This window comes from Paractinoplanes globisporus DSM 43857 (assembly GCF_000379645.1).
In the GTDB taxonomy this organism is placed as follows: domain Bacteria; phylum Actinomycetota; class Actinomycetes; order Mycobacteriales; family Micromonosporaceae; genus Actinoplanes; species Actinoplanes globisporus.
The window spans coordinates 109,345-166,379 of the sequence record NZ_KB903309.1 but is presented as its reverse complement, the minus strand read 5'-3'; the positions used below and the strand labels follow the sequence as shown (position 1 = coordinate 166,379).

At 71.6% G+C, this 57,035-nt stretch carries 53 protein-coding genes (2 of these 53 only partly in view); 14 read left to right on the top strand and 39 right to left on the bottom strand.

Going from position 1 to position 57,035, the window contains the following annotated elements; translation table 11 throughout:
- The 3 genes from A3CQ_RS0124955 to A3CQ_RS0124945 form a co-directional block, all read right to left on the bottom strand.
- Positions 1-1,580, bottom strand: the 5' portion of a protein-coding gene (locus A3CQ_RS0124955) for a peptide ABC transporter substrate-binding protein (protein WP_051115341.1). Its footprint begins 55 nt before the window's first position; 1,580 of the gene's 1,635 nt are visible here — the first part of the coding sequence; it begins with the start codon at positions 1,578-1,580; the stop codon falls past the left edge of the window.
- A gap of 182 nt (positions 1,581-1,762) precedes the next feature.
- Complete coding sequence (locus tag A3CQ_RS0124950; protein WP_020513681.1) at positions 1,763-2,419, bottom strand: response regulator; 657 nt, start codon at positions 2,417-2,419, stop codon at positions 1,763-1,765.
- Complete coding sequence (locus A3CQ_RS0124945; protein ID WP_040432774.1) at positions 2,416-3,618, bottom strand: PspC domain-containing protein; 1,203 nt, start codon at positions 3,616-3,618, stop codon at positions 2,416-2,418. Before A3CQ_RS0124945 ends, A3CQ_RS0124950 begins: the two co-directional genes overlap by 4 nt.
- Before the next feature lie 210 nt (positions 3,619-3,828).
- Between A3CQ_RS0124945 and A3CQ_RS0124940 the strand changes: the two genes are divergently transcribed.
- From A3CQ_RS0124940 to A3CQ_RS0124930, 3 genes are read left to right on the top strand one after another with little or no spacing between them, the layout of a single operon-like run.
- Positions 3,829-5,220, top strand: a complete 1,392-nt coding sequence (locus A3CQ_RS0124940) for a PspC domain-containing protein (protein WP_020513679.1) — start codon at positions 3,829-3,831, stop codon at positions 5,218-5,220.
- The gene (locus tag A3CQ_RS0124935; protein WP_020513678.1) at positions 5,217-5,570 is read left to right on the top strand and encodes a phage holin family protein; all 354 of its coding nucleotides are present in this window, start codon (positions 5,217-5,219) and stop codon (positions 5,568-5,570) included. Before A3CQ_RS0124940 ends, A3CQ_RS0124935 begins: the two co-directional genes overlap by 4 nt.
- A 26-nt stretch (positions 5,571-5,596) precedes the next feature.
- Positions 5,597-6,850, top strand: a complete 1,254-nt coding sequence (locus tag A3CQ_RS0124930) for a phosphatidylserine decarboxylase (protein ID WP_020513677.1) — start codon at positions 5,597-5,599, stop codon at positions 6,848-6,850.
- Positions 6,851-6,900: 50 nt separating this feature from the next.
- Here A3CQ_RS0124930 and A3CQ_RS0124925 read toward each other — a convergent pair whose 3' ends face one another.
- The 3 genes from A3CQ_RS0124925 to A3CQ_RS0124915 all read right to left on the bottom strand — a co-directional run bounded on the left by A3CQ_RS0124925 (position 6,901) and on the right by A3CQ_RS0124915 (position 9,940).
- The gene (locus A3CQ_RS0124925) at positions 6,901-7,761 is read right to left on the bottom strand and encodes a CDP-alcohol phosphatidyltransferase family protein (RefSeq protein WP_020513676.1); all 861 of its coding nucleotides are present in this window, start codon (positions 7,759-7,761) and stop codon (positions 6,901-6,903) included.
- Between the two features lie 321 nt (positions 7,762-8,082).
- Complete coding sequence (locus A3CQ_RS0124920) at positions 8,083-8,985, bottom strand: NUDIX hydrolase (protein WP_020513675.1); 903 nt, start codon at positions 8,983-8,985, stop codon at positions 8,083-8,085.
- 4 nt (positions 8,986-8,989) lie between these two features.
- Positions 8,990-9,940 carry an NUDIX hydrolase gene (locus A3CQ_RS0124915; protein ID WP_020513674.1) on the bottom strand — a complete coding sequence of 317 codons (951 nt, stop codon included), beginning with the start codon at positions 9,938-9,940 and terminating at the stop codon, positions 8,990-8,992.
- A gap of 228 nt (positions 9,941-10,168) precedes the next feature.
- Here A3CQ_RS0124915 and A3CQ_RS53890 point away from each other — a divergent pair, with 228 nt between their 5' ends.
- Entirely contained in the window at positions 10,169-10,411 is a 243-nt protein-coding gene (locus tag A3CQ_RS53890; RefSeq protein WP_020513673.1) for a PspC domain-containing protein, read from the top strand.
- 4 nt (positions 10,412-10,415) lie between these two features.
- Here the strand turns inward: A3CQ_RS53890 and guaA are convergent, their stop codons facing one another.
- The gene (guaA, locus tag A3CQ_RS0124905) at positions 10,416-11,963 is read right to left on the bottom strand and encodes a glutamine-hydrolyzing GMP synthase (protein WP_020513672.1); all 1,548 of its coding nucleotides are present in this window, start codon (positions 11,961-11,963) and stop codon (positions 10,416-10,418) included.
- Positions 11,964-11,973: 10 nt separating this feature from the next.
- Entirely contained in the window at positions 11,974-13,365 is a 1,392-nt protein-coding gene (locus tag A3CQ_RS0124900) for a S8 family serine peptidase (protein WP_020513671.1), read from the bottom strand.
- A 134-nt stretch (positions 13,366-13,499) separates the two neighbouring features.
- On the opposite strand from A3CQ_RS0124900, the gene A3CQ_RS0124895 reads away from it, so the two are divergent.
- A complete protein-coding gene (locus A3CQ_RS0124895; protein ID WP_040432772.1) occupies positions 13,500-14,606 on the top strand; it encodes an LCP family protein in 1,107 nt (368 codons plus the stop codon).
- Here A3CQ_RS0124895 and A3CQ_RS0124890 read toward each other — a convergent pair.
- From A3CQ_RS0124890 to guaB, 3 genes are read right to left on the bottom strand one after another with little or no spacing between them, the layout of a single operon-like run.
- Positions 14,603-16,000 carry a M1 family metallopeptidase gene (locus tag A3CQ_RS0124890; protein WP_026206151.1) on the bottom strand — a complete coding sequence of 466 codons (1,398 nt, stop codon included), beginning with the start codon at positions 15,998-16,000 and terminating at the stop codon, positions 14,603-14,605. The two genes, A3CQ_RS0124895 and A3CQ_RS0124890, sit on opposite strands and share 4 nt — an antisense overlap.
- The gene (locus A3CQ_RS0124885; RefSeq protein ID WP_020513668.1) at positions 15,984-17,102 is read right to left on the bottom strand and encodes a GuaB3 family IMP dehydrogenase-related protein; all 1,119 of its coding nucleotides are present in this window, start codon (positions 17,100-17,102) and stop codon (positions 15,984-15,986) included. Before A3CQ_RS0124885 ends, A3CQ_RS0124890 begins: the two co-directional genes overlap by 17 nt.
- Before the next feature lie 8 nt (positions 17,103-17,110).
- On the bottom strand, positions 17,111-18,598 hold the full coding sequence (gene guaB / locus A3CQ_RS0124880) for an IMP dehydrogenase (RefSeq protein WP_020513667.1): 1,488 nt from the start codon (positions 18,596-18,598) through the stop codon (positions 17,111-17,113).
- 122 nt (positions 18,599-18,720) lie between these two features.
- Between guaB and A3CQ_RS0124875 the strand changes: the two genes are divergently transcribed.
- Positions 18,721-19,125: a DUF5319 domain-containing protein gene (locus A3CQ_RS0124875; protein WP_020513666.1), complete on the top strand. Its 405-nt coding sequence runs from the start codon at positions 18,721-18,723 to the stop codon at positions 19,123-19,125.
- A gap of 3 nt (positions 19,126-19,128) precedes the next feature.
- Here A3CQ_RS0124875 and A3CQ_RS0124870 read toward each other — a convergent pair whose 3' ends face one another.
- Positions 19,129-19,980 carry a response regulator transcription factor gene (locus A3CQ_RS0124870; RefSeq protein ID WP_026206150.1) on the bottom strand — a complete coding sequence of 284 codons (852 nt, stop codon included), beginning with the start codon at positions 19,978-19,980 and terminating at the stop codon, positions 19,129-19,131.
- A gap of 231 nt (positions 19,981-20,211) precedes the next feature.
- Between A3CQ_RS0124870 and A3CQ_RS0124865 the strand changes: the two genes are divergently transcribed.
- On the top strand, positions 20,212-20,601 hold the full coding sequence (locus A3CQ_RS0124865) for a WhiB family transcriptional regulator (RefSeq protein WP_020513664.1): 390 nt from the start codon (positions 20,212-20,214) through the stop codon (positions 20,599-20,601).
- Between the two features lie 139 nt (positions 20,602-20,740).
- Here A3CQ_RS0124865 and A3CQ_RS0124860 read toward each other — a convergent pair whose 3' ends face one another.
- The 9 genes from A3CQ_RS0124860 to A3CQ_RS0124820 all read right to left on the bottom strand — a co-directional run bounded on the left by A3CQ_RS0124860 (position 20,741) and on the right by A3CQ_RS0124820 (position 31,905).
- Positions 20,741-22,327: a molybdopterin-dependent oxidoreductase gene (locus A3CQ_RS0124860; protein WP_370657622.1), complete on the bottom strand. Its 1,587-nt coding sequence runs from the start codon at positions 22,325-22,327 to the stop codon at positions 20,741-20,743.
- A gap of 148 nt (positions 22,328-22,475) precedes the next feature.
- Complete coding sequence (locus A3CQ_RS0124855) at positions 22,476-24,170, bottom strand: M16 family metallopeptidase (RefSeq protein WP_020513662.1); 1,695 nt, start codon at positions 24,168-24,170, stop codon at positions 22,476-22,478.
- The gene (locus tag A3CQ_RS62965; RefSeq protein WP_020513661.1) at positions 24,167-25,105 is read right to left on the bottom strand and encodes a hypothetical protein; all 939 of its coding nucleotides are present in this window, start codon (positions 25,103-25,105) and stop codon (positions 24,167-24,169) included. Before A3CQ_RS62965 ends, A3CQ_RS0124855 begins: the two co-directional genes overlap by 4 nt.
- A gap of 66 nt (positions 25,106-25,171) precedes the next feature.
- The gene (locus tag A3CQ_RS0124845; protein WP_020513660.1) at positions 25,172-26,353 is read right to left on the bottom strand and encodes an ROK family transcriptional regulator; all 1,182 of its coding nucleotides are present in this window, start codon (positions 26,351-26,353) and stop codon (positions 25,172-25,174) included.
- 31 nt (positions 26,354-26,384) lie between these two features.
- Complete coding sequence (locus A3CQ_RS0124840; RefSeq protein WP_020513659.1) at positions 26,385-27,641, bottom strand: sugar ABC transporter permease; 1,257 nt, start codon at positions 27,639-27,641, stop codon at positions 26,385-26,387.
- Positions 27,638-28,453: an ATP-binding cassette domain-containing protein gene (locus A3CQ_RS0124835; RefSeq protein WP_026206149.1), complete on the bottom strand. Its 816-nt coding sequence runs from the start codon at positions 28,451-28,453 to the stop codon at positions 27,638-27,640. The genes A3CQ_RS0124840 and A3CQ_RS0124835 overlap by 4 nt, the downstream gene beginning before the upstream one ends.
- A gap of 154 nt (positions 28,454-28,607) precedes the next feature.
- Positions 28,608-29,708, bottom strand: a complete 1,101-nt coding sequence (locus tag A3CQ_RS0124830) for a sugar ABC transporter substrate-binding protein (RefSeq protein ID WP_020513657.1) — start codon at positions 29,706-29,708, stop codon at positions 28,608-28,610.
- 376 nt (positions 29,709-30,084) lie between these two features.
- Complete coding sequence (gene ybaK, locus A3CQ_RS0124825; protein ID WP_020513656.1) at positions 30,085-30,570, bottom strand: Cys-tRNA(Pro) deacylase; 486 nt, start codon at positions 30,568-30,570, stop codon at positions 30,085-30,087.
- A 96-nt stretch (positions 30,571-30,666) separates the two neighbouring features.
- Entirely contained in the window at positions 30,667-31,905 is a 1,239-nt protein-coding gene (locus A3CQ_RS0124820) for a THUMP-like domain-containing protein (protein ID WP_040432771.1), read from the bottom strand.
- A gap of 247 nt (positions 31,906-32,152) precedes the next feature.
- Here A3CQ_RS0124820 and groES point away from each other — a divergent pair, with 247 nt between their 5' ends.
- Positions 32,153-32,461 carry a co-chaperone GroES gene (groES, locus tag A3CQ_RS0124815; RefSeq protein WP_012015047.1) on the top strand — a complete coding sequence of 103 codons (309 nt, stop codon included), beginning with the start codon at positions 32,153-32,155 and terminating at the stop codon, positions 32,459-32,461.
- 71 nt (positions 32,462-32,532) lie between these two features.
- Positions 32,533-34,182, top strand: coding sequence for a chaperonin GroEL (gene groL, locus A3CQ_RS0124810; RefSeq protein WP_020513654.1), 1,650 nt, complete (start codon positions 32,533-32,535; stop codon positions 34,180-34,182).
- Between the two features lie 111 nt (positions 34,183-34,293).
- On the opposite strand, the gene A3CQ_RS0124805 is transcribed toward groL, so the two are convergent.
- The 12 genes from A3CQ_RS0124805 to A3CQ_RS0124750 form a co-directional block, all read right to left on the bottom strand.
- Positions 34,294-36,102 (bottom strand): ABC transporter ATP-binding protein, encoded by a 1,809-nt coding sequence (locus tag A3CQ_RS0124805; protein ID WP_020513653.1) that lies wholly within the window; start codon positions 36,100-36,102, stop codon positions 34,294-34,296.
- On the bottom strand, positions 36,099-37,790 hold the full coding sequence (locus tag A3CQ_RS0124800; RefSeq protein WP_020513652.1) for an ABC transporter ATP-binding protein: 1,692 nt from the start codon (positions 37,788-37,790) through the stop codon (positions 36,099-36,101). The genes A3CQ_RS0124805 and A3CQ_RS0124800 overlap by 4 nt, the downstream gene beginning before the upstream one ends.
- A gap of 72 nt (positions 37,791-37,862) precedes the next feature.
- A complete protein-coding gene (locus A3CQ_RS0124795) occupies positions 37,863-38,117 on the bottom strand; it encodes a hypothetical protein (protein WP_026206147.1) in 255 nt (84 codons plus the stop codon).
- A gap of 9 nt (positions 38,118-38,126) precedes the next feature.
- Positions 38,127-39,179, bottom strand: a complete 1,053-nt coding sequence (gene tsaD, locus A3CQ_RS0124790; RefSeq protein WP_020513650.1) for a tRNA (adenosine(37)-N6)-threonylcarbamoyltransferase complex transferase subunit TsaD — start codon at positions 39,177-39,179, stop codon at positions 38,127-38,129.
- The gene (rimI, locus tag A3CQ_RS0124785; RefSeq protein WP_020513649.1) at positions 39,172-39,606 is read right to left on the bottom strand and encodes a ribosomal protein S18-alanine N-acetyltransferase; all 435 of its coding nucleotides are present in this window, start codon (positions 39,604-39,606) and stop codon (positions 39,172-39,174) included. The genes tsaD and rimI overlap by 8 nt, the downstream gene beginning before the upstream one ends.
- Positions 39,606-40,271, bottom strand: a complete 666-nt coding sequence (gene tsaB, locus A3CQ_RS0124780) for a tRNA (adenosine(37)-N6)-threonylcarbamoyltransferase complex dimerization subunit type 1 TsaB (RefSeq protein ID WP_020513648.1) — start codon at positions 40,269-40,271, stop codon at positions 39,606-39,608. The genes rimI and tsaB overlap by 1 nt, the downstream gene beginning before the upstream one ends.
- A gap of 9 nt (positions 40,272-40,280) precedes the next feature.
- Positions 40,281-40,955, bottom strand: coding sequence for a uracil-DNA glycosylase (gene ung, locus A3CQ_RS0124775; protein ID WP_020513647.1), 675 nt, complete (start codon positions 40,953-40,955; stop codon positions 40,281-40,283).
- Entirely contained in the window at positions 40,952-41,410 is a 459-nt protein-coding gene (gene tsaE / locus A3CQ_RS0124770; RefSeq protein ID WP_020513646.1) for a tRNA (adenosine(37)-N6)-threonylcarbamoyltransferase complex ATPase subunit type 1 TsaE, read from the bottom strand. The genes ung and tsaE overlap by 4 nt, the downstream gene beginning before the upstream one ends.
- Positions 41,411-41,421: 11 nt before the next feature.
- A complete protein-coding gene (locus A3CQ_RS0124765) occupies positions 41,422-42,498 on the bottom strand; it encodes an alpha/beta fold hydrolase (RefSeq protein ID WP_020513645.1) in 1,077 nt (358 codons plus the stop codon).
- Positions 42,495-43,622 carry an alanine racemase gene (gene alr / locus A3CQ_RS0124760; RefSeq protein ID WP_020513644.1) on the bottom strand — a complete coding sequence of 376 codons (1,128 nt, stop codon included), beginning with the start codon at positions 43,620-43,622 and terminating at the stop codon, positions 42,495-42,497. The genes A3CQ_RS0124765 and alr overlap by 4 nt, the downstream gene beginning before the upstream one ends.
- Before the next feature lie 35 nt (positions 43,623-43,657).
- Complete coding sequence (locus A3CQ_RS0124755; protein WP_020513643.1) at positions 43,658-45,121, bottom strand: bifunctional ADP-dependent NAD(P)H-hydrate dehydratase/NAD(P)H-hydrate epimerase; 1,464 nt, start codon at positions 45,119-45,121, stop codon at positions 43,658-43,660.
- An 86-nt stretch (positions 45,122-45,207) separates the two neighbouring features.
- Entirely contained in the window at positions 45,208-45,576 is a 369-nt protein-coding gene (locus A3CQ_RS0124750; RefSeq protein ID WP_020513642.1) for a holo-ACP synthase, read from the bottom strand.
- A 177-nt stretch (positions 45,577-45,753) separates the two neighbouring features.
- On the opposite strand from A3CQ_RS0124750, the gene A3CQ_RS60985 reads away from it, so the two are divergent.
- Both A3CQ_RS60985 and A3CQ_RS0124740 read left to right on the top strand, forming a co-directional pair.
- The gene (locus A3CQ_RS60985; protein WP_020513641.1) at positions 45,754-46,041 is read left to right on the top strand and encodes a type VII secretion target; all 288 of its coding nucleotides are present in this window, start codon (positions 45,754-45,756) and stop codon (positions 46,039-46,041) included.
- 149 nt (positions 46,042-46,190) lie between these two features.
- Complete coding sequence (locus A3CQ_RS0124740) at positions 46,191-47,789, top strand: alpha/beta hydrolase (RefSeq protein WP_020513640.1); 1,599 nt, start codon at positions 46,191-46,193, stop codon at positions 47,787-47,789.
- A gap of 191 nt (positions 47,790-47,980) precedes the next feature.
- Here the strand turns inward: A3CQ_RS0124740 and glmS are convergent, their stop codons facing one another.
- Complete coding sequence (glmS, locus tag A3CQ_RS0124735) at positions 47,981-49,864, bottom strand: glutamine--fructose-6-phosphate transaminase (isomerizing) (protein WP_020513639.1); 1,884 nt, start codon at positions 49,862-49,864, stop codon at positions 47,981-47,983.
- Between the two features lie 185 nt (positions 49,865-50,049).
- Between glmS and A3CQ_RS0124730 the strand changes: the two genes are divergently transcribed.
- Positions 50,050-51,006: an MmpS family transport accessory protein gene (locus A3CQ_RS0124730; protein WP_020513638.1), complete on the top strand. Its 957-nt coding sequence runs from the start codon at positions 50,050-50,052 to the stop codon at positions 51,004-51,006.
- Between the two features lie 16 nt (positions 51,007-51,022).
- Positions 51,023-52,195 (top strand): pyridoxal phosphate-dependent aminotransferase, encoded by a 1,173-nt coding sequence (locus A3CQ_RS0124725; RefSeq protein WP_020513637.1) that lies wholly within the window; start codon positions 51,023-51,025, stop codon positions 52,193-52,195.
- A 3-nt stretch (positions 52,196-52,198) separates the two neighbouring features.
- On the opposite strand, the gene glmM is transcribed toward A3CQ_RS0124725, so the two are convergent.
- The 3 genes from glmM to rplM all read right to left on the bottom strand — a co-directional run bounded on the left by glmM (position 52,199) and on the right by rplM (position 54,593).
- Positions 52,199-53,551, bottom strand: coding sequence for a phosphoglucosamine mutase (gene glmM / locus A3CQ_RS0124720; protein WP_020513636.1), 1,353 nt, complete (start codon positions 53,549-53,551; stop codon positions 52,199-52,201).
- 80 nt (positions 53,552-53,631) lie between these two features.
- Positions 53,632-54,129: a 30S ribosomal protein S9 gene (gene rpsI, locus A3CQ_RS0124715; RefSeq protein ID WP_020513635.1), complete on the bottom strand. Its 498-nt coding sequence runs from the start codon at positions 54,127-54,129 to the stop codon at positions 53,632-53,634.
- A gap of 20 nt (positions 54,130-54,149) precedes the next feature.
- Positions 54,150-54,593, bottom strand: coding sequence for a 50S ribosomal protein L13 (gene rplM / locus A3CQ_RS0124710; RefSeq protein WP_020513634.1), 444 nt, complete (start codon positions 54,591-54,593; stop codon positions 54,150-54,152).
- A 643-nt stretch (positions 54,594-55,236) separates the two neighbouring features.
- On the opposite strand from rplM, the gene A3CQ_RS0124705 reads away from it, so the two are divergent.
- Complete coding sequence (locus A3CQ_RS0124705; RefSeq protein ID WP_020513633.1) at positions 55,237-56,349, top strand: uroporphyrinogen-III synthase; 1,113 nt, start codon at positions 55,237-55,239, stop codon at positions 56,347-56,349.
- 10 nt (positions 56,350-56,359) lie between these two features.
- On the opposite strand, the gene A3CQ_RS0124700 is transcribed toward A3CQ_RS0124705, so the two are convergent.
- Together A3CQ_RS0124700 and A3CQ_RS0124695 are read right to left on the bottom strand one after the other, a co-directional pair.
- A complete protein-coding gene (locus tag A3CQ_RS0124700) occupies positions 56,360-56,980 on the bottom strand; it encodes a GTP-binding protein (protein WP_020513632.1) in 621 nt (206 codons plus the stop codon).
- Positions 56,961-57,035: the final stretch of a DUF742 domain-containing protein gene (locus A3CQ_RS0124695; protein ID WP_020513631.1), read on the bottom strand. The gene runs 288 nt beyond the window's last position; the window shows 75 of its 363 coding nt (coding positions 289-363); its start codon lies off the right edge, out of view; it ends in the stop codon at positions 56,961-56,963. The genes A3CQ_RS0124700 and A3CQ_RS0124695 overlap by 20 nt, the downstream gene beginning before the upstream one ends.

Genomic DNA, 57,035 nt, shown 5'->3' with positions numbered 1-57,035 from the left:
ACGTTGGTGACCTTCTCCGAGTGGCCGAAGACGTTCTGGCCGAACCGCAGCGGAATCACCGGCATGTCGTTGGCGAGGATGGCCTCGGCCTCCTGCCACTTCTTCTCGGCCGCCGCCGTGGTCGGCGCGGCCGACCCCTCGGCCACCAGGCTGTCGAACGCCGGGTTGCTGTACCCGTAGTAGTTCGAGGAGCCGTCGGTCGAGTACAGCGGGCCGAGGTAGTTCTCCATCAGCGGGTAGTCCATCAGCCAGCCCAGCCGGATCAGGCCGACGGACTGCTTCTTCTCGACCTTCTTGAGCAGGTCGGCGAACTTCGGCTCACCCACACCGGTGCAGTTGACGCCCAGCGACGCCTTGATCTGGTTGCACATCGCGTCGACCCACGCCTTGTGGCCGCCGTCCGTGTTGTACGTGATCTTGATGTCCCGGGGCCCGTTCGCCGCGGTGTACAGCTGCTTGGCCTTGGTCGGGTTGTACTCGCAGTTCTCACCGCAGGTGTTCGGCTTGTAGCCCTCGACCACCGGGGAGACGAACGACGTCGCGGGCGACTCCGAGCCCAGGAAGATCTGCTCGGTCATCTCCTCGCGGTTGATCGCCATGGAGAGCGCGCGCCGCACGTCCCGGCTCTGGAACTCCTTCTCGTAGATCGGGAAGCCCACGAAGGAGAAGCTCGAGCTCGGGCTCTTCTGCAGACGGTCGCCGAGGTCGCCCGAGGCCGAGGCCAGGCTCTCGATCGGGATCTTCGTCTGCACGTCGAGGTTGCCCGCGACCAGGTCGGCGTACGCGGCGCCGACGTCCTGGTAGATCTTCCAGGTGATGCCGTCGACCTTGGGAACCGTGCCCTTGAAGTCGGCGACCTTCTCCACCTGGATCTGGGAGTCGTGCTGCCACTTGCCCTTGATCTTGAAGGGCCCGTTGCCGATCGGCGCCTCGCCGTAGCTCTCCGCGAGCACCCCGTCACCGGCGAAGGCGGCCTTCGGCAGCGGGAGGAACGCGTCGTACCCCATCACCGACTCCCAGCCCGCGAAGCCGGCCGACAGCGTCACCGTGAAGGTCGTGCTGTTGAGCTTCCGGAGGCCGGTGAGCTTCTTCGCCTTCGGCTGCTCGGCCTTTTCCGGGCCGTCGCCGTCCGGGTCGACCGACTGCATCTGCGCGTAGCCGTCGATCCGGCTGAAGAAGTACGAGGCGAGCTGGGCGTTCGGGCCGTACGCGCCGTAGTTCCACGCATTGATGTAGTTGTCCGCCGTCACCGGCTCGCCGTTGCTGAACGTGAACCCGGACCGGAGCCTGACCGTCCACACCTTGTTGGCCTTGTCGTGTGTGATCGACTCGGCCGCAACGGTGTACGGCGTGCTCTTCTCGTCGAAGCGGACGAGCGGGTAGAACAGCGACGACAACACCTGGGAGCCGTTGGCTTCCGTGGTGTTGGTCGGAATCAGGCTTTCCGGCTCGGCGATACCGATGCTGATCGTGTTCGGCAGGGTCTCGTCGTCGTCCGAGGAGCCGCTGGAGCAGCCGGCCGCCAACAAGGCGATGGCGGCCACTCCGGCCGCCATCTTCCATGGGCCATTCCCACGCATGTGGAGGATGCCTCCTTCAGGGCGCTCACGGGGGTCGTGTGAGTCGCAGCAACTGTGACACAGCGAAACGGAAGCACTAGGCCCCGTTACCAAGCCGATACTAGCCACAGCGCTTTCTGGCATTCTCCACCAGGCCACTGAGCTGGGATTATGCCCTTCCGTACACACCCAGCGACGTAGCGTCAGACCAGGCGGCGGTCGGCCGCCCATCGTGACAATTCGTAACGGTTGCTCATTTGGAGCTTTCGCAACACGTTGGAGACGTGGGTCTCGACCGTCTTGATCGAGATGTACAGCTCCTTGGCGATCTCCTTGTACGCGTACCCCCGGGCGAGCAGGCGCAGCACCTCGCGCTCGCGGTTGGTGAGCTGGTCGAGCTCGGGGTCGGCGACCGGCACGTCCGGCCGGGAGGCGAACGCGTCCAGCACGAACCCGGCCAGCCGGGGGCTGAACACCGCGTCGCCGTCGGCCACCCGCTTGATCGCGGCGGCCAGCTCGTCCGGCGAGATGGTCTTGGTGACGTAGCCGCGGGCGCCGGCCCGGATCAGGCCTATTACGTCCTCGGCGGCGTCGGAGACCGACAGCGCCAGGAAGCGCACCTGCGGGTGGCTGCGGCGCATCGCGTCGAGCACGGCCCGGCCGCCGCCCTCCGGCATGTGCACGTCCAGGAGCACCACATCGGGCTCCATCGCGGAGATCTTGCTGATCGCGTCGGGCACCGTGCCCGCCTCGCCGATCACGTCGACGTGCACGCCCAGCTCGGCGCGCACCCCGGCCCGGAACATCGCGTGGTCGTCGACCAGGAAGACTCTGAGGCGTCGGCCCTCGGTATCGGTCATCGTGCGGACTCCTTCGCGGCCGTCATGCTCTCTCGGGTGGTGGGCAGCATGAGGCGGACCTCCGTGCCCTCGCCGGGCGTGCTGCGGATCTCGGCGCGCCCGCCGTGGCGTTTCATCCGGCCGATGATCGACCCTCGGACGCCGTGGCGCGACTCTTCCACGCCCTTGATGTCGAATCCCGCACCCCGGTCGCGGACGAACACGCTCAGCTCGTCCTCCTCGACCTCCGCGTACAGCGAGACGGTCTCGACGGCGGCGTGGCGGGCGGCGTTGACCAGGGCCTCGCGGGCGGCCGCGACCAGCGCGGCGACCCGCTCGTCGCACTCGGCGTCGCCGACCACGACGGTCTCGACACTGATCGCGTACGTGTCCTCGACCTCGGCCGCCGCCTGCTCGAGCGCCGCCGCGAACCGCTCGGTCGGCGAGGCGGTCGGCTTGTAGAGCCAGTTGCGCAGGCTGCGTTCCTGGCCGCGGGCCAGCCGCTGCACTTCCTTGATGTCCGTCGAGTTGCGCTGGATCAGGGCCAGCGTGTGCAGGACCTGGTCGTGGATCATGGCGGCGACCTCGGCGCGCTCCTGCTCGCGGATGCGGCCCTCGCGCTCGGTGCGCAGCTGGTTGAACATGCGCCAGAGCAGCGGCGCGGCGACCACGCCCACACCGAGCAGCCCGACCAGCGCGAAGATCACGCCGTTGACCACGGCGGAGAGGGAGCCGGCCGGCGCGTACACCGCGACGACGCCGATGATGCCGGTCGCGACCAGCACGCCGCCGCCGACGAAGCGGAACAGGAAGTGGCGCCGGTCGCTTTCCGCCACCACGGCGGCCAGCCAGGGGGTCTGCGGCAGGTTGCCGGCCCACTGGCCGCGGCGGGACGGGTCGGACTGGTGCCAGATGATGCCGGCGCCGACCGCGACCACGGCGATCAGCCAGCCGACGGTGCCGGCCACGCTGTTCTTGAAGACCAGTGCCTGCAGCAGTACGACACCCAGGCCGATCGCCGCGAACGGCAGAAGCATGGCGAGATCACGTCGCGGCGCGGGCTCTCCGGTGGGAGCCTGTTGCGGCAGGACGGCCCAGAAAGCGGCGTACAGCAGCAGGCCGAGGCCGCTGAAACCGAGGAGCACGACCAGAGCGATGCGGACCGCCAGCAGCGGAACACCCAGATGCTCCGCCAGGCCGGCGGCGACCCCGGCGATTATCCGGTGGTCGCGCGGCCGGACGAGCCGGCGTGTGGGTGGTGTGACGGCGGTGGTGATGACTCCTCCTCGATGTCGTCATCCGATCGTCACACGTTGCGGCCGCCCGGGCCACGGGGAATGTCCCCCGGTATCCGGCGCCCAGGATCTCAGGGTGGCCTCAGGGTCGCCGCCGGAAGCATCTCAGGCGCCATCTCGGACAGGATCGATCCCATGACCGACGAAGCTGACACCACCGCTTCCACCCCGCCCGGCGCCTCTTCGTCGGGCCCGAACCCTCCGCCGCTCTTCCCGCCCGGCGGGCCTTCCTTCACCCGCGAGCATCTCGTACGCCCCAAACAGGGCCGATACGTCGCCGGCGTCTGCGCGGCGCTCGCCCGGGCCACGAACACCGACCCGGTGCTGTGGCGGGTGCTCGTCGCCGTGCTCGGCATCCTGAGCGGCGTCGGCGTCCTGCTGTACCTGATCGGGTGGCTGATCATCCCGGCCGAGGGCGACTCCGCGTCGCCGATCGAGGGCCTGCTCGGCAAGGGCCGCTCGGGGATGGCGCCGCTGTCGGTGGTCCTGCTCGGCGCGGCCGCGGTCGTCTCCTTCGGCTTCATCGTGCACGACGGGATGCGGGCCAGCCTGCTGGCGGCCGCCGTCATCATCGGCGCGGTCCTGCTGATCAAGCGCAACGGCGGCGGCAGCGGCTCGCCCGACTCGGCATCCCAGCCCGGACCGGCCGCCACATTTCCGCCACCGCCGCCCGCCGATCCCACGCCCGCGACGGGCTTTCCGCCGCCGGCTCCGGCCGGGTTCCATCAGGCGCCCGCGTCCGCACCGACCACAGAACCGGTGACCGGCCAGCTGCCGCCCATGCCGCCGATGCCGCCTATGCCGCCCGCGCCGACGGCAGGTGGGTACCGCCCGCCGTTCGCGCCGCACGGACCCTGGGCCGGCAGCACCCCGCCGCCGTACCAGCCGCCGCACCCGCCCCGCCAGCCCCGGCCGCCGAAGCCGCCGCGTGAGCGCTCCAAGCTCGGCCGCCTAACGTTCTTCGCGGTCCTCATGGTGATCGGCCTGATGGCCGTGATCGACATGGCCGGCGCGAGCATCGCGGTCTCCGCCTACTTCGCGGCCGCCCTGGTCACGATCGCGCTCGGCCTGATCGTCGGCGCCTGGTTCGGCCGGGCCCGCGGGCTGATCGCGCTGGCCATCCTCACCTCGATCGGCCTGGGCATCTCCACCGGCGTGGAGCGCTGGGGCGGCGAGGTCGGCAACAGCGTCTACCGCCCGGCGACCGTCGCGGCGATCGCCGACCGGTACGACTTCACCGCCGGCAACGCCACGCTCGACCTGCGCGACATCGACTTCGCCGGCCAGCAGCAGACGGTCACGATGACGATGAAGGTCGGCCAGATGCGGGTCCTGCTGCCGCCCACCGTCGACACGACCGTCGACCTGTCGCTGGACACCGGCCGGGGGATGATTCTCGGCAAGGAGTTCAACGACCACACCGTCGGCAACCAGACCGTCACCGACCTGGGCAGCGACGGCGCCGGCGGCGGCACCCTCAAGCTCAACCTGCAGATGGACACCGGGAACGTGGAGGTCAACCGATGAAGCCGCACCGCACCGACGGCGTCTCGCTGAGCTTCGGGCTGATCTTCCTGATCGTGGCCCTGTGGTGGGCGGTCTCCCGGGTCGTGAACATCCACCTGCCGGCCGTGGGCTGGCTGGTCGCCGGGGCACTGATCGTCTTCGGGGTGATCGGGCTGCTCGGGGCCATCCGCTCGGGTCGGCCCCCGGCCCCGGCCCCGGTCGTCGCGCAGCCGGCGGCCGAGCCCGAGATCCCGGGCGACCTGCCGCCCGAGATGCACGCCTCGATCGTCCGGGAGCTGCTGGAGGAGCCGGGTGAACGGTTCCGTCAGGAGCACCCGGAGGTGGAAGCGGACAAGCCGCAGAAGGACTGAAGGTATCGCTCATGAGGCCGGGCAATATGCTCGGCCTCATGACGTACCCGTCCGTGTCCAAGGCACCCATCGTCGGCATCGGCAGCATCGCCGCCCGCGCCCTCACCGCCGAGTTCTCCCGGCACAACGCCGGCACGTCGGCGCTGGTGGTGGGGGCTGACCATTCCTCGCTGGTGGTGGCCTCGGCGGTGGAGGCGCTGCTGCCGGGGGACATGCTGACGCTGGTCGCCGGGGAGCGCAGCACGGCCGACCTGCTCCGGGACCACATCGCCGGTCTCGGGTCCTGGATCGCCGACCGGGTGAAAGTGGTGGACGCGCTCGACGAGGCGCCGCCCGCCGACGTCGTGATCGTCGGCGAGCCGGTCACCGGGACGGCGCAGGACGTACGGGCGCTGCTCGACCGGGTCGGGAAATACCTCAACGACGGCGCGGTGGTCACGCTCGCGACGCCGGCCCTGCCCGGGCGTACGGGCGGCGCGGCGGCCGAGCTCTTCCGGCAGAGCGCGCTCTTCGGGGTCGGCTCCGACCTCGTCATGCGAAACTCGCCCCCGCTGCGGGTGCACAAGCTGCGGTTCACCGCGGCCAACCCGGCCGTGGCCGCCACCCTCGCCCCGGCCTACCGCCCGTCCAGCGTCCCGGTGACGCGGACCATGCACATCGACTCGAACGGGGTGGCCGCGGCGGGGATCGCCCTGGGCCTGGCCGCGCTGGCCCGGATCTCCCGGCCGAAGTCGAAGCTCTGGCTGCTGCCGGCGCTCGCGGCGGGACCGGTGGCCGCGTTCTTCCGCGACCCCGAGCGCGAGGGCCCGACCGATCCCGCCGCGATCGTGGCCGCCGCGGACGGCAAGGTGCTCTCGGTCGAGCGGATGACCGACGCCCGCTTCGGCGACCAGGAGTTCCTGCGGATAGCGGTGTTCCTGTCGGTGCTCGACGTGCACGTGAACCGGGTGCCGGTCGCGGGGCGGGTCGCGGACTACTTCGTCGAGGACGGCGGGTACGCCAACGCGATGACCGCGGCGGCCGAGCACAACGTGGCGGCGTACACGGTGCTCGACACCGAGCACGGGACCGTGGTCGTCGCCCAGCGGACCGGGCTCATCGCCCGGCGGATCGTGCAGCGGGCGCCGATCGGGACCCTGGTGGCCCGGGGCGAGCGGATGGGGCTGATCCGGTTCGGCTCCCGCACCGACGTGTACCTCCCCGCGGACAAGGCCGAGCCGCTGGTCGCGGTCGACGAGAAGGTCGTCGGCGGCGCCTCGGTGATCGCCCGCTGGCGCTGAGGCACAAGAAAAGGGCCGCCCCTCGGGGCGGCCCCTTTCGCGTCGGATCGTCAGGCGCGCTTGGCGCGGGCCCACATCACCGGGCCGCTCAGCAGGTACGCCAGCACCACCGCGGCGAAGGTCAGGCGCGGGTCGACCAGGGCGCCGACCGCCGGGAGAAGCCAGATCCACGGCGGGAGCTTCACCAGGCGGGCCAGTTTCGCGTACGGGAAGCTGGAGACCATGGCGAAGGCCAGCACCGCGACGCCACCCAGGAGCACCGGGCCCGGCAGCGGCAGGTCGATCAGGACCGCCACCGCCAGCACGGCGGCCGCCATCGTGGTCGGCACCCCGCAGAAGAACTTGCCGTCCTTCGGCGAGACGTTGAACCGGGCCAGGCGGATCGCGGCGCAACCGGCCACCAGGACGCAGGCCACCGCGGCCGCGGGCGTCGGCACGGTGTGCGCCAGCGAGGCGTAGACCACGACGGGCGCCGCCAGGCCGAACGAGCACATGTCGGCCAGCGAGTCCATCTGGGCGCCGAAGGGGCTGGCCACGCCGAGCTTCCGGGCCAGGGCGCCGTCGAGGCCGTCGAAGGCCACGCAGGCCACCAGGCAGGCGGCCGCGGGGCGGATGCCGCCCTCCATGGCCAGGAAGATGGCGAGCAGGCCCAGGCTCAGGCTGGCCAGGGTGCAGCCGTTGACGATGGCGAAGCGCAGGCGCCGCGCCCCCGTCTGCTCGCCGGGGAGCAGGGGAACGGTGGTGGCGACCGGCTCACCGGGCTCGACGGGTACGGCGGGGACCGTGGGATAGGTGACGACCGGGAACTGCTCCCGGGCCAGCTCGGGGCCGGTGTAGATGACCTCGGCCCGGGTGGCGGTGGCGGCCCGCCCAGAATCCCCGGAACGGGAATCTCCGGAACGGCGACCCACGCGCACCAGTAAGGCCTGCCGGGCCAGGGTGCCTCCGCGGCGTAGACGGCCTGCCCAACGACGACCGGCGGGACGGGGACTATCCGTCGTGCGACGCCGGCGCCAAGGGGTACTCGGCACTCTTCTCCTCCATGGGATCGGTGTGCCCACCTGCACATTTGCGGTGGGATGTGGCCCCCTAACCCGTCGCACGACCGTTGCCGGAGATGCGGGGGTTACACCATTGCACAGCCGACCGATCTTGGCGAGAGACCGGACGGCAGCCGTTGGTACGAGCGAGCGCACGGGACGGATGCTTTATCCGCTCTCGCTGTGAGGATTTTAACTCGTGCGGTCCTCGTCGATTCGGTCTACGGCTTCGCGGGCCAGTTCGGTGAGATCAAGCCCGTCCACCTCGGCCCGCGTGAACCAGGCGGCCGCCGCGGTCGACCCGCCCGCGGCCTCGTTGACCACGGGTTCTGTCGGCACGTCGACCACGACCCTGAACAGGACGCGGATCACGTGCCAGTCGATCGGCCTTCCTTCGGGTCCAACGGCCGCGGGGTCGTATCGATGCGAGATGTCCAGCAGGCCGGTCACCCGGCCGTGTTGCGACGTTTCCTCGTCCAGCTCCCGGGCCAGGCCCTGCTCGGGCGTCTCGCCGTGGTCGGTGCCGCCGCCCGGCAGGTGCCAGCGGCCGGCCCCGGGGTAGCCGCCGGCGATCCGGGCCAGGAGGATCCGCCCCTCCGGGTCGGTCGCGGCCGCGTACGCGCCGAATCGCTGAACCCGCTCGGGCCGGAAGATTTCCTCGGACATTTCGCGAATGTCGGGAAAACTGGCAGGGAGGCCGAGCTGGGCGGCCGTGAACGGCATGAGCGGCCAGACCGCGAGCTCGGCCGGCCCGGCCCAGTCGACCAGGTCGGTCGTGCCGTCGGCCTCGGCGCGCAGGTTGCCCCCGATCGCGGTCACGTCGTAGACGATCCGGTCGGTGTGCTCGAGGTCGCCGCCCGGCAGCCGGAACACGTCGGCGGTCACCGCACGCACGCCGTCCCGGCGCACCTCGAAGCCGGTCTCCTCGGCGAACTCGCGCACGACGGCGTCGTCCGGATGCTCACCGTGCTCGACGCCACCGCCGGGCAGCGTCCACAGACCCGGGAACTCGCTGGCGCCCGAGTTCCGCGCGAGCAGCACCCGCCCGGACCCGTCGCGACAGATGCCGTACGCCCCGACTCGCCTGATCTTCACCCGACTAGGTTAGTCGGGCTTTCTGTAGCGCCTCGGCGGTCACCTCGGTCAGCTGCTCCTCGCCCAGCTGGGTGACCTCCTTGAGCGGCATCCAGCGGGCCTCGGAGGTCGAGCCGCCGACGTCGCGCACGGCCACCTCGGTCGGTTCGTCGACGATCACCCGGTAGAAGGCGCGCACGCCGTGCCAGTCGATCGGGTAGCCCTCAGGGCCCAGCGAGGCCGCGTCCCGGTGGCTGGCCACGCCCAGCAGCTCGATGAGGCGGCCCTGCTGACCGGTCTCCTCGACCAGCTCGCGGATCAGCGCGGTGCCGGGCTGCTCGCCGTAGTCGGTGCCGCCGCCGGGCAGGTGCCAGCGGCCCTCGCCCGGATAGCCGGGGGCGATGCGGGTGAGCAGCAGGCGGGTCTCGGCCGGGTCGGTGGCGATCGCGTACGCCGCGAAGCGCTGCGCCCGGTGCAGCCCGTCCGGCCCGGGATAGGCGTAGAAGGACGGGAAGGTGGGCGCCACGTCGGGGCGCAGGTCGGCGGAGGCGGCGCCCAGCCCGAGCGCGGTCGCCGCGAACTGCCGGAGTTTCAGCCTGGCCGCCTCGTCCGGGGTGTGCCAGCGGGCCAGGTCGGTGGGGTGGCCGACCCGGTCGACCAGCGTGCCGCCGCGGATCGAGACCGAGTAGATGAGGCGGTCGGTGTGGATGGTGACGCCACGGTGCGGCAGCGAGCGCATGTCGGCCAGCACGTCACGCAGGCCGGTGACGGCCACGGACAGGCCGGTCTCGGCCGCGGTCTCGCGGACGACGGTGTGGTTGGGATCTTCACCATGATCGACTGCGCCGCCGGGGAGCGACCAGACGCCGGGGGTACCGGAGCGGCTCGAGGCACGGACGAGCAGCACGCGACCGTCGTCGTCGGTGGCGACGGCGTACGCGGCGATTCGCCGAAGTGGTTCCAGTGCGGGGGTCACGGGCGGCAATTCTGCCCGGAATATGTGACCTGCAGAAAACGTCTGTCGGATTCCTGACAGCGTGATGGCGGTGAGTAATCGCTGGTAGTGGGCGGTTCGCACACTACCCGTCGCGGAGTTGTCACCCGCCGTGTCGGGAATTTCCGATCTTGTTAGGGCCGGATTTCAGGGTTGTTCTCGGGGCAGTCACCGAGGTCGACGGCCACGGAGAGCGGCCAGCATGGAGGCATGACTGAAGCACCGTACCGCCGCCTCCTCCGCCCCCAGGACGACCGGATCGTCGCCGGCGTCTGCAGCGCGATCGGGCGCTATTTCGGCGTCGACCCGGTCCTGATCCGGGTCGCGTTCATCATCTTCGCCGCGGTCACCTGGGGTGCCGCACTTCTGGCGTACCCCGTCTGCTGGTTCCTGATCCCGGAGGAGCCGGCGCCGGTGACACCGGGGCCGACGCCGGGCTGGCCGGTTTCCTGACCGATCACTCCCACTCGATCGTGCCCGGCGGCTTGCTCGTCACGTCGAGGACCACGCGGTTGACGTCGCGGACCTCGTTGGTGATGCGGGTCGAGATCTTGGCGATCAGGTCGTACGGCAGCCGGGACCAGTCGGCGGTCATCGCGTCCTCGCTGGAGACCGGGCGCAGGACCACCGGGTGACCGTACGTGCGCCCGTCGCCCTGGACTCCGACGCTGCGCACGTCGGCCAGCAGGACCACCGGGAACTGCCAGACCTCCCGGTTGAGGCCCGAGGCCGTCAGTTCCTCGCGGGCGATCAGGTCGGCGGCGCGCAGGATGTCGAGCCGCTCCCGGTCGACCGCGCCGATGATGCGGATCGCCAGGCCCGGGCCGGGGAACGGGTGCCGGTGGACCATCTCGTCGGGCAGGCCCAGCTCGGCGCCGAGCTGGCGAACCTCGTCCTTGAACAGGGTGCGCAGCGGCTCGATCAGCGAGAACCGCAGATCGTCGGGCAGGCCGCCGACGTTGTGGTGCGACTTGATGTTCGCCGTGCCGGTGCCGCCGCCGGACTCGACCACGTCGGGGTAGAGCGTGCCCTGGACCAGGAACTCGATGTGCCGCTCGGCGTCGAGCTCGCGGGCCGCCGCCTCGAAGGTGCGAATGAACTCGCGGCCGATGATCTTGCGTTTCTGCTCGGGGTCGGTGACCCCGGCCAGGTGGCCGAGGAAGACGTCCGAGGCGTCGACGACCTTGAGGCGGATGCCGGTGGCGGCAACGTAGTCCTTCTCCACCTGCTCGGCCTCGCCGGCGCGCAGCAGGCCGTGGTCGACGAAGACGCAGGTCAGCTGGTCGCCGATGGCCTTGTGGACCAGTGCCGCGGCCACCGCCGAGTCGACGCCGCCGGAGAGCGCGCAGAGCACCTGCTTGTCACCGACCTGGGCGCGGATCGCGGCCACCTGGTCGTCGATGATGTTGCCCGGGGTCCAGGTCGGCTCGATGCCGGCGATGTCGTACAGGAAGCGCTCGAGCATTTCCTGGCCTCGCTGGGTGTGCGCCACCTCGGGGTGGAACTGCACGCCGGCCCGGCGGGAGGAAAGGTCTTCGAAGGCGGCGACCGGGGCGCCCGGCGTCGAGGCCGTCACGGCGAAGCCCGGCGGGGCGACCGCGACGCTGTCACCGTGGCTCATCCAGACCGGGAGGTCGGCCGGGAGGTCGCGCAACAGGGTGCCGCCCTCGGCGGCGAGCAGGGTGCGGCCGTACTCGCGGGAGCCGGTGTGCGCGACCGTGCCGCCCAGCGCCTGGGCCATGGCCTGGAAGCCGTAGCAGATGCCGAAGACCGGCACCTCGTTGTCGAACAGCGCGGGGTCGAGCGACGGAGCGCCCGCCTCGTACACGCTGGACGGGCCGCCGGACAGGATGATCGCGGCGGGGTTCTTGGCGAGCATCTCGGCGACCGGCATCGAGTGCGGCACGATCTCCGAATAGACACGCGCCTCGCGGACGCGGCGGGCGATCAACTGGGCGTACTGGGCGCCGAAGTCGACGACGAGAACGGGGCGCGGGGTACTCACCGGCGAAAGTTTACCGGCGCACCGTTGCCACCCGGACGTTGCCCGCCCGGTCGTACGCGCGGACCTGCACGGTCCTGGCGTGGGCCGGAATGCCGAACCAGCGGAGGTACCCGTTGTAGCGGGCCGCCACCTTCCCGTCGGCCACGAGCTCGAGGCGAGCGATGCCGGACGCGTCGGTGGCCCGCGCGGTCACCGAGGAGGCGCGGGGGTAGACCCTGAGCGCGGGCGCGGTGTTGTCGGCGCGCACGTAGCGGCGGATCTGGGTGACGTTGCCGGCCCGGTCGTAGGCGCGCAGGTCCAGCGCGACGGTGCCGGTCGTCGACGGCCAGCGGAACGTGTACGGCGCCGCCGCGTCCGAGCCGACGAGCCTGCCCCCCGCGTACAGCTGAACTCGCGCGATCCCATGCTGATCGGCGGCGGCCGCACTCACGGTGACCACTCCCCTGGCCGGCGAGGGGGTCGCGCCGAAGGCGACCGTGGGCTTGACCGTGTCGCCGGCGTAGGGCAGCGCGGCCAGCGACCGCAGCGCGTCGACCCGGCCGCCGACCAGGGCCCGGCGCACCTCGGCGATCGTCGGCACGGGATCGGTCGAGGCGAGCAGCCCGGCGATCCCGGCGACGAGCGGCGCGGCCGAGGACGTGCCGCAGAACTGGCCGATCACGCCGTTGACCTGCTGCGCGGGGTTGCAGCCGGGCGCGGTCACGTCGACCCAGCCGGCGCCGTAGTTGGACCAGGAGTAGCGGGCGTCGTGCTCGTCGACCGCGCCGACGGCCAGCACTGACGGGATCGCGGCCGGATAGTCCGGACGGGACGCGCCCTCGTTGCCGGCCGCGGCGATGACCAGCGAGCCCTTCTCGTCGGCGTAGGCGACGGCGTCGCGCAGCTGCTGGCTGTCGTCGACCCCGGCCAGCGACAGGTTGATGATCGTGGCGCCCCGGTCGGCGGCGTAGCGGATGCCCTCGGCGATGTCGCTGTAGCTGCCGGCGCCCTTCGCGTCGAGGACCTTGACCGGCAGGATCCGGCAGTACCAGCAGGCCCCGGCGATGCCGGTGTGGTTGTAGCCGGAGGCCGCGGCGACCCCGGCCGCCATCGTGCCGTGGCCGTTGTCGTCGGTCGGATCGTCGTCGTCGTTGACGAAGTCGTGGCCCGGCAGCATCCGGGGCGCGAGATCGGGCAGCCGGCTGACGCCGGTGTCGACCACGGCGATGGTGACCCGGGCATTGCCCCGCCCCGACGACCAGGCCTCGTTGACCCGGGTCCGGACGATGCCCCACTGGCCGGCGTACCCGGGATCGTCGGGGCGGATGGCGGCGGCCCGCGCGACGTGGTCGGGCTCGACGTTGTCGGCGTGCGCCGGCGCGGCGGGTACGAAGGCCAGCAGAAGACCCAGGAGTACGCGCATCGACCCGCCCCGTCGGTGGAAGAGCCGGCCACGGTGACCGGCCTCCTCACGTTCGGTGAGCGGTCAGATCTTTCCGGTTCATCCCGGGTGCAAGCAGGTAGCCGCGGGTGGGGAGGGTCATCTACTGTTCCGGCGTGCGGAACAGAAAGTTACTGTGGTGGATCGTTGGAGCCGTCGTGGTCGTGCTGCTCGGCGGCGGGGGCATCGCCCTCGCGGTCGGCAACCACAAGAAGGAACCGGCCGCCGCAGCCTCCTCCGCACCGCCGGTCGTCATCTCGGCCGAGCCATCGGTATCGCCGACCCCGTCGCCCACGCCGTCGCCGGGCGCGGACATCAACGGGCCGCTCGATCTCGTGCTGCTCGGCGTCGACACCCGGGTGACCATTCCGGACTGGGAACCGCACTCCGACACGATCATGCTGCTGCACGTCGAGCGGGGGCTGAAGAAGGCGTACCTCTACTCGCTGCCGCGTGATCTGCGGGTCAAGATGCCGGCGTTCGCGAAGGCCGGGTTCGGCGGCGGGACGTACAAGCTGACCGAGGCGATGAGCCGCGGGTCGCGGGTGCCGGGGACCAAGAAGACCAACGTCAACCAGGGCTACGAGCTGCTCACCAAGGTGCTCACCCAGTACACCGGGATCAAGCAGTTCCAGGCCGGCGCGATCCTCAACTTCGGCGGCCTGGACCAGCTCGTCGACTCGCTGGGCGGCGTCGACATGGTCGTCGACGAGACGGTGAAGTCACACCACCGCAAGCCGGACGGGACGATGCGGCCGCTGGTGCCGGGCGGTGGCGACTACAGCGGGCCGCAGGCCGTCTACCGGCCGGGCAAGCGGCACTTCGTCGGCTGGCAGGCGATCGACTACGCGCGGCAGCGGTACGGGCTGCCCAACGGCGACTACGACCGCACCCGCCACCAGCGGCAACTGGTCCGGGCGATCCTCGGCAAGGCGCTCGGCCAGGGCCTCGGCGACGACCCGCAGAAGCTGCAGGGCGTGATCAGGGCGCTCGGCAAGTCGCTGGTCTACGTGGGCGGGCGGACGCCGCTGGAGTACGCGTACGCCCTGCGCAACCTCACGCCGGGCGGGCTCACCCTGGTCGGGCTGCCCGGTCATGGTGTCGGCAGCGGCGGGGGCTACCTGGGCGAGGCGCTGACCGCCGAGGGCAAGGGCTTCCTCACGGCCGCCGCGAAGGGGCAGATCGCGCCCTACCTGGCGAAACACCCTAAGTTGGTCAACTAGGGCTTCGCCGGGGCCGATTTCCCGTAGAGCCAGGCCTGGAAGAACGCGCCGAGATCCTTGCCCGACAGCTGCTCGGCCAGCTTGATCATGTCATCGGTGTCGGCGTTGCCGTCCCGGAATCGGCTGGTCCAGGTGGTGAGCAGCTTGTCGAAGGCCGCGTCGCCGATCGTCTTGCGCAGGGCGTACACGGTCATGCCGCCGCGGTTGTAGACGGCGTCGCCGAACAGGTGAGCCACGCCGGGGTCGCCGGGCGTCTGGGTCCAGTCGAAGCTCGCGTACGTCCGGTCGAAGTTCTCCTGGATCGACTCGGTGCCGTCGTGCTCCTGCCACAGCCACTCGGCGTAGGTGGCGAAGCCCTCGTTGAGCCAGATGTCCTGCCAGCGCTCGAGGGCCACGCTGTCGCCGAACCACTGGTGGGCGAGCTCGTGCGCGACCACGGTCGGGTTCGGGCCCGCGCTGAAGAACGCCTGACCGTAGGCGGGCCGGGACTGGGTTTCCAGCGCGTACCGGATCCGGTTGTCGTCGACGACGATTCCCCCGTACGCGTCGAAGGGGTAAGGCCCGAATTTCGTGGCCAGGAAGTCGGCGATCTCCCCGGTGCGGGCCATCGACTGCGCGGCCGGACCGTTCGCCGGGAGCGAGTCGGGCACCGCGGTGACCATCGGCTTGCCGTCGTGGGTGGTCGTGGTGACCCGGTACTTGCCGATGATCACAGTGGACAGGTAGCTGGCCAGCGGCGAGCTCTCGGTCCAGCGCCAGGTGGTCCAGCCGGCGGCGGTGCTGCTCGGGCCGGGCACGCCGATGCTGAGCACGGCGAGGCCGTCGGGGACGGTCATCGCGAGCCTGAAGGTGGCCTTGTCGGACGGGTGGTCGTTCACCGGGAACCAGGTGCTCGCGGACTCGGGCTGGCCGAGAGCGAGAGCGCTGTCCGGGCCGCTGAGCCAGCCGCCGTCGCCGAGGGTCTTGTTGGCCAGCTGGCCGGGGGTGCCGCCGTAGTCGACGACGACGGTGAAGGCCTTGCCCTTGACGATCCCCTTCGCCGGGGTGATGACCAGCTCGTTGCCGTCCGCCGCGGAGGTGGCCGTCCGGCTGTCCACTTTGACTGATTTCGCCGAAAGGTGGGCTAGGTCCAGGTCGAATCTGGACAAATTCTGCGTCGCCGTCGCGGTGATCGTCGCCGTCCCGGTGAGCTGCTTTCCGCCCGGATCATATCGGATATTTAGGTCATATCCCGAAACATCATAACCGCCATTCCCGTACGTCGGGAAGTACGGATCGCCGGCACCGGGCGCGCCGGGGCTGAAGCTGGGCGCGGCGGCCGGCGAGGCCGGTGAGCACGCGCCCAGCAGCGAGAGGGAGACCAGCGCGGCCAGAGCCCTACCGGTCGAGGACAAGCGCCACCTTCTGGAACTCCTTGACGTCGCGGTACCCGCACTTGGCCATCGCCCGGCGCAGGCCACCGAACAGGTTGAGCTGGCCGTCGGGCCGGTCGGCCGGGCCGAACAGGAGCTCCTCGAGGGTGCCGTCGGGCTCGCCGGCGATGCAGAAGCCGCCGCGCGGCAGCGACGGGTGGCTGGCCGACGAGTGCCACCAGGCGCCACCGGCCGGCGCGCCCTCGGCCAGCGACAGCGGCTCGCCGAGCATCACCGCGTCCGCGCCGCAGCCGATCGCCTTCGCGATGTCGCCCGAGGTGCTGAGCCCGCCGTCGGCGATCAGGTGAACGTAGCGGCCGCCGGTCTCGTCCAGGTAGTCGCGGCGGGCGGCCGCGGCGTCGGCGATCGCGGTGGCCATCGGCACCCGGATGCCCAGCACGGTGTCGGTGGTCGACCACTCGTCGGCGCCCACGCCCACGATCACGCCGGCCGCGCCGGTGCGCATGAGGTGCAGGGCCGTCTTGTAGTCGGTGCAGCCGCCGACGATCACCGGCAGGTCGAGGTCGGCGATGAACTCCTTGAGGTTCAGCGGCTCGTCGGTCGTCGAGACGTGCTCGGCACTGACCAGCGTGCCCTGGATGACCAGCAGGTCGACGCCGGCGTCCAGCACGACCGGGGCGAGCGTGAGCGTGTGCTGCGGCGACACCCGGACGGCGACGGTGACGCCGCCCTCCCGGATCGTCCGCACCCGCTCGGCGATCAGCTCCGGCTTGATCGGCTCGGCGTACACCTCCTGGAGGCGCTTGGTGGCGTCGGCGTCCTCACCGAGCGACGCCAGCTCCTCCAGGATCTTGGTGGGGTCCTCGTACCGCGTCCACAGGCCCTCGGCGTTGAGCACGCCCAGGCCGCCGAGGCGGCCCAGGGCGATCGCCGATTCCGGGCTCATGGTCGCGTCGGACGGATGCGCGACGCAGGGGATCTTGAAGGGGTACGCGTCGACGCGCCACTCGGTGGACACGTCGTCCACGTCGCGGGTGCGCCGGCTCGGGACGATGGCGATGTCGTCCAAGTGGTAACCGCGCTGAGCGGTCTTGCCGAGACCGATCTCCACGACGTCACGCATGGTTAGTCCTATCGCGAGTGATAATTCGGGGCTTCTACCGTCATCTGGATGTCGTGCGGGTGGCTCTCCTTCAGACCGGCAGCGGTAATCCTGATGAGCTGCCCACGCTCCTGCAAGTCCGGGATGGTCTCGGCGCCCACATAACCCATGGCCGCGCGCAGGCCGCCGACCAGCTGATGCGCCACTCGGCTCAGCGGACCGCGGTACGGCACCTGGCCCTCGACGCCCTCGGGGACGAGCTTGTCCTCGGTGACGTCCTGCTGGAAGTAGCGGTCCTTCGAGTACGACTTCGCCTGGCCACGCGACTGCATCGCGCCCAGCGAGCCCATGCCGCGGTACTGCTTGTACTGCTTGCCGTTGATGAAGATCAGGTCGCCCGGGCTCTCCTCGGAGCCGGCCAGCAGGCTGCCGAGCATCACGGAGTCGGCGCCGGCCACGATCGCCTTGGCGATGTCGCCCGAGTACTGGATACCGCCGTCGGCGATCACCGGGACGCCGGCCGGGCGGCAGGCCCGGGACGCCTCCATGATCGCGGTGATCTGCGGGACGCCGACGCCGGCCACCACGCGGGTCGTGCAGATCGCGCCCGGGCCCACGCCCACCTTGACCGCGTCGGCGCCGGCCTCGACCAGCGCCTTGGCGCCCGCGAACGTCGCGATGTTGCCGCCCACGATGTCGATCGCGGTGTCCTTCTTGAGGCGGGCCACCATCTCGAGAACGGCCCGCTGGTGGCCGTGCGCGGTGTCCACGATGACCACGTCGACCCCGGCGTCGACCAGCGCGCGGGCCCGCTTGTACGACTCGTCGCCCACGCCGACCGCGGCGGCCACGCGCAGCCGGCCCTGCGCGTCCTTCGCGGCGTTGGGGTACTGCTCGGACTTCGTGAAGTCCTTCACCGTGATCAGGCCGCGCAGGTGGCCGGCGCCGTCGAGCAGCGGCAGTTTCTCCACCTTGTGGTGGGCGAGGAGGGCGAGCGCGTCCTCCTTGCTCACGCCGACCGGGGCGGTGATCAGCGGCGCCTTGGTCATCACGTCGCGCACCTTGGCGCTGTGGTCGGTGACGAAGCGCATGTCGCGATTGGTCACGATGCCGACCAGCACGTTGTCGTGGTCGACCACCGGCAGGCCGGAGATGCGGTACCGCCCGCACAGCGCGTCGACCTCGCGCAGGGTGTCGTCGGGGCTGCAGGTGACCGGGTTGGTGATCATGCCGGACTCGGAGCGCTTGACCAGGTCGACCTGGGTGGCCTGGTCCTCCAGCGAGAGGTTGCGGTGAAGCACGCCGATGCCGCCCTGGCGGGCCATGGCGATCGCCATCCGCGCCTCGGTGACCGTGTCCATCGCGCTGGAGAGCAGCGGGATGGTGAGCTCCACGTTGCGGCTCATCCGCGAATTGGTGTTGACCCGGCTCGGCACGATGTCCGATTCGCCGGGCTGAAGAAGCACGTCATCGAAGGTCAGACCGAGTGGAACCGTACGGGCCGAGTCGCTTTCCACGGAGCATCCCTAACTGCCGGAAGACGGATGGTTCATCGTACCCATCCGCCCGGTGCGCTCTCGTGCGACGGACAGGACGTGCGGGCCAGCACACATCCGCCTGAGGTGAGTACCGTAAGGGGGTGCAGGATGAGCCCATTGACCCGTTCAACGGCGACCCGACCGACCCGGCAGCCGGTCTCGACGACCTCGCCGACGACGCCGACGAAGAGCCGCTGACCGAGGCCGAGCGGCAGGATGTCCTCGAGGACCTCTCCGACCTGGAGATCTACCAGGCGCTGCTGAGTCCCACGGGGATACGCGGGCTGGTCATCGAGTGCGAGGACTGCCACGAGCCACACTACTTCGACTGGGACCTGCTCCGCGGCAACCTGCGCCATCTGCTCTCGAGCGGGCGCCCGCGCGTGCACGAGCCGGCGTACGACCCCGACCCCGACCACTACGTGACCTGGGAGTACGCCCGGGGGTACGCCGACGGCGTGCACGACACTCTTACCGAGGGGACCGACGACGAGTCGGCCCCCTGACCGCTAAGCGACCAGACCGGCCCGGAAACCCGCTGCCACCGCGTGAGCGCGGTCGCGGGCGCCCAGCTTGCGGAACAAGCGCCGGGCGTGGGTCTTGACCGTGTCCTCCGAGACGAACAGCTCCCGCCCGATCTCGGCATTGCTCTTGCCGTCGGCCATCCCGCGCAACACCTGCAGCTCCCGCTCGGTGAGCGTGAGCCGGCGGCCCGCGGGCGCCGGGTCGGCCACCCCGACCTGGGTCTCGTTGCCCGGCCAGGCCACCATCGGCCGCCCGGTGGCCGGGTCGATCGGGGCGTCGCCACGCTGGGCCGGCACCATCGGCGAGTTGCCCAGCATGGCCGGCACGGCCGCGGCGTTCGGCGTGCCCACGCCGATGCCGTTCTGATAGGCGGCGGCGCGGGCCGCCGGTGAGTTGTTGTTCCGCGCGCCGCCGACGACCCCCGCCGGCTGCGCGTTGGTTCCGTTGATCGGCATGCCCTGCGGCCGCACCGGCAGCAGGAGCAGCAACAATGCCTTGGCGACGACGCTGACCAGGTCGTGCTCGACGCCACGGATGACGCCGCGGGCGCCGGCCGCGACGGCCGCCGCGGCGACCCGCGGGTCTTCGGCGCCGAAGAGCACCACCTGCGCCTGCGGGGCGCGGGCGAGGACGCGACGGGTGAAACCGACGCTGTCGGGACGGGTCACAGCGGTGTCGGCGAGGACCACTTCGGCCGGCCGTTCAGCCAGCCGGATCATGGCCTCGGTCTCGCTGACCGCGGTCCGGACGACGCCTGTCATGCCGAGCCGGGCCGCGGTGGACGCGACGGTCTGGGCCGCCAGCGGGGTACGGACGCACACGAGGACGGTACGCACAGTGATCCTCCTTCTCTCTCAGAGGAGATCACGCGAGGGCCGCAGCATTACGCGCTTTAGATGGAAAAAATGGGAAAGATCGGTATGAGTTGCTCTACCGATGTCATGCGGCTCGCGAAGAGATCGAAGATCCGTGTGTGAGCCTGGGATCGCCGGGGTAACACCGCGGCAGGCCTGAGCAAGGCCCCTCATGACGACACACCGCGGTGCCGCGCGGGAGGAGGGTGTTTTATGTCGAACGTTCGCAGACTGCCCGGGCCCATCGCCGACCTGTGGGACTGGCAGCGACTCGGCCTGTGCCGAGGTCGGGACAGCGCGCAGTTCTTCCACCCCGACGGCGAGCGCGGTTCGTCCCGCAACCGCCGCGAGGCCAAGGCCAAGGCCATGTGCGGCTCCTGCCCGGTTCGGGCCGAGTGCGCCGCGCACGCGCTCGCGGTTCGCGAGCCTTACGGGGTCTGGGGAGGCTTCAGCGAGGCGGAGCGGCTGCGGCTGCTCGCCGTCGGCTGGGAAGACCTCGCCGACCGTCATCACGGCCGGGTCGACCTTGATCGCCTGGAGGCTCGCCTCGGCCGGCCCCACAAGTCGGCCGTGCCGGCACAGAGGCAGGCCCCTGCGGCCTGAGACCGCCCGGCGCGGGACAGGGGCCGGGTCCCGTTGTACGACGGTTCTTCAACAACCGCATCGGTGGACATGGAACCCACCGTATGAGCGACTTGCGCAATGGAGTCGGACCGGTAGTGCGTCGGTGAACGGATGGCACTCAGCCGACATTGACCTGCACGGAATGCCATCCGGTCGCCCCGTCCGGCGCCGGATCGGCGGGGGTGCTGGTCTGGGTCTGGCCGGAGTTGTCGGTCGCGCGTACCCGGATCGTGTGCTTTCCCTTGGTCGCCTGCCAGGGGTAACTCCACTGCCGCCAGGTGTCGCTCGAGACGGTCTCGGCCAGCGTCGCCACCTCCCACGGCCCGCCGTCGACCTGCACCTCGACCTTGCTGATCCCCCGGTGCTGCGCCCACGCCACCCCGGCGACCACCACGGTGCCCGGCGATCGGTCCGCGCCGTCGCGCGGGGTGTCGATCCGGGACTCGGTCTTGATCGGCGCCTGCTGTGCCCATCCGCGCGGCACCCAGTAGGCGTCGAAGTCCTCGAACCGGGACAACTCGATCTCGGCGATCCACTTGCAGGCGCTGACATATCCGTACAGCCCCGGGACCACCATGCGCACCGGGAAGCCGTGGTTCACCGGCAGCGGCTGCCCGTTCATCCCGACCGCGAGCAGCGCGTCCCGCCCGTCACGCAGCGTCGCCGTCGGACTGCCGCAGGTCCAGCCGTCCACCGACCGCTGCACCACCTGATCGGCGCCCGGCAGCGGGTCCGCCTCGTCGAGCAGTTCCTTGATCGGCGTGCCGAGCCACAGCGCGTTCCCGACGAGATCGCCGCCGACCTCGTTCGAGACGCAGGTCAGCGTGATGTAGCGCTCGATCATCGGCCGCTGCAGCAGCTGGTCCCAGGTGATCGTGATCGGGTTCCGCACCATCCCGTGGATCCGCAGCTGCCACGTCGCCGGGTCCACCTGCGGCGGGTACAGCGCGGTGTCGATCCGGTAGAAGTCCTTGTTCGGCGAGATGTAGGGGGTCGCGCCGGGCGCCTGCACTCCCGCCGGCAGCGGCGGAGGGGTCTGCCGCGGCACCGGCAGCACCACCGCCTGGCGCGCCGCGGTCACGGCCTTCCGCGAGGTCAGGAACCGGCCGCCGAAACCCGCGACAAGAGAGACGCCGGCCGTGATCCCCAGGGCTTTGAGGAAGCGCCGCCGGCTTTCCGCATTCATCATTTCGTACGGGGGAGGAAGAGTCCCCTTTTCACGCTTTCCGGCGCCGTCGTGGTCCGGGCCGTCGCCCGCTTCCGGGCTGATCTGCGTGGTTGCGCCCACCCCGACCCGGGCCCCGGCCCCGACCGGGGCCTCGGCCACCGCCGCCGGCCGCTCGAGCCCGGCCCCGGCCAGGTCGAGCAGGTAGCGCAGCACCCACACCGCGATGCCCGCGCCGATCAGCGTCGGCAGCGCCGCGAGCAGCCCCGCGTCGTGCCGGGTCAGCGCCGCGGCCACGCCGATCGCCGCGAACAGCCCGATCCCGGCCAGCCCCACCCGCCACCAGCGCGCCGCCACCACGCCGAGCGCGAACGCGTACGCCGCCAGCAGGATCGCCGTACCCGTGATCAGGGCGGTCTTGTCGTGCACCCCGAAGACCTGAACGCCGAAGTCCTTGACCGCCGGCGGCACGTTGTCGACCACCACGCCACCGACCGCCAGCAACGGCGCCGACAGCGGCCCGGTCCAGACCGCCACCACCTCGGCGACCCCGACGGCCGCACCGGCAGCGGCCACGCCGGAGAGCCCGGCGCGCACCGAAAGATTCACCCCACCATCCTGCTCCGCGAATCCCGGAGCGACGACCGCCGCAAGACTCTCGTAAGAATCTGGCTTTCGCGGCGTGGGATCAGGCCCGGGCGGCGCGGAGCCGCCGCATCGAGGCGCGGATGCCGAACGCGCCGGCGACCGCCACCCCGAGGCAGAACACGAGCGCGACGATCGTGGCGCCCAGGTCTTCCGTGTCGACGAACAGCGAGATGACCAGCAGCGCGCCGATGGCGCCGAAGAAGAGCACGGCCGGCCAGAGCACGACCAGGAAGAAGATGCTGAGGGCCCGGTTACCCCCGACCGGCACGGCGGCCGCGGCCCGCTTGGCCCGCGGCTGGGGCTTCGGGATGTCGTCGGCGGCGCGCGGCGGCTGGAACACCCGCACCGGGCCGGTCGCGGCGTCGATCGCGCCGATCGCCCGCTGCCCGTCGGCGAACAGTGTCGGCTCGACCCGCACCACGATGCCGTCGGCGCCGACCAACTGGCGGGCGCCGTCCGGCCAGGCCCGGGCGATCACGCAGTCGGCGTAGCGAACCGTCGCGACGTTCTCGTCCTGCACCAGGCTGACGCCGCCCCGGGCCACGATCAGATGGTGGCCCGGCTCCTCCAACGACGTGTGCGCGTATCCGTGCACCGCCGTCTCCGACCGGCTCGGCGCGGCGGCGAAGCCGAGGTGCTCGGGGTGGACCGGCGACATCAGCAGGCCGGACTGCCAGGCCCCGGCGGCCGCCTCGGCCACGTCGGCCGCGGTCACCGCGCGGGACTGCCCGATCACCTGCTCGATGTCCTCCACCGGACGCCCGAGCAGCAGGTTGAGGGCCTGCCCGGGCAGCCGGGCGCCGACGCTCTCGGCGTGGCGGAACTGCTCGACCCGCTTGGTGACGACGGCCGCGACATCGGCCGGGTCGACCCGGCCCGCCCGCAGCGCGGCGAGGACATCGACCATGCCGCCGAGCACCGCGCCCTGGTTCTCCGGCAACCCGTCGGCCACGGCCGTGACCAGCGCGCCGTCCCGCCCGATCGGCTGGTAGTCGGTCTGCACCGTGTAGGACAGCCCTGCCTCCTGGCGCAGCTCCCGGAACATCACCCGCTCGAGCACGTCGGCGAAGATGGCCGACTTCGCACCGCGCGGGGTCATCGCGTCCCAGACCACCAGGCCCGACGAGCCGGGGAAGAAGGCGGGCGTGACCGGCAGCGCCGACGAGGGCGCCGGCGTCGGGTGACGGACGCCCGAGGGCAGGTCCAGCTCGAGCCCGGCCGGCACCGCGTCGCCGGCCACCCACAGCACCGCGTTCTCCCGGGTGAAGTAGCGGGCCACCCAGGCGCGCAGCTCGTCCTCGGTGATCGCGGGCAGCCCCCACTCGGGGTAGGCGGGCGTGCCGTAGTCGCGGGCCCCGTGCCGCCACAGCGCCATCGGCTCGGCCACCGCCGGGCTGCGGCCGCTCGCCTCGGCCTGGAGCACGTCCTTCTCCACGGCCAGCCGCCGCATCGGCAGGTCGCGCAGCGATGCGCAGACCCCGTTGAGGAAGCCGACGATCTTGTCCTCGTCGCCCTGCATGTGGAAGTAGGTGAACTCGACGCCGGTGGCGCCGTTGTAGTGGTAGTCGGTGACGCCCATCGAGTGCAGAGCCAGATGCTCGGTCAGGTGGGTGATGCCCCGGCGGGCCAGCGGCTCGTCGGCGAACCCGACCCGGAAGGCCAGCCCCGCGTGGGTGGGACCGGTCGTCGGCGCCAGCAGGACCGGCACTCCCCCGGCCTCGGTCTGCGTGATCATCGCAATCCCCCGTTCCCCAGGGCCCACCGGCGGCGCGCGGCGATCACGGCGGGGGCGTCGTCGCCGAGGTAGCCCCACGGCAGCTCGGTGCCGAGCTCGCCGAGCATCCGGAACATCGCGGCCGCCCCGTCGCGGTCGTCGATCAGGCAGAACAACATCGCGAAGGTGCTGGCCAGCTGGACCCAGCCGTAGTCGCGGCGGAACTCGGGGTGCAGGACCGAGCGCTGGGCGGCCTCGTAGATCTCGGCGCGCACGGCCGGGTCCCGCACGTAGCGCCGGCCGTCCGGGCTCTCGTCGGCCCAGCGCTCGATGTGTGCCTCGGCGACCAGCAGGGCTTGCGGGCCGCCGGGCGGTGCCGCCTTCATCGCGTCGCGGCTCCACTCGAACAGCAGCTCCCAGCTTCCGCTCCACTTCGGGCAGAGCCGCTGGAGGTACTGCGTCTGGCCGGGCAGGTGGTGCGGGTCGATCGCGGCCAGCCGCTGGTAGCGGCGCCGGGTCTCGGCCAGGCCGAGCTGCAGGCCGCGGGCCGAGGTGATCCGGGCGACCCACAGCGCCGGGTCGGCGGGGGTGCGGGCCACCCCGTCCAGCAGCACGACCTCGGCCTTGCGCAGCCAGTCGTGGAAGCTCGCGAACTGCTCCCGGGAGACGTGGTTCGCCCGGTAGCCGGTCCGGACCTTCCAGCCGATGTCGATCAGATGCATCGCGAGCATCGCGGCCGCGGCACTGTCGGCAGGGTCGGTCGCCACCACGTACCGGAGAAAGTCCTCGAGGTGGTCGCCGTCGGCGCCGTAGCGGAGGAGCATCGACCGCCCGACCGGCGGCGCCGCGTCGACCACCGTCCGTACGCCACCCCAGTCGCGGGCCGCGAGGGCGGCGCGAACCCTCGTCACCTCGGGATAGGCGGCCGCGGGATCGAGCAGCACACGGTCGGACATGGCCACGGAGCATAAATGACTGTGATCATTCGCGTGGTCCCGTGCGTCGATGCCCGGGTCGCCGGCTCACGCCAGCAGCAGCGGGTCCTCGAGGAGATGCTCGAAGGCCAGCTCGGCCGCGCCGATCAGGGCCGCGTCGTAGCCGAGCTCGGGGGTGCGCAGCCGGATGTGCTCGCGGCAGGCCGGCAGCGCGATCGCGTTGAGGCGGCTGCGGATCTGCGCGGCCGCCACCAGGTACACGTCCCGGAGCGTGCCGCCGAAGATGACCGCCTCCGGGTTGAAGATGTTGACCAGGTTGCCGACGCCGAAGCCGATCCACTCGCCGACCTGCCGCACCGCGAACTGGGCCTGGCTGTCCCCGCGCATGGCCGCGTCGACCACGGCCAGCACCGCCTCGCGGCCGGTCTGCTCGCCCCGGCCGGCGTGCTTGAGCAGCGCGTACTCCCCGATCTCGGTCTCCCAACAGCCGCGCGAGCCGCAGCTGCACTCCCGGCCGTACGGGTTGACGACCATGTGGCCGACCTCGCCGCCGTACCCGCCGTGGCCGGACACCCGCCGGCCGTCGGCGATGATGCCGGCGCCGACACCGACGTCGCCGTACAGGTAGACAACGTTGTCGCAGCCGGCCGCGGCGCCCCGGCTGTGCTCGACGAGGGCCGACACGTCGGCGTGGTTGCCGACGGTCAGCTTGCCGGCGTCGCCGAGCTCCGTGCGCAGCGCGGCGCCCACCGGCTCTTCGACCCAGCCGATCGTCGGCGCGAGGCGGACCATGCCGTCGACACGCCGGACCATGCCGGCCACCGCGACCCCGGTGCCGACGTACAGCGCGTCGTCGGGCACCTTGGCACGCATCTCGTGGACGAAGTCCGAGAGCGGCTGCACCGCGTCGAGCACCTGCATGCCGCGCGGCCGGTCGGTCTCCCGCCGGTCCAGGATCTGGCCGCCCAGGCCGACGCGGGCCGCCCGCAGCCGATCCACCTCGATGCTCAGGGCGTACGCGTAGACCTTGGAAGACTCGGGCCGGACGACCAGTGAGGGTCGCCCGGCCCGGCCGGTCTCCCGCGGTGCCTCCTCGCTGACCAGCCCGGCGGTGGTCAGCTCGGCGGTAAGAGCCCCGATGGTGCTGCGGTTGAGCCCGAGCCGGCTGGTGAGTTCCGCCCGGGAGGTCGCGCCGTGCACGTGCACGTACCGCAGCAGCGTCCCGAGGTTGTGCCGGCGGACCTCCTCCTGGCTGGGGCCGGCCCGCATCAGCGTGCCGCCCCCGCGCCCAGGGTCTCTCTCATCGGTTTCCGGTAGCCGCCGCTCTGCGGCGGGCGAGTGCATCGACGCTCGCGGCGACCAGCAGGATCAGACCGGTCACGATGTACTTCGTGCCGGCCGAGTAGCCCAGCAGGCCCATGCCGTTGTCGATGACGGTGATGACCGCGCCGCCGATCACCGCGTTGATCGCCTTGCCCTTGCCACCGAAGAGGCTGGTGCCGCCGATGACGGCCGCGCCGACCGAGTACAGCAGGATGTTGCTGCCACCGGTGTTCGGGTCGACCGAGTTGGCCCGGCTGACGGCCAGGATGCCGCCGATCGAGGCCATGAACGAACAGATGATGAAGACCGAGATGCGGATGCGGTCCACCGGGATACCGGCCCGGCGGGCCGCCTCGGTGTTGCCGCCGACCGCGTAGACGTGCCGGCCGTACGTGGTGCGGCCGAGGATGAACGTCCAGATCACCAGGAACACGGCGATGATCGGGACGACGATCGGCACGCCCTTCACCGAGTTGAGCACCGGGTTGATCGAGCGCTCCTGGGTGAGCACGATGGTCGGGATGATCAGCACGACGGCGAGGCCGGCGATGCGCATCGCCACGATCCCCATCGGGTCGGTGACCAGGCCGCGGGCGGCGCGGCTGCGGACCCGGCTGAGCTGGACCACCGCGTAGCCGACGATCGCGACGATCGTGAGGGCCCAGCTGAGCGCCACCGACAGGTTGCTGTTGGCCAGCTTCAGCACGAAGGTGTCGGTGATCGAGATGTTCTTGCCGCCGCCGAGCAGGTACAGCAGGATGCCCTGGAACGCGAGGAACGCGGCCAGGGTGACGACGAACGACGGGATGCCCAGTTTCGCCACCATGAAGCCGAGCACGAAGCCGATCACGATGCCGGTGACCATGGCCGCGGGGATGGCGCCGTACCACGGCCAGCCGTGGTTGGTCAGGAGGATCGCCATGATCGCGCCACAGACGCCGGAGGCGAAGCCGGCGGAGAGGTCGATCTCGCCCAGCAGCAGGACGAAGACCAGGCCCATCGCGATGAAGATGTACTGAGCGCCCTGCGAGAACAGGTTCGCGAAGTTCAGCGAGCTGAAGAACGTGTCGCGCGCGATGCCGAAGATCAGGCTCAGGATGATCAGGCCGATGACGGCGGGCAGGCTGCCGAGGTCGCCGCCGCGGACCTTGCCCCAGTAGTCGTGGAAGAAGCCCGCGACGGTCGGCTTGACGACCTGGACGCCGCCGGCCGTGGTAGTCGTGGTGGTGCTCACTGGTCGCCTCCGGGCGTGATGTCGACGACGTCGCCGTTGAAGTCGGACGGCTTCTCGGGGGGCAGGCCGATGTTGCCGCTGCGGCCGGCGGTGATCAGCTCGACGATCTGGGAGTGCGTCACCTCGGTGGCCTTCACCTGCGCGGCCATCCGGCCCAGGTAGAGCGCGGCGATGCGGTCGGAGACCGCGAAGACGTCATTCATGTTGTGCGAGATCAGCACGACCCCGAGGCCGTTGTCCGCGAGGCGGCGAACCAGCTCCAGCACCTGGGCGGTCTGCGCGACACCGAGCGCGGCGGTCGGCTCGTCGAGGATCACGACGCGGCTGTTCCAGAGCACCGCCTTGGCGATCGCCACGGTCTGCCGCTGGCCACCGGAGAGGCTGGCCACCAGCTGACGGAGCGACTTCACCGTACGGACGGAGAGGCTGGCGAGGGTGTCGCCGGCCATCTGCTCCATGGTGGGCTCGTCGAGCACGATGCCGCGGGTCTTCTCCCGGCCGAGGAACATGTTCTGGACGATGTCCAGGTTGTCGCAGAGGGCGAGGTCCTGGTACACGACCTCGATGCCCAGCGCGGCCGCCTCGCGCGGGCTGTGGATCGCCACCGGGTTGCCGTCGAAGGTGATCGTGCCCTTGTCGATCGTGTAGATACCGCTGACGCACTTGACCAGCGTCGACTTGCCGGCGCCGTTGTCGCCGACAAGGGCCGTGACCTCGCCGGGGTAGACGCTCAGACCGACGTCGTGCAGGACCTGAACGGGACCGAAGCTTTTGTCGATCCCGCTGAGCTCCAAAAGGGGTGTCGCGGCCACGGTGGTTCTCCTTCGCTAAGTGACCGGGTGTCGTCGTCGGTGGCTCCGCCACTGGCGATCGGGTGGGGGGTGACCCGACTCCGGCGCCGCCCACGCCCCGAGGGGGTGAGCGGCGCCGTCGTCAGCCGTTCGGGACTAGCCCATCACAACCAGGTCAGCTGATGCCCGCGTCCGTGCAAGCCTTCGCGAAGTCGGCGGTGCACAGCTCGTCCTTGGTGACGAACCCGTCCGCGATGACGTCCTTGACGTTCGCCTTGGTGATGGCCTGGGGAACCAGCAGCACCGAGGCAACGTCCTTCTTCGACTCCGGGTCGGTGACCTTGCCGGTGGCCGAGGTCGGCTTCTGGCCCTTGGCGATCGCGATGGCGAGCTCGGAGGCCGCGTCGGCCTCCTTCTTGATCGCCTTGTAGACCGTCATGCACTGGTCGCCGACGAGGATGTTCTGCAGGCCCTGGGTGGTGGCGTCCTGGCCGGTCACCGGCACCTGGCCGTTGAGCTTGTTCTTCTTGAGCACCGAGATGACCGCGTTGCCGAGGCCGTCGTTCGCCGCCAGAACACCCTTGATGTTCTTGTTCTGGGTCAGCATCTGCTCGAAGATCGTGCCGCCCTGAGCGTTGTCCCAGTCCGGAACGGACTGGTTCGGGCCCTTGGTCAGGGTGCCGTCCGTGTAGAGCGGGTTGAGCACCGAGTCGTAGCCCTGGGCGAACAGGGTGGCGTTGTTGTCGGTCGGGGCGCCGTTGAGCTCGGCGACGACCGGCTTGGTGTAGTTCTTGGCCTTGAGGCAGTCGACCAGGCCCTGGCCCTGCAGCTCGCCGACCTTCACGTTGTCGAACGACACGTAGTAGTCCGCGCCACCGTTCAGGGTGAGGCGGTCGTAGTCGATCGTGGCGATACCGGCGGCCTTGGCCTTGTCCAGCACGGCCTTGCCGGTGCCGGAGTCCAGGTTGACGATGATGAGGACCTTGACGCCGCTCGAGATCATGCCGTCGGCGATGGTCTGGAACTGGGTCTTGTCACCCTGTGCGTTCTGGATGTCGGCCTGGACGCCGGCCGCGTCGAACGCCTCCTTGAGGTACTTGGCGTCGGCGGTCGCCCACCGGGCCGAGGACTTGGTGTCCGGGAGGATGACGCCGACCTTGCCGGTCGTCGAGCCGCCACTGCTGCCGGAGTCGCTGCCTTTGGAGTCGCCACAGGCGGCCACGCTGCCGGTCGCCAGGAGGCCGACCGCGGCAAGGGCGAACAGTCCCTTACGCATTCCTTGTGTCCTTTCGGGTAATCCGGGCCTTCGATCGGATTCGATGGTGTGCGCTGCGGGAGTGTCGCTCCCCGAGACGCCGAATGATCAGGAGCTAGTTTGTTGTGCCCGGCAACGTATTCCCGTTGCGGCCTGTCGCACAAGCGGTGTTCCGCGGCGATCTCGTAACCCGGCATAACAATCCGGCAACACGGCGGTGATCCAGGGGTTTCGGCCCTACCGACGACCGGGGGCCGGTCCCGGACGATCGCATCAGGTCGCTCACGTAGTGACGCTAAGTCACTCCGTTGCCCGTTCTCGCCCATTCTCGTGAGAAAGATCCCCCCAGGCCGTAACGTTGTCGTAACGGACTGACAACGGGAGGAAATATCACCCTTTATGTCCGAATGGCGGCAATAACCGCCTCGGTCAGACGAATCAGGTCGGCCGGTGCGAGCGCCACCTGCAGGCCGCGACGGCCCGCCGAGATGAACATCTGGTCAAGCGCGAGCGCCGAGTCGTCCACCACCGTGGGCAGCCTCTTGCGCTGCCCGAGCGGACTGATGCCGCCACGCACGTAACCACTGCTCCGCTCGGCCGCGGCCCGGTCGGCCAGCGCCGCCCGCTTGCCGCCGGCCGCGCCGGCCAGCGCCTTGAGGTCGAGATCGCCGGTGACCGGCACGACGCCGACCACGAGTTTCCCGTCGACCTCCGCGATGAGTGTCTTGAAAACCCGCTCCGGGCCGATCCCCAACGCCTGCGCCACGAGTGCGCCGTAGTTGGGCGCGTCCGGGGAGACGTCGTACGGGTGGAGGGGGTGTTCCACCTTTTGATCGACAAGCACGGCCGTCGCCGGGGTACCGGCCGCGGGCTTTTTTGCCATGGCCAGAAACCTACTCGTCGCGCGATCCGGCGGTGCATGTGATGTCTGCCCCTTTTGCCCCGGTGAAGTGCCCCTGCGGCCGGTGCGGAGCGGGCCTCAGACCGGGCGGCAGAGCATCGCCGTGGGTGCGCCGGCCACCCGGGTCAGCACGAGCGAGGCCGCCTCGGGGCCGGAAAGTCGCAGGTCACGGCGGAGCTGGTCGGGCTCGAGGGCCGAACCCCGCTTGCGGATCTCGAGGCGGCCGACGCCGCGGTCGCGCAGCAGGGCTCGCAGCCGCTTCAAAGAGAACTGCAGCACATCGGTTATCTCCAGCCGCCGGCCGAACGGGGTTTCGACGGGCTCGTCGGCGTACACATAGGCAATGTCGGGATCAGCGAGACGGCCGCCGACGGTGGCCGCGAACTCGGCGACCAGATGCGAGCGCACCACGGCGGGGTCAGGGTCGAACAGGTACCTACCCACCGGGCCGACCGTCGCGGCCGCGACGCCACTGCCCGTCAGCTCGAAAACGCCTCCCGCCCGCTCCCCGGCGGCGCTCGCGCCCGTTGTCCCCGCGGCGCCCTTGTCTCCCGCGGCCGTGCGCAGCAGCGTGGCGCGGCGGGCGACGGTGGCGAGCGGGCCGCACCAGAAGGCGGCCTCGACCAGATCGCCGTCGACGCTCACCCACTCGCCCTCGGCGCCGGGCGGGAGCAGGTCGTGGTCGATCCCGGGGGCGAGCTTGAGGACCGTGCGCGGGACCCGGCCGGCGAGCGCGGCCACGAAGTCCCACGGCGGCGAGTACGAGCGCGGGTCGAACACCCGTCCCCGGCCGGCGCGGCGGCGGGCCGGATCGGCGAACACCGCGTCGTAGTCCTCGACCCGGACCGACGTGGCGTCCGCGCGGTCGACCTTGATCCGATCGTCGAGGCCCAGGGCCGCCGCGTTGGCCCGGGCGACCTCGGCCGTCAGGGGATCGGTCTCCACCGCGTACACGAAAATGCCGGCACTCGCCGCCGCCAGGGCGTCGGAGCCCAGCCCGCACCCCAGATCGGCCATGGTCCTCACCCCGGCCGCCGCGAGGCGCCTCGCCCGGCGCTCGGCCACAACCGCTCGCGTCGCCTGCTCGAGCCCCGGCCGGGTGAAGAACATCCGCGCGGCCCGCTCACCGAATTTCGCGACCGCCCGGCGCCGCAGATCGACCTGGGTGAGCGCGGCGGACGCAAGCTCCGCGCCGACGCCACGGGCCCGCAGCGCGCTCGCCGCGGCGAGTGGATCACCGGCGGCCACCTCGGCCGCCGCGGCCAGCGCATTCACCCCTTCGGGGGTACGCAAGAGAGCCAGAGTCTCGGGGGTCACGCAGGCATTCTCCCCGGCGTGACGACATTGGCACTCTGGTTGACGGAGTGCTAGTTCCGGCATAACCTCGCGGTTAGCACTCTCAACATGAGGGTGCCAGCCGTTCACCCGACGGGCGGACGGTTAGGCACCAGGCGGACCGGCACCCGCGACGACGGCCCCGCCCGGTGGCATGAGGCAGCAGAGTCGACTCGCTCTGGCCGGCCGGCAACGCGGCCGGCGAAACGTTACCCAGGAGGGTATGCCCGTGACTACCGCGACCAAGGTTGCGATCAAGCCGCTCGAGGACCGCATCGTGGTCCAGGCGAACGAGGCTGAGACCACCACGGCGTCGGGCATCGTGATCCCCGACACCGCCAAGGAGAAGCCGCAGGAGGGCACGGTCCTCGCTGTCGGCCCGGGCCGGATCGACGACAAGGGCAACCGCGTTCCGATCGACGTGAAGGTCGGCGACACGGTTCTCTATTCGAAGTACGGCGGCACCGAGGTCAAGTACGCCGGCGAGGAGTACCTGGTGCTCTCCGCCCGCGACGTCCTCGCGGTCATCGAGAAGTGACCTACTGACAGTGCGCACCGCCCTGGCCCACGAAATTGGGTCAGGGCGGTGGTGCTTGAAAGGACCTATACATGGCGAAGATTCTCAGCTTCTCTGACGACGCCCGGCACCTGCTGGAGCACGGCGTCAACACGCTCGCCGACACGGTCAAGGTCACTCTCGGCCCGCGCGGTCGCAACGTCGTCCTGGACAAGAAGTTCGGCGCGCCCACGATCACCAACGACGGCGTCACCATCGCCAAGGAGATCGAGCTCACCGACCCGTACGAGAACCTCGGGGCCCAGCTGGTCAAGGAGGTGGCGACGAAGACCAACGACGTCGCCGGCGACGGGACCACCACGGCCACCGTGCTCGCCCAGGCGCTGGTCCGCGAGGGCCTGCGCAACGTGACCGCCGGGGCCAACCCGCTCGGTCTCAAGCGCGGCATGGACCAGGCGGCCGAGGCCGTCTCGAAGGCGCTGCTGGCCAAGGCCGTCGGCGTCGACGACCACAAGGCGATCGCCAACGTCGCCACCATCTCGGCTCAGGACGCCACCATCGGCGAGCTGATCGCCGAGGCGATGGACCGGGTCGGCCGCGACGGTGTCATCACCGTCGAGGAGGGCTCGGCCATGCTGACCGAGCTCGAGGTCACCGAGGGTCTGCAGTTCGACAAGGGCTTCATCTCGCCGAACTTCGTGACCGACCCCGAGGCGCAGGAGGCCGTCCTCGAGGACGCGTACATCCTCCTCACCACGCAGAAGATCTCCAGCCTCGAGGAACTGCTCCCGCTGCTGGAGAAGGTCCTGTCGGCCGGCAAGCCGCTGCTGATCATCGCGGAGGACGTCGAGGGCCAGGCCCTGTCCACCCTGGTGGTCAACGCGATCCGCAAGACCTTCAAGGTCGCCGCGGTGAAGGCGCCCGGCTTCGGCGACCGGCGCAAGGCGATGCTGCAGGACATGGCGATCGCCACCGGCGGCGAGCTGATCGCGCCCGAGCTCGGCTACAAGCTCGACCAGGTCACCCTCGACATGCTGGGCACCGCCCGGCGCGTCGTGGTCGACAAGGAGAACACCACGATCGTCGACGGCGGCGGCAAGACCTCCGAGGTCACCGACCGGGTCGCCCAGATCCGCAAGGAGATCGAGGCGTCCGACTCCGACTGGGACCGCGAGAAGCTCTCCGAGCGCCTCGCGAAGCTTTCCGGCGGCGTCGCGGTGATCAAGGTCGGCGCGGTCACCGAGGTCGAGATGAAGGAGCGCAAGCACCGCATCGAGGACGCCATCTCGGCGACCAAGGCGGCCGTCGAGGAAGGCACCGTCCCCGGTGGCGGCGCTGCTCTCGCGCAGCTCGTCTCGGAGCTCGACGGCAACCTCGGCCTCACCGGCGAGGAGGCGATCGGCGTCGGCATCGTCCGCAAGGCGCTGGTGGAGCCGCTGCGCTGGATCGCGCAGAACGCCGGCCACGACGGCTACGTCGTGGTGGGCAAGGTCGCCGAGCTGGGCTGGGGCCACGGCCTCAACGCGGCCACCGACGAGTACGTCGACCTCGCCGCGTCCGGCATCATCGACCCGGTCAAGGTGACCCGCAACGCGGTCTCCAACGCCGTGTCGATCGCCGGTCTGCTGCTGACCACGGAAAGCCTCGTGGTCGAGAAGCCGGCCGCGCCGGAACCGGCCGCCGCCGGCGGCCACGGTCACAGCCACGGTGGCCACGGCCACCAGCACGGCCCGGGCTTCTGACCGAACCCAGTACCACCCACCGAAAGGGCGCGCCGCAGGGCGCGCCCTTTCGCGTTCACCAACCGACCCCGCCCGACCGGGCCGCCCATCGGGCACGCCGTGCGTTGGCGGTCAGCGCCTGGCGCCGGCGGCGTCGGTGTCGGCGAGGGGCTCGTCGGTGTCTTGCGGGGTGCGTTCGCCGTGCCAGGAGCGCCAGAGCGACGCATACGGGCCGTTCGCGGCGACCAGCTCGTCGTGGGAGCCGAGCTCGGTGATGCGGCCGTCCTCGACCACGGCGACGCGGTCGGCGTCGTGGGCCGAGAAGAGCCGGTGCGCGATCGCCACCACCGTGCGCCCGCGCAGCACCGCCGCCAGCGACCGTTCCAGGTCGCGCGCGGCTCGCGGGTCGATCAGCGAGGTCGCCTCGTCGAGCACCAGCGTGTGCGGGTCGGCCAGGACGAGCCGGGCCAGCGCGATCTGCTGCGCCTGCGCCGCCGACAGCTGGTGACCGCCGGAGCCGACCGTGGTGGCGAGGCCGTCGGGCAGCGCGAGCGCCCAGTCGAGCGCGTGCACGGCCGCGAGCGCCGAGCACACCTCCGCCTCGTCCGCGCCCGGCCGGACCATGGCGACGTTGTCCCACACCGTGCCGATGAAGACGTGGTGCTCCTGGCTGACCAGCGCCACCTCGGTGCGCAGCCGGTCGAGCGGAAGATCGCCCAGCGGCACCCCGCCGACCGTGATCGTCCCGGCGGTGGGTTGGTACACGCCGGCCAGCAGCCGGCCCAGCGTCGACTTGCCAGCGCCGGACGGCCCGACGACGGCCAGCCGCTCCCCCGGTTCCAGCGTCAGATCGATACCGTGCAGCACCTCGCGCCCGGGCGCGTAAGCGAATCGCACCCCGCGCACCTCGATCCGCGCGCCGACCGGCGTGGGCACCTCGGCCGCCGGCTCGGGGTTGTCGCTCCGGCCTTCCGCGACGCCGAGCAGCCGGGCCAGCGACGCCATGCCGACCTGGAGCTCGTCGAGCCAGCTCAGCAGCCGGTCGACCGGGTCGATCAGCAACTGCACGTAGACGACCGCGGCGGTCAGCTGGCCGAGCGTGACCGTCCCGCCCAGATAGAGCAGGCCGCCCACCAGCAGCGTCGCCACCACCGGCAGCACATAGCCGACCTCGACGACCGGGAACCAGACCGTACGGAGGAACAATGTGTACCGCTCGGCCAGCCACGTGCGGTGCAGATCGTGGTCGGTGCGCTCGACCCTCTCCCGCCGGCGGCGCAGCGCGTCCACCGTGCGGGCGCCGTCCACCGTCTCGGCCAGACCGTCGGTGACGGCCGAATAGCGGGAGTTCTGCTCGAGATACGCCTTGGGAGCACGACGGAGATACCACCGGGTGCCGCACACGATGATCGGCACGGCGACCAGCAGCGGCAACGCCAGCAGCGGCGTGACGACCGCCAGCGCGCCGATCACGAGCACGATCGTGATCAGCGCGATCATGGTTTCCGGTACGGCGAGCCGCACGCACCGGGAGAGCGCGTCGACGTCCCTCGTCGTACGGGTCAGCAGGTCGCCGCTGCCGGCTCGTTCCACGGTGGACAGCGGCAGGGCGAGCACCCGCTCGACGAATTCCTCGCGCAGCCGGGCCAGCACGCCCTCGCCGAGCCGCGCCGAGGCCAGGTGGGCGAAGCGGGTCAGCACCGACTGCAGCAGCACGAAGCCGGCGATCAGCAACCCGAGCCGGTCGATCACGGCAGCGCCGCCACCGTGCTGCAGGCTCTCGACGAGCTCGCCGAGCAGGCGCGGCCCGACCAGCCCGGCGATCGCCGCGGCGATGTGCAGCGTGACCGCGCCGCCGAGCGCTCGCGGATATCGCCGGAACAGGTCCACGACGTACCGCCGGACCTGGGTGTTGTCGGCGACGGGCAGCAGGCCGGTCACGGCTGGTCCTCCCGGAGCACGGTGCGGGCGTAGCGGGGCTCGGTGTCGAGCAGGCCGTGGTGGCTGCCGGTGGCGACGATGCGGCCGTCCTCGACGAAGCAGACGCGGTCGGTGCGGTCGAGCACGAGCGGGCTCGACGTGCAGAGCACCGTGGTGCGGCCGGCCCGGGCGGTGATCAGCCGCTCGGCGATGCGGGCCTCGGTGTGCGCGTCGACCGCGCTGGTCGGCTCGACCAGGATCAGCGTGTCGGGGTCGGCGACCAGCGCGCGGGCCAGCCGCAGCCGCTGCTGCTGGCCGCCGGAGAACGACCGGCCCCGCTCGGCGACCTCGCTGTCGAGGCCGTCGGGCAGTGCCTCGACGATGTCGGTCGCCGCCGCCGTGTGCAGCGCGGCCGGCAACAGACCGCTGCCGTACGGGTCCAGATCGGAGCGCAGTTGGCCCGAGAAGAGGTGGGCGTCGTTGTCGGCCACCAGGATGCGCCCGCGGACCGTCGCCACGGCGAAGTCGCCGAGCGGCCGGCCGCCGACGGTGCCGCCCTCCGCGTAGCGACCCAGGCGGTCGGCGATCAGCGCGGCCTCGGCGGGCTGGGCCGACACGATCGCGGTGATCTCGCCGGGGCGGACGACCACGCCGGACTCCGGGTCGGCCAGGTCGCCGGCGAGGTGCGCGGGCGGAACCGGTGACTGCGGGTCGGGCAGGTCGGTCTCCGCGTTCAGCATCGTGACGACGCGGCGGGACGCGACGTGGCCGCGGGTGAGCTTGTCGAGTGCCTCCGTGAGCTGGCGCAGCGGGGCGACGAGAAAGGCCGCGTACGCGTAGAAGGAGACCAGCTGCCCCACGGTGATCTGCCCGGCCAGCGCGAAATGGGCGCCGAGCCAGGTGACCAGCACCAGGAAGACGCCGGGCAGCAGCACCTGCGCCGCCTCGAGCAGCGACTCGACCCGGGCGGTGCGCACGCCGGCCGCGCGCAGCGACTGCGACTCGACGCGATAGCGCTCGGCCATCATCGCCTCGCCGCCCACGCCCCGCAGCACCCGCAGGCCGCCGACCAGGTCGGCCGCGCGGCCGGTGAGCAGGCCCTGCTGCTCGCGGGAGTCCTGCTGCCGGTGGTGCAGCGGCTTGATGAGCAGGCCCACCACGGCCATCAGGACCGGCACGCCGAGCACCACGACGAGGCCGAGCGGGACCGAGGTGGTCAGCAGGATGACCGTCACCATGACCACGGCGACCAGCGAGCCGGTGCCGCGGGCGGTGATGTCGAGGGCTCCGCCGATCGCCCGGATGTCGGCCGTGCCGATGGCCACGACCTCGCCGGTGTCGAGCCGCCGGGGCAGTGCCGAGCCGAGCCGGGCGGCCTGGCGGACGGTCACCTGGACGGTGACGAACATCGCGCTCAGGAAATTGACCACCGCGAATCGATGCCGGGAGACGCCGGTATAGGCCTGGGCGGCGCCGACGACGAACAGCACCAGGCACCAGGTCAGCAGGTCATGACGGTCGTGCCGGGTGGAGGCGTCGATCGCCCGGCCGATCACGGCGGGCACGAAGGCCTGGCACAGCATCCAGAGGACGGCCATGGCGATCGCGGCGAAGACGGTCACGCGGTAACGCCGGACCAGCCAACCCAGGTAGTGGGTGGCGGACCGGTCGTCGGGGTCGCCGGGGTCGGCGTCGGGCAGCTTTCGCATCAGGGCCCCGACGTTACGGGCGGGGTCCGACAGTTTGCGACGCGTTTTCCCGGTGGGTGACCGGGGCCGCCGTCAGCGGTCGACGGGGCTGAAATCCCAGACGTGCGGCGCCCGCGCGACCAGTTTCGCCGGCGGTGTGGGCAGGCTTTCCGGCGTGCCGCGCCACTTCGAGATGACCACGATGCGGTTGTCGGTCGACGAGTACACCTCGCTCGACACGTGCAGCGGCAGCACCTCGATCCGCGGCACAGCCACGTCGCAGACCCAGGTCAGCAGCTCGTCGAAGCCACGGGCCGAGGCCCGCACCTCCCACATCCTTGCGATCATGCTGGCTTCCTACCCCGCCACGCTGACCGTGGTCAATGCCATTGAGGAATCGGCGGGCAGATCGAGACGCGAGGGCGCCACGCCGGCCGCGACCAGGCTCGAGCCGAGGGCGGCCACCATCGCGCCGTTGTCCGTGCACAGTTGAGGGCGTGGCACGCGTACGGAAATCCCGTGCTTTTCGGCTCTTTGCCCGGCCAGCACCCGCAACCGGGAGTTGGCGGCGACGCCCCCGCCGATCACCAGGGTGCGCACGCCGTGGGCGAGGCAGGCCTGGATCGCCTTGGCGGTGAGCACGTCGCAGACCGCCTCCTGGAAGCTCGCCGACACGTCGGCCACCGGCACCGGCTCGCCGTCCCGCTCGCGTGCCTCGACCCAGCGGGCGACCGCCGTCTTGAGGCCCGAGAAGGAGAAGTCGAAACGGTGCGCGGCGAGATCCTTCGGCGCGGTCAGTCCACGCGGGAACGCGATCGCGGCCGGATCGCCCTCGCGCGCCCGCCGGTCGATCACCGGCCCACCCGGGAAACCGAGCCCGAGCAGGCGCGCCACCTTGTCGAACGCCTCGCCGGCCGCGTCGTCGATCGTGGCGCCGAGCGGGGTCACGCCGGCGGTCAGGTCGTCGACCAGCAGCAGCGACGAGTGCCCACCGGAGACCAGCATCGCGACCGCGGGCTCGGGCAGCGGGCCGTGCTCCAAGGTGTCCACGGCGACGTGCGCGGCGAGGTGGTTGACGCCGTAGATCGGCTTGTCGGCCGCCAGCGCGTACCCCTTGGCCGCGGCCACCCCCACCAGCAACGCTCCGGCCAGGCCGGGCCCGCTGGTCACCGCGATCGCGTCGATGTCGGCCAGGGTGACCTTGGCCTCGTCGAGCGCGCGCCGCATGGTCGGCACGATCGCCTCGAGGTGCGCGCGGCTGGCCACCTCGGGCACCACGCCGCCGAACCGGGCGTGCTGGTCCACACTGGACGCGAGCGCGTCGGCCAGCAGGGTGTGCCCGCGCACGATGCCCACGCCGGTCTCGTCGCAGGAGGTCTCGATCCCGAGGACCAGGGGCTCGTCAGGCATTGCGCATCATCACCAGGGCATCCGTGTTGCTGGGTTGGTAGTAGCCGCGCCGGATTCCCACCGGTTCGAAGTCGTACGTCGCGTACAGCCGCTGGGCCGGCGCGTTGTCGACCGCGACCTCCAGCAGGGTCTGCTTCTTGCCGCGCCGCTCGGCCTCGGCCAGCAGCGCCTCCAGCAGCGCCCGGCCGACGCCACGGCGCTGGGCCGTCCGGCGCACCGCGATGTTCTGCACCCAGGCCTCGTCGCCGGTCGCGGCCAGCCCCGCATACCCGAGCAGCTCGTCGCTTTCCGTCGCGACGATGTAGAAGTTGAGCTGAGCGAGCTCGTTCCAGAACATCGCCGACGACCATCTCTCGGCGCCGAACAGCTCTTCCTCGATCGGCAGCACCTCGGCGATGTGCCACCAGCGGAAACGTTCGATCTCCATCAGGTCAGCACGGATTTCCGGCCGGTCGGCTCGACGGCGTCGGGGCGCCGCAGATAGAGAGGCGTGAGCGGTTCGCTCGGCGCGGCCGCGCGAATCCGCTCGGCCGCGAGGGCCACGAGGGCGGCGCCGGGTGGATAGAGGAGATGGTCTTCCACGGGTACGCCGAAGACGTCGCCGTATTTGAGGCCGCCCTCGCCGACGACCCGCTCCGGCTTTTCCACGGTCGACGCCACGTCGGCCGGCCTCGCCACATCGGGGTCGGTGACGCGTACACCGTCCATATAGGTCGCGTAGTAGACCTCGCGCCGGCGCGCGTCGGTGGCGACCAGCACGCGGCCCGGCCCGGCGGCCCGGCCCAGCGCGTCGAGCGAGCACACGCCGTAGGTCGGGATGTCCAGCGCCTGCCCCATGCTCACGGCCGTGGCCAGCCCGACCCGCAGGCCGGTGAACGGGCCCGGTCCGATGCCGGCGACGATCGCGGCCAAGTCGCCGGGGCGCACGCCGCTCTCGGCCAGGGTCGCGGCGATCTCGGGCGCGAGCTTCTCCCCGTGCGCGCGGGGGTCGACGGTGCGCCGCTCGGCGATCCCCCGCAGGCCGTCGGCGGTGACCTCCACCAGCGCGGCCGTCGACGCGGGGGTGGCGGTGTCCAGGGCTAGTACGAGCACCTGCCGACCCTAACGCGGATCCCAGTCGACCAGCGGGCGGCCGCCGTCGGCCAGGGCCTTGTTGGCCGCGCTGAACGGGCGGACCCCGCGGAAGCCCTCCCGGTTGAGCGGGCTCGGGTGGCCGGCCTCGAGCACGATGTGCGCCGGGTTGGTGATCAGGGCGGCCTTCTTGCGGGCGTAGCCACCCCAGAGCAGGAACACGACCCGCTCGTCGCGCGCGTCGAGCGCGCGGATCGTGGCGTCGGTGAACGCCTCCCAGCCCTTGCCGGCGTGCGACGCGGCGGCGCCGGCCCGGACGGTGAGGACCGCGTTGAGCAACAGCACGCCCTGCCGGGCCCAGCCGGTGAGGTCGCCGGAGGCCGGCGGCGCGACGCCGACGTCCTCGGCGAGCTCCTTGAAGATGTTGCGCAGCGACGGCGGGATCCGCACCCCGTCGCGCACGCTGAAGCTCAGGCCGTGTGCCTGGCCGGGACCGTGGTACGGGTCCTGCCCGAGAATCAGCACCCGCGTCTCGGCCGGCGGGCAGAGACGGTACGCCGCGAACAGGTCCTCGATCGGGGGATAGATGGTGTGCGCCGCGTACTCGGCCGCGACGAACGCGCCGAGGCTCGCGGTGGCCTTCTCGTCCAGGAAGGGGGCCAGCTCGTCCCGCCACTCGGCCGGTAGCAGGTCAGGCAGGTTCACAGGGTCTCCAGTCGTCGGATGCGGGCGGCCCAGTCGCCGCCGTGCGGCACCAGTTCCACCACCCGGGTGTCGTCGTCCAGCCGGTCGATGCGGACCTGCAAATACTCGTCGTTCAGCTGCTCGACCAGGCCCGCGCCCCACTCGACGACGGTGACCGCGTCCTCGGCCGAGGCGTCCAGGTCGAGGTCGTCGATCTCGGCGCGCGGGTCGGGCCGGTCGCCGAGACGGTACGCGTCGGCGTGCACGAGCGGGACCGGGCCCCGGTGCACGCGGGCGATCACGAAGGTCGGTGAGGTGATCGCGCCCTCGACGCCGAGGCCGGCGCCGATTCCCTGCGCGAGCGCGGTCTTGCCGGCCCCGAGCGGGCCGGTGAGCAGCACAAGGTCGCCGGCGCGCAGCAGACCGGCGAGCCGCCGCCCGAGGGCCCGCGTGTCCTCGACCGTGGCGAGCTTCATGTCGGCCGTCCTCACGAGATCTTCTCCACGAAGGGCAGGATCGCGGCGTTGACCTCGGCCGCCTTCTCCAGCATCACCACGTGCCCGCTGTTCTCGATCGTGACGAGCCGGGCGTCCGGCAGGCGTTTGATGATCTCCTCGGAGTGGCTGACCGGGGTCAGGTAGTCCCGGTCGCCGACGACGACCAGCACCGGCACGCCGCGCAGCGCCGCCAGTGCCGGGTAGCGGTTGTGGCTGTACAGCGTGTTCAGGTACCTGGTCAGCGTCTCGACCGAGGTCTTGGAGTTCATCCCCTCCACGAAGGAGACCAACGACGGGCTCGGCTTGGCGTCGCCGAAGCCGTACCGCCGGGTCAGCAGCCAGGCCAGGTCGGAGGAGGCGAACCGGGCTCGCTCGATCACGTTGCCGCCGAGGTGGGCGGCCGTGCCCCAGAGCGGGAAGAACGGCGCGCTGGCCCGCGCCACCAGCGACGGCAGCGCCAGTTTGGCCCGGTCGATGAGCCGGGCCGAGGTGGAGACCAGCACCACGCCGGTCACCCGGTTGCCGAACCATTCCGGGTACTTCTCGGCGAACGACATGATGGTCATGCCGCCCATCGAGTGGCCGACCAGGATGATGTGGCCGTCCGGCACGGTCGCGTTCAGCACCGCGCCGAGCGACTCGCCGAGGCCCGCGATGTCGTAGTTGCCGGATTTCAGCTTGCTGGACCGGCCGTGGCCGGGCTGGTCGTAGAAGACCAGCCGGTGGTCGCCGCGCTCGCTGAACATCTTGCGCTGGAAGTAGAACGTGCCCATGTCGAGCGCGAAGCCGTGCACGAAGACGATCGTCGGCTTGGTGGTGGGCACCTTCGGCTCGACGATCTCGACGTACAGGTGGGTGCCGTCGGCGGCGGTGACGGTGAGCTCGGCGTCGAACGGCTGGTCGCCGAACGCCTCGTCGGCGTACGGGTCGCCGGGCGCGTTGACCGAGCGGCGTACCAGCGTGCGCTCGACGGCGAACGCGGTCGCCAGCCCCGCCGCCACCACGCCGATGGCGGCGCCGGCGATGCCGACCTGCTTGGCCCGCTTCCGCGGGATCTTGGGGCTCACGCCGGCGTCCCGGCCGTGCCGTCGTAGTGCCGGGGCACCCGGGCGCTGCCGAAGCGGGTGACGATCTCGTAGTTGATCGTGCCGGCCACCGCGGCCCAGTCGTCGGCGGTCGGGCCGCCGTCGTCGCCCGGCCCGAACAGCGTCGCCACGTCGCCGGCCGACACGTCGTCGTCGCCGACGTCGACCACGATCTGGTCCATGCAGACCCGGCCGGCCACCGTGCGGCGCTTGCCACCGAGCTGCACCGGGCCGGCGTTCGAGGCGGCGCGCGGCACGCCGTCGGCGTACCCGAGCGGCACCAGCGCGAGGGTCGTCTCGCGCTCGGTGTGGTACGTGTGGCCGTAGGAGACACCCTGCCCCGCCGGAACCCGCTTGGTCTGTGCCACCCGGGCGTGCGCGGTCATCGCGGGCCGCAGGCCGAACGTCTGGCCCGCGACCGGCGACAGGCCGTAGACGGCGATGCCCGGCCGGACCAGGTCGTAGTGCGCGTCGGGGCGGGTCAGCGTGGCCGCCGAGTTCGCGATGTGCCGGTAGCGCGGGGTGATGCCGAACCGCTCGGCCACCGCCAGCCCGTCGGCGAACGCGGCCAGCTGGTGGTCGATCGTCTCGTCGCCGGGCACGTCCGAGCTGATGAAGTGGCTCCAGACGCCGACCACGTCGATGTCACCGTCGGCCTGCGCCTTGGCCGCGGCCTCCAGCACCGACGGCCACTCGTCGGCGGTGGCGCCGCCGCGGGAGAGACCGGTGTCGAGCTTCAGGTGTACGCGCGCCTGTCGCTCGGCCCGGCGGGCGCCCGTGACCAGCTCGTCGACCAGCCGCTCCGTGCTCGCGGACAGGTCGATGCCGGCCGCCACACCCTCGTGCAGCGGCATGCCGGGCGAGTGCAGCCAGGCGAGCACCGGCACCTCGAAGCCGGCCCGGCGCAGGCCGAGCCCTTCCTCGAGGGTCGCGACGCCGAGCCAGGTCGCCCCGCCGGCCAGCGCGGCCCGGGCGCACGGCAGCATGCCGTGGCCGTAGCCGTCGCCCTTCACCACCGCCATGACCTCGGCGGTGGTACCGGCGCGCATCAGCGCCACGTTGTCCCGGATGGCGTCCAGATCGATCCGGACCTCGGCCTGCCACATGATTCCCAGCCTACTGATCGGTACGACGGTTTCCGTTACGCCGGCATCTCGCCGGACAGCAGTGAAGCGAGCGCCGGGCGCAGCGCGGCGGCCACATCGGGCGAGGTCACCGGGCCATCCGTGGCGGCCCACCGGCCCGCGAGGCCGTGTGCGTACGCCGCGGCGACGGCGGCCCGCTCGGGGGCGAGGCCCCCGGCCAGCAGCGAGCCGAGCAGTCCGGCGAGCACGTCGCCGCTGCCCGCGGTGGCCAGCGCCGAGCTACCGGTCGGGTTGACCCAGACCTCGCCGGCCGGGGTCGCCACGATCGTGCGATCGCCCTTGAGCAGCACCACCCCGTTGATCCAGGCGGCCAGCCGGCACGCGGCGCCGACCCGGTCGGCGCCCGGCATCTCGCCCGCCAGCCGCTTGAACTCGCCGTCGTGCGGGGTGATCACCAGTGGCGCGTCCCGTCGCAGGTCGTCGGCGTGCTTGCCGTCCACCAGCAGGGTGAGCGCGTCGGCGTCGAGCACCACCGGCACCGACGTGGCCAGCACGCTGCGCAGGGTCGTACGCGCCTTGTCGTCGGTGCCGAGGCCGGAGCCGCACACCCAGGCCTGCACCCGGCCGGCCTCGCTGATCCGGCTCACCGCGACCACCGACGGGTGCGCCCGGACCACCTCGAGGTGGGCACTGCCGGCGTAGCGCACCATGCCGGTCGGCCCGGCCAGCGCGCCGCTCACCGACAGCAGGGCCGCGCCCGGATATTTCGCCGAGCCGGTGGCGATGCCCACCACGCCGCGGGAGTACTTGTCGGAGACCGGGCCCGGAGCCGGCCACCACTGCGCGATATCGTCGGAGTCGGGCAGGCGCACGGCCGGGTCGGCCCGCAGCACCGGCCCGAGCCCGATGTCGACCAGCTCGACCTGGCCGCAGCGCACCGCGGCCGGACCGACCACATGCGCCGGCTTGAGACAGCCGAAGGTGACCGTGACATCGGCCGTGACCGCCTCGCCCGGCACGTCGCCGGTGTCGACCGCGACCCCGCTCGGCACGTCGACCGCGACCACCGGTGCCCGCCGGCCGGACCGGCCGCGCAGGCCGCCCAGCTCGGCGACGAGGCCGACGGCCGGCCGGCGCAGGCCGCCGCTCGCGCCGATGCCCACGATGCCATCGAGCACCAGATCGGCCCGGTCGGGCAGGTCACGCACGGTGAAGCCGCCCGCCGCACGCAGCGCCGCCAGGCCCGCCAGGTGGACCCGCTCGGGCCGCAGCAGCAGCGCGCGCACCTGGGCGCCGCGCCGGGCGAGGGCGGCGCCGGCATAGAGCGTGTCGCCGCCGTTGTCACCGCTGCCGACGAGCAGCAGCACCTGTGCGCCGTAGACGCCGCCGTCCTCGAGCAGCAGCGCGCAGCGCCGGGCCAGTCCGGCCGCGGCCCGCTGCATGAGCGTGCCCTCCGGCAGCGTGGCCATCAGCGCTTTCTCGGCCGCCCGCACATCGGCGACCCGCCATGCCTGCCGCATCCGCCCTCCAAAAGCCGTCTCGGTGGTGCCGTCGTTTGTAGGCCCCGGGTACGACAGTTTCGCGTCGGCGCTGGCCGGGACCCTGATCAGGACTCCGCGACGACCATCGCCGAGGCGATACCGCCGTCGTGCGAGAGCGATAGGTGCCATCGGGCGATGCCCCGCTCGGCCGCGGCCGCGGCGACCGTACCGGAGACGGTCAACCAGGGGCGGCCGTCGGGGTCGGCGACGATCTCACAGTCGTGCCAGAGCAGGCCGGCCGGCGCGCCCAGCGCCTTCGCCACGGCCTCCTTCGCCGCGAACCGGGCGGCGAGCGACTCGGGCGAGCGCGGATTGCCGGAGCCGGACACCCGCTCGCCCTCGGTGAAGAGCCGATGGCTGAGCAGAGGGGTCCGGTCGAGGGCGCGGGCGAAGCGGTCCACCAGGACAACATCGATGCCGACAGCCACGATCACGGCCCCAACCTTATCGGTAGCCGGTGGGTCGCGCTGCTGCGTAACGCACGCCGGGACGCGGCGCAAGGCCTGTGGACAACCAGGGCGTACGCGCCGCCGCGGTTGTCCACAGGGACCGCGAATTGTCGGTCCCTCCCCCTAACGTCGGCGCATCCGTTCCCCGCTTGGAGGTTGCCGATGAATCCCGATATCGAGGTCGACACCGAAGAACTACGTCGCGCCGCCTCCGCCCTGTCCACCACGGCCGCCGAGACGACCGCGGCGACGACGTCGATGCCCTCCGCCGAGCGCGTCCCCCGCTGGCGCACGGCCGACGCGGCGGCGCTGGCGGCCGAGGCCGCCCGGCAGCAGCTCCAGTTCCTCGGCCTCGACACCGCCGATACGGCCCGGCGGGTCGGCGCGGCCGCCGCGGCGTACCAGGAGGCGGACGCCCGTGCCGCCGCCCGCCTGCGGATGAGCCGATGACCGCCGCCGTCCACGCCCCGCCTGCGGACCAGCCGATGACCGCCGCCATCCACGCCCACCCGCGGACCAGCCGATGACCGCCGCCATCTACGCCCACCTGCGGATGAGCCGATGACCGCCGCCATCTATGCCCACCTGCGGATGAGCCGATGACCGCCGCCGTCTACGCCCGGCTGCGGGTCGCCGACCCGGGCCGCTGGCGCGCGGTCGCGCGGGCCTGGCGGCGCTGGGCCGCCCTGGCCGGCCGGCTGGCTGACCAGCTCACCACCGATCTCCGACGGCTCGGCGCGGCCTGGTCCGGCGCGGCGGCCACCGCGGCCCTGTCCCGAGTGACCGCCCTGCGGCGCGTCCTCGTGCTGTTCCGCGTGCTGTGCTGGCAGGCCGACCAGGCGGCGAGCGAGTTCGCGGCCGCCCTCGACCGCGCCAAGCAACTGCTGGCCCGCGCGCTGTCCGCCGCCCATCGCCACGGCCTGACCATCGACGACGAGGGAAATGTCAGAGTCAGCGCCGTGCCGGGCGCCGGCGCAGACCATCACCGGGCGGCTGCGGGCACGACTCCAGGCGGGATCGCCGAGGTCGCCCGCGACCTGCACGCTGCCGTCGCGATTGCAGCGCGAGCCGACGACACGGCGGCCGACCGGCTCGAGCGGATCGGGGTTGCCGCCCTTGCCCGGGCCGCTCCACCCGGCCCGGAGCGGCCCGGCTGCACCGCGTCACCGGCGGCGGTGCGGCGCTGGTGGGACGCGCTCGCCCCGGGCGAGCGCCAATGGCTGCTGGCCACCGAGCCGGCCTGGCTCGCCCCGCTCGACGGCATCCCCGCCGCCGACCGCGACGCGGCCAACCGCCTGCTGCTCGACGACCGGCGGGCCGAGATCGACCGGGCTCTCGCGACGGCCACCTCTGACGAGCGGCGACGTTTGCTGGGGCTGCGGGACGGGCTCGACCGGCTCACCGACCGGCTGGACGACGACGCCGGTTCGCGCGCTTACTTGCTTCGCCTCGACCTGCGCGAGGAGGGCCGCGTGGTGATGGCGCTCGGCGATCCCGACCGCGCCGACAACGTGGTCACCCACGTGCCGGGCATGACGGCCGAGCTGGCGTCCTTCGGCGGCGAGCTTGGCCGGGCCGAGCGGGTGGCCGTCCGCGCGACCGAGCTGTCGCCGGCCGCCGACACCAGCGCGGTGCTCTGGCTCGACTACGACGCCCCCGACTTCGTCGACGAAGCGGCCGGCTCCCGGCGGGCCGAGGCCGGCGCGCCCGGCCTCCGGCGCTTCCAGGACGGGCTCAGGGCCACCGCGGAGGGCACGCCCGCGCGGCAGACCGTGATCGGCCACAGCTACGGGTCGCTGGTGGTCGGCAAGGCCGCCGCGGGAAGCGGTCTGACCGCCGACAGCGTGGTCTTCGTCGGTTCCCCGGGCGTCGGGGTCGACTCGGCCCGTGACCTGGCCGTCCCGCCCGACCGGGTCTGGTCGACCACATCCAGGAACGACATCATCCAGTACGCGACGCCCGCCCCCGGCGCCTTCGCCCGCGACCTGGTCGTGGCCGGTGTGGTGCCGGGCGCGGGCCCGCTGATCGCCTTCGGCACACCGGAGAACGATCTGTGGTTCGGCCACAACCCGAGCGACCCGGCGTTCGGCGCCCACACGTTCCCGAGCAGCCCCGACGCCGGCCACCTCGGCTACTGGGACCGCGGCAGCCCGTCCCTCGACACTCTCGCCGCGATCACCCTGGGTACCGCCCGATGACGGCGCCGCACCGCCGCAGCCGGTCGCCCTGGCGGGCCGGACGCCGCCCGCCGGGGATCGGCCGCCTGCCAGACACCGGCCGCCCGCCTGCCAGGCATTGGCGGGCGGCCGCGCAATGCCGGACCCCCGCACATTGGCGGGCCACCGGGCGTTGGCGGGCCACCGGCGAGGCACGGCCGGGGCGGGTCAGGTCACTCGACGGTGACGGATTTGGCGAGGTTGCGGGGCTGGTCGACGTCGAGGCCGCGGGCCGCGGCGATCTCGCAGGCGAGGATCTGCAGCGGGACCGTGGTCATCAGCGGGGCCAGCAGGGTGGGCGTGTGCGGCACCGGGATCAGGTGGTCGGCGAAGGCGCGGACGCCCTCGTCGCCCTCCTCGGCGATCACGATGGTGCGGGCGCCGCGGGCGCGGACCTCCTGGATGTTGGAGACGACCTTGTCCCGCATGACGCCGCGGCCGGCCGGGGAGGGCACCACGCAGACGACCGGCGTGCCCTCGTCGATGAGCGAGATCGGGCCGTGCTTGAGCTCGCCCGCCGCGAACCCCTCGGCGTGCATGTAGGCGAGCTCCTTCAGCTTGAGCGCGCCCTCCAGCGCCACCGGGTAGCCGACGTGCCGGCCGATGAACAGCACCTGGGACGCCGACTTCAGGTCGCGGGCCAGCGCCCGCACCTCCTCCATCTGCCCGAGCAGCTCGGTCAGGCTGTCGGGGGTGCTCTGCAGCTTCTCGACCACGGCCGCGACCTCGTCGGCGTACATGACGCCGCGGATCTGGGCCAGATGCAGGCCGATCAGATAGCAGGCGACCAGCTGGGTGAGGAACGCCTTGGTCGATGCCACCGCGATTTCGGGCCCGCCGTGGGTGTAGAGCACCGCGTCGGACTCGCGCGGGATCGTCGAGCCGTTCGTGTTGGAGATGGCGAGCACCCGCGCCTTCTGCTCCTTGGCGTGACGCAGGGCCATGAGCGTGTCCATCGTCTCGCCGCTCTGGCTGATCGCGATCACCAGCGTGGAGCGGTCGAGGATCGGGTCGCGATAGCGGAACTCGCTGGCCAGCTCGACCTCGCAGGGGATGCGTACCCAGTGCTCGATGGCGTACTTGGCCACCATGCCCGCGTGGAACGACGTGCCGCAGGCGATGATGAAGATCTTGTCGATGTCGCGGAGGTCCTGGTCGGTGAGGCGGACCTCGTCCAGCATGATGTCGCCGCGGTCGGAGAGGCGGCCGAGCAGGGTGTCGGCGATCGCCTGCGGCTGCTCGGCGATCTCCTTGAGCATGAAGTAGTCGTAGCCTCCCTTCTCGGCGGCCGACGCGTCCCAGTCGATGTGGAACTCGTGCCCCTCGGCGGGCGTGCCGTCGAAGCCGGTGATCTCGATGCCGGCCGGGGTGATCAGCACGACCTGGTCCTGGCCCAGCTCGATCGCGTCGCGGGTGTGCTCGATGAACGCGGAGACGTCGCTGGCCAGGAAGTTCTCCCCCTGGCCGCGGCCGACCACCAGCGGCGAGTTGCGCCGGGCGGCGACCACCGCGTCGGGCACCTCGACGTCGACGGCGAGCAGCGTGAAGGCGCCCTCGAGCCGGCGGACCGTACGGCGCATCGCCTCGGCGAGCAGCTGCGGACCGGAGAGCGCGCCCGACTCGCGCAGCGCGCGCACCTCGGCGGCGAGCAGGTGGGCCGCGCACTCGGTGTCGGTGTCGCTGGCGAACTCGACGCCGGTCGCCTCGAGCTCGCGGCGCAGGCGGGCGAAGTTCTCGATGATGCCGTTGTGGATGACGGCGACCCGGCCGTCGGCGGACAGGTGCGGGTGGGCGTTGCGGTCGGTCGGGCCGCCGTGCGTGGCCCACCGGGTGTGCCCGATCGCCGTGCTGCCGGTGGCGATGCCGTCGCCGGTCCGGTCGGCGAGGGACTTCTCCAGGTTGGCCAGCTTGCCGGCCTTCTTCTCGGTCAGGACGGTGTCGTTGTCGACGACGGCGACGCCCGCGGAGTCGTACCCGCGGTATTCGAGCCGGCGGAGGCCGTCGAGAACGATGCTGAGCGCCGGCCGACTGCCGACGTAACCCACGATGCCACACATGCGGGGCAGCGTAACCGACGATCGCTCATGCGTCATGCTCAAGAGGCACACTTTCGAGCAGCCGAGTTGCTCAAAAGTGTGGTCGGTTGGTGACTGAAGGGAGGATGCCCGGCGCCCGCCGGTGGCGTCGTTGGCGTACCGTCAGCTTGCGCGCCGAAGGGCCGCGTCCGTACCGGGAGAGCCGCTTGACCAACCAGCCCGACCACTCGCAGCCGGACCCGGCATCCCCGCCGCCGTCCGCCCCGGACGGCACGTCCGCGGCCGACGGCACCGCTCCGATCTCGGGACAGCCCTGGTCACACCCCTCCGGGGACGCGCTCTCCAGCACGCCCCAGCCTTATCGGCCGCCGTCGCCGGCCGCCTATGCGCCGGGCTATGCCGCGATCCCCGAGCCCGAGCCAGAACTGGACTACCCGCCGACATCCCAGTTCCCGCCGGTGAACTACGCACCGCCCGGCTACACCCCCGACTACGGCCAGGGCGGCTATCCCCCAGCCGGCTACGCGGCAAACGCGCCGGGCGCAGCGCCGGGATACGCGCCCGCGTCAGCGCCGGGATACCCGCCGGGTTACCCGCCCGGCTCCGCCGCCGGATACGCGCCCGCGTCAGCGCCGGGATACCCGCCGGGCTACGCCCCGCCGCCACCGCCGCCGCGCAAGAGCAACGCCCCGCTGATCGCCGTGATCCTCGCGGTCACGCTGCTGCTCTGCGGCGGCGTCGCCACGGCCGGCGTCCTGGTCGCCCGCAGCGTCGCCGACAAGGCCAAGGAGGCGGCCGCCCCGATCACCGACCTTCCCACCGACGAGCCCCAGCTGCCCGGCCTGCCCACCAACCTGCCGACCGACAGCAATGGGCACACGGTCTCGGTCACCTACGAGGTCTCCGGCGACGGCCCGGTCACGATCGTCTACTTCGACAAGGTGGGCGCCGCCCCCGTCCGGCTCACCGACGTGAAGCTGCCCTGGAAGGTCACCACCGAGGTGTCGACCCCGGCCCTGCTCGAGGTCGTCGCCGTCCGGGCCGGCACCGACCAGGGCACCGTCGACTGCCGCGCGCTCGTGGACGGCGACGAGGTGGCCTCGAACTCCTCCGACGAGTCCAACTTCGCGATGGTCTCCTGCACCCACCTGGCCATTGACTGAAAGACAGAGGGCACCAGTGACGAGCGACCCGCTGGTCGAGCGCATGCGGGCGTTCGGCACCACGATCTTCACCGAGATGTCGGCGCTGGCCGTGCGCACCGGCTCGATCAACCTCGGCCAGGGCTTCCCCGACACCGACGGCCCCCAGGAGATGCTCGACGCGGTCGCCCGGAGCGGCCCCGCCAACCAGTACCCCCCGCTCTACGGCATCCCCGCCCTGCGCACCGCGATCACCGACCACGACCGCCGCTTCTGGGGCCTCGACCGCGACCCCGACGGCGAGGTCGTGGTCACCGCGGGCGCCACCGAGGCGGTCGCCGCCGCGATCCTCGGCCTCTGCGAGCCCGGTGACGAGGTCGTGTGCTTCGAGCCGTACTACGACTCGTACGCGGCCTCGATCACCCTGGCCGGCGCCGTACGACGGCCCGTGACCCTACGCCCGGAGAAGGACGGCTACCGGTTCGACGAGGGCGAGCTGCGGGCGGCCTTCGGGCCGCGCACCCGCATGGTGCTGCTCAACTCGCCGCACAACCCGACCGGCAAGGTCTTCACCCGCGCCGAGCTCAGCCTGATCGCCGAGCTCTGCCAGGAGCACGACGTGTACGCCGTGACCGACGAGGTCTACGAGCACCTGGTCTTCAGCGACGCGGCCGAGCGGCACACCCCGCTCGCCACCCTGCCCGGCATGGACGAGCGCACCCTGCGGATCTCCTCCGCCGGCAAGACCTTCTCCTGCACCGGTTGGAAGGTCGGCTGGGCGACCGGTCCCGCCGCTCTGGTCTCCACGGTCGCCCGGGTCAAGCAGTTCCTGACCTTTGTCAACGCGGGCCCGCTGCAACCGGCCGTCGCCGTCGCCCTGGGCCTGCCCGACGGCTACTTCACCGAATTCCGGGCCGGACTGCAGGCCCGCCGCGACCGCCTGGTCGCCGGCCTCACCGAGGCGGGCTTCGACGTGCTGCGGTCCGAGGGCACCTACTTCGTCACCGCCGACATCACTCCGCTGAGCGGCAAGGACGGCGCCGACTTCTGCCGCGAGCTGCCCGGCCGGTGCGGCGTGGTGGCGGTGCCCACCCAGGTCTTCTACGACCATCAGGAAGCGGGCCGCCACCTGATCCGCTTCGCGTTCTGCAAGCGCGAGGAAGTGATCAACGAAGCGGCCCAGCGCCTCACGAAGCTGGGCCGCCCGTAACGGCTACACGGCCGGGCTGGCCGCCTTGACCTCGGCCGCGATCCGCGAAGCGACGTCACGCGCCTGCTCCTCGGTCCCGGCCTCGACCATGACGCGTACGAGAGGCTCGGTGCCCGACGGACGCAGCAGCACCCGCCCGGTCTCCCCCAGCTCCTCCTCGGCCACGGCGACCGCCGCGCGGACGGCCGGCGCCGCGGCACCGGCCGCACGGTCACCCACCCGCACGTTGATCAGCACCTGCGGCAGCTTGTGCACGACCGACGCCAGGTCGGCCAGCGACTTGCCAGAAGCCGCAAGCTGCGACATCAGATGCAAACCGGTCAGCACCCCGTCGCCGGTGGTCGCGAAGGCCGGCATCACTATGTGCCCGCTCTGCTCCCCGCCCAGCGCCAGACCCCCGGCGTTCAGCTCCTCGAGCACGTACCGGTCGCCGACCTTCGCCTCGATCAGCCGGATGCCGGACTGCTTCATGGCGATCCGCAGGCCGAGGTTGCTCATCACCGTGGCCACCAGCGTGTCCTCGGTGAGCGTGCCGGCGTCGCGCATGGCCAGCGCCAGGATCGCCATGATCTGGTCGCCGTCGACGATGTCACCCGATGCGGTGACGGCGAGACAGCGGTCCGCGTCGCCGTCGTGCGCGATGCCCAGGTCGGCGCCCTCGGCGAGGACCCGGTCGCGCACCTTGTCCATGTGCGTCGACCCGCAGTCCTCGTTGATGTTGAGGCCGTCCGGCTCGGCGTGGATCGCGATGACCTCGGCGCCCGCCTCCTCGTACGCGGTGGGCCCGACCTCGCTGGCCGCCCCGTTCGCGCAGTCCACCACGACCTTGAGCCCGGTCAGGGAGTGCGGAATCGACCCGACCAGGTGCTTGATGTAGTGCTCGGCGCCGTCCAGCAGGTCGTGCACCCGCCCGATTCCGCCGCCGGTGGGCCGACCGATCAGCCCGTGCCCATCCTCGATCGCCTGCTCGATCCGCGCCTCGAGCTCGTCCGGCAGCTTCGTGCCGCCGGCCGCGAACAGCTTGATCCCGTTGTCCGGCATCGGGTTGTGCGAGGCGGAGAGCATCACGCCGAGGTCGGCGTTGGTCTGCGCGACCAGGTAGGCGACGGCGGGTGTTGGCAGCACCCCAACCCGTACGACGTTGGCGCCCGCGCTGGTCAGCCCCGCGACGACCGCCGCCTCGAGCATCTCGCCGCTGGCCCGCGGATCACGCCCGACGATCGCCATCGGCTGGTGGCTGCTGTCGCTCTCGACGAGTACTCGAGCCGCCGCGACCGCGACGGACAGGGCCAGTTCCGGGGTCAGGTCGCCGTTGGCGAGCCCGCGCACGCCGTCGGTACCGAACAGTCGCCCCATGGGCAGTCCTTTCAGTGGAAAGCAAGACGGCCGGGCCCGCCCCCAGTGTGGAGGGGCGAACCCGGCCGCCTTTCAAGCGATCAGCGCTTCGAGTACTGCGGAGCCTTACGGGCCTTCTTGAGGCCGTACTTCTTGCTCTCCTTGACCCGGGAGTCCCGGGTCAGGAAGCCGGCCTTCTTGAGAGCGGGACGGTCGTCCGGGTCGTTCGTGATCAGCGCGCGGGCGATGCCGAGGCGCAGCGCACCGGCCTGGCCGGTGATGCCGCCGCCCCGCAGGTTCGCGATGACGTCGAACTGCTCGGGCTTCTCGGCGGTGGCCAGCGGCTCCCGGATCAACTGCTGGTGCACCTTGCTCGGGAAGTAGGCCTCGAGGTCGCGACCGTTGCAGGTGATCTTGCCGGTGCCGGGAATGAGACGCACCCGGACGATGGCCTCCTTGCGGCGGCCGACGGTCTGGATCGGACGGTCACCGGGACGCGGGGCGCGGACCGGGGCCGGCGCGGGCGTCTCGACCACGACGACCGTCTCAGCGGGCTCCTCGACGGTCTCGACGACCTCGGGCTCGATGATGTCGGACATGCTGCTGCCTTCTCCCGCGCTCACTGCGCGATCTGGGTGATTTCGAACGGCTGCGGCTGCTGAGCGGCGTGCGGGTGCTCAGCGCCCGGGTAGACCTTCAGCTTCTTGATGATCTGCCGCGCGAGCTTGTTGTGCGGGAGCATGCCCTTGACGGCCAGCTCGATCGCCTTCTCGGGGCGCTTGCTCAGCAGCTCCTCGTAGCCGATCTGCTTGAGGCCGCCCGGGTAGCCCGAGTGGCGGTAGGCGACCTTGGTCTGCCGCTTGTTGCCGGTGAGAGCCACCTTGCCCGCGTTGATGATCACCACGAAGTCGCCGGTGTCGACATGCGGCGCGAAGGTCGGCTTGTGCTTGCCACGCAGAAGGTTGGCCGTGTGGGTTGCCAGGCGGCCCAGGACGACGTCAGAAGCGTCGATAATGTGCCACTGACGCTCGATCTCACCCGGCTTCGGGCTGTACGTACGCACAGAATTACCTTGTCTTGTCGTCGGTCTGGGGTCGCGCGCTGGTCGCGCCGAACACGGAAAGTGTCTCAGGCGCGAACGTCTGCCACACAACAGCAGACAACAATACCCGGCCGCGCGGCGCGTGGTCAAAACGAGGAGGCCCGACCGGACCCCCAACAATATGCCCAGCAAGCATACTCCGCGCTCCGACGCACCCGACCCCGGGATCCGGATGGGCCGCCAGCCCCGGGCGGGGTGCGGCCAAGGTCACAGGTCGATAGCTCTTAGCAGGCTGGAAACAAACGGGACGCCACGTCGAAATCCCCCACCGGCAGGCTTCGGACATGGCCAATGGTGCGCACCCCTCGAGGACGCGGGCAGGGCATAGCCTCCGCGTGCCGGGACGGCGCACTATTGATAGGCCACCGTCAGGGTTGAGGACGGACCTGACGGTGACCGCCGGACCGGTTCACCGGTTCGGCGAGGAGAAGTCGCGGTGTGCGCCGGACGGAGGTACGGCGGAGAACGCAGGCGTGACATGGGAGCGGGTCGACGCTGAGGACGGCGGGCTCCGAGCGTGCCCTTCGGTGGACCGGCCGGCCACGCCGCGACTTCTCGAAGACAAAGCAGGATGACGGACCGGGGTGGGGGGTCTCGCCGGACGGTGATCACTGCGGCCGCCCTGGCCGAGCCGACCGCGTCGTTGTCCGGCTACACGGTCGGCGTGACCGCCGACCGCCGGCGGGACGAGCTCGCGGGCCTGCTGGAGAGCCGCGGCGCCCGGGTGGTCCTGGCCCCGGCCCTGCGCATCGTGCCGATCGCCGACGACGCCGAGCTGCGCGCCGTCACCCGGGCCTGCCTCGACGCCCCGCCCGACGTCGTCCTGGTCAGCACCGGCATCGGCCTGCGCGGCTGGCTGGAGGCCGCCGAGGGCTGGGGCCTGGCCGACCCGCTGCGGGCCGTGCTGGCCCGGGCGTACCTCATCGGCCGGGGTCCGAAGGCCCGCGCCGCGATCCGCGGGGCCGGCCTGCACGACCAGTGGTCCCCCGAGGGCGAGAGCTACGAGGAGGTCGTCGACCACCTCCGGGCCCGGGGCGTCGCCGGCCTCAGCGTCGCGCTGCAGCTGCACGGCGAGAGCCAGCCCGAGTACACCGAGGCCCTCGAGGCCGCCGGGGCCCGGGTGATCGAGGTGCCGGTCTACCGCTGGGCGCAGCCGACCGATCCGGCGCCGCTTGACCGCCTGGTCGATCTGATCACCGGTCGCCTGGTCGACGCCGTCACGTTCACCTCGGCCGCGGCCGTCAACGCCGTGCTGCGCGCCGGCGAGCCGGCCGGGGAGAGTCTGCTGGAGGCGCTACGCACCGACGTGCTGGTGGCCTGCGTGGGCCCGGTGACCGCAGCCCCGCTGCGCCGGCTGCACGTGCCGATCGTGTCACCGCCCCGGGCGCGGCTCAGCGCCCTGGTCCGCACGATCGTGGAGGAACTGCCGAAAAGGGCGGTCACGGTCGAGGTGGCCGGCCACAAGCTGACCCTCCGGGGGCACGCCGCCATCGTCGACGGCGACCTGCGGCCGCTCGCCCCGGCCCCGATGGCCGTGCTGCGCGCGCTGGCGGCCGCGCCGGGCCGGGTGCTCTCCCGCGCGGCTCTGCTGCACGCCCTCCCCCGCGGCGCCGACGAGCACGCGGTTGAAATGGCGGTAGCCCGGCTCCGGGCGGGCCTGAGCGCGCCCGGAGTGGTCCAAACCGTCGTGAAACGCGGCTACCGGCTGCCGAACTGAGGCGGGTGCCTCAGCCGACGACCGCCGGGTAGCCACCGCTCTGCTCGGCCACCAGGGTGGCCATCGCGTGCTCGACGACCTGCACGAGCACCTGCTTCACCGAGTCCCGGTGCCGGGCGTCGCACATGACCAGTGGCACGTGCGGCGGGATGGCCAGCGCCTCGCGTACCTCGTCCGGCTCGTAGCGCGGCGCGCCGTCGAAGCAGTTGAGGGCCACGATGTACGGCAGATGCCGGTTCTCGAAGTAGTCCAGCGGCGCGAACGCGTCAGCGATCCGCCGCGTGTCGACCAGCACAGCGGCGCCCACGGCGCCCCGGATGAGCTCGTCCCACATGAACCAGAAACGGGTCTGCCCGGGGGTGCCGAAGAGGTAGAGGATGAGGTCGTCGGCCATGGTGATACGGCCGAAGTCCATCGCCACCGTGGTGGTCTCCTTGCCGGGCACCTTGGACGCGTCGTCGACACCCTGACCGGCCGAGGTCATCAACGCCTCGGTGGTCAGTGGCTCGATCTCGGAGACCGCGCCGACGAGCGTCGTCTTGCCGACGCCGAAGCCGCCCGCAATGACGATCTTCGCGGAGGTGATCTCCTTGGGTTGCGCCCCCGCCCGCTCAGAGCTTGCGAAGTCCACTCAACACCCTTTCCAGCAGATCCATCCGCTCCGTGAAGCCCTTCTTGGGAGCGGC

Bases quoted from the DNA above. Each gene is read 5' to 3' on its own strand.
- ybaK (WP_020513656.1), bottom strand. From the start codon at position 30,570: ATGGCAAAAAAGCCCGCGGCCGGTACCCCGGCGACGGCCGTGCTTGTC.
- A3CQ_RS0124930 (WP_020513677.1), top strand. From the start codon at position 5,597: ATGCTCGGCCTCATGACGTACCCGTCCGTGTCCAAGGCACCCATCGTC.
- A3CQ_RS0124865 (WP_020513664.1), top strand. From the start codon at position 20,212: ATGTCGAACGTTCGCAGACTGCCCGGGCCCATCGCCGACCTGTGGGAC.
- groL (WP_020513654.1), top strand. From the start codon at position 32,533: ATGGCGAAGATTCTCAGCTTCTCTGACGACGCCCGGCACCTGCTGGAG.
- A3CQ_RS60985 (WP_020513641.1), top strand. From the start codon at position 45,754: ATGAATCCCGATATCGAGGTCGACACCGAAGAACTACGTCGCGCCGCC.
- tsaD (WP_020513650.1), bottom strand. From the start codon at position 39,179: ATGCCTGACGAGCCCCTGGTCCTCGGGATCGAGACCTCCTGCGACGAG.
- glmM (WP_020513636.1), bottom strand. From the start codon at position 53,551: ATGGGGCGACTGTTCGGTACCGACGGCGTGCGCGGGCTCGCCAACGGC.
- rimI (WP_020513649.1), bottom strand. From the start codon at position 39,606: ATGGAGATCGAACGTTTCCGCTGGTGGCACATCGCCGAGGTGCTGCCG.
- alr (WP_020513644.1), bottom strand. From the start codon at position 43,622: ATGTGGCAGGCCGAGGTCCGGATCGATCTGGACGCCATCCGGGACAAC.
- A3CQ_RS0124855 (WP_020513662.1), bottom strand. From the start codon at position 24,170: ATGATCACGCAGACCGAGGCCGGGGGAGTGCCGGTCCTGCTGGCGCCG.
- A3CQ_RS62965 (WP_020513661.1), bottom strand. From the start codon at position 25,105: ATGTCCGACCGTGTGCTGCTCGATCCCGCGGCCGCCTATCCCGAGGTG.
- A3CQ_RS0124740 (WP_020513640.1), top strand. From the start codon at position 46,191: ATGACCGCCGCCGTCTACGCCCGGCTGCGGGTCGCCGACCCGGGCCGC.
- A3CQ_RS0124950 (WP_020513681.1), bottom strand. From the start codon at position 2,419: ATGACCGATACCGAGGGCCGACGCCTCAGAGTCTTCCTGGTCGACGAC.
- A3CQ_RS0124800 (WP_020513652.1), bottom strand. From the start codon at position 37,790: ATGCGAAAGCTGCCCGACGCCGACCCCGGCGACCCCGACGACCGGTCC.
- A3CQ_RS0124845 (WP_020513660.1), bottom strand. From the start codon at position 26,353: ATGCGGGCCGGCCCCAGCCAGGAGGAGGTCCGCCGGCACAACCTCGGG.
- A3CQ_RS0124885 (WP_020513668.1), bottom strand. From the start codon at position 17,102: ATGCGTGACGTCGTGGAGATCGGTCTCGGCAAGACCGCTCAGCGCGGT.
- A3CQ_RS0124795 (WP_026206147.1), bottom strand. From the start codon at position 38,117: ATGATCGCAAGGATGTGGGAGGTGCGGGCCTCGGCCCGTGGCTTCGAC.
- A3CQ_RS53890 (WP_020513673.1), top strand. From the start codon at position 10,169: ATGACTGAAGCACCGTACCGCCGCCTCCTCCGCCCCCAGGACGACCGG.
- tsaE (WP_020513646.1), bottom strand. From the start codon at position 41,410: ATGAAGCTCGCCACGGTCGAGGACACGCGGGCCCTCGGGCGGCGGCTC.
- A3CQ_RS0124940 (WP_020513679.1), top strand. From the start codon at position 3,829: ATGACCGACGAAGCTGACACCACCGCTTCCACCCCGCCCGGCGCCTCT.
- glmS (WP_020513639.1), bottom strand. From the start codon at position 49,864: ATGTGTGGCATCGTGGGTTACGTCGGCAGTCGGCCGGCGCTCAGCATC.
- rpsI (WP_020513635.1), bottom strand. From the start codon at position 54,129: ATGTCCGACATCATCGAGCCCGAGGTCGTCGAGACCGTCGAGGAGCCC.
- A3CQ_RS0124755 (WP_020513643.1), bottom strand. From the start codon at position 45,121: ATGCGGCAGGCATGGCGGGTCGCCGATGTGCGGGCGGCCGAGAAAGCG.
- A3CQ_RS0124830 (WP_020513657.1), bottom strand. From the start codon at position 29,708: ATGCGTAAGGGACTGTTCGCCCTTGCCGCGGTCGGCCTCCTGGCGACC.
- A3CQ_RS0124935 (WP_020513678.1), top strand. From the start codon at position 5,217: ATGAAGCCGCACCGCACCGACGGCGTCTCGCTGAGCTTCGGGCTGATC.
- A3CQ_RS0124900 (WP_020513671.1), bottom strand. From the start codon at position 13,365: ATGCGCGTACTCCTGGGTCTTCTGCTGGCCTTCGTACCCGCCGCGCCG.